At 71.9% G+C, this 56,672-nt stretch carries 55 protein-coding genes; 19 read left to right on the top strand and 36 right to left on the bottom strand.

All coding sequences use genetic code 11. The features are described from left to right. The first annotated feature begins 109 nt into the window (after positions 1-109). Together JQN84_RS11170 and JQN84_RS11165 are read left to right on the top strand one after the other, a co-directional pair. A complete protein-coding gene (locus tag JQN84_RS11170) occupies positions 110-352 on the top strand; it encodes a hypothetical protein (protein ID WP_372445966.1) in 243 nt (80 codons plus the stop codon). Next, positions 349-603 (top strand): flavin reductase, encoded by a 255-nt coding sequence (locus tag JQN84_RS11165; RefSeq protein ID WP_204958320.1) that lies wholly within the window; start codon positions 349-351, stop codon positions 601-603. Before JQN84_RS11170 ends, JQN84_RS11165 begins: the two co-directional genes overlap by 4 nt. Before the next feature lie 145 nt (positions 604-748). Here JQN84_RS11165 and fdhD read toward each other — a convergent pair whose 3' ends face one another. After that, positions 749-1,603 (bottom strand): formate dehydrogenase accessory sulfurtransferase FdhD, encoded by an 855-nt coding sequence (gene fdhD / locus JQN84_RS11160; protein ID WP_204958319.1) that lies wholly within the window; start codon positions 1,601-1,603, stop codon positions 749-751. Positions 1,604-1,653: 50 nt separating this feature from the next. Here fdhD and mobA point away from each other — a divergent pair, with 50 nt between their 5' ends. From mobA to JQN84_RS11145, 3 genes are all read left to right on the top strand, one after another. Further along, entirely contained in the window at positions 1,654-2,412 is a 759-nt protein-coding gene (gene mobA / locus JQN84_RS11155; protein ID WP_204958921.1) for a molybdenum cofactor guanylyltransferase, read from the top strand. Further along, the gene (locus JQN84_RS11150) at positions 2,409-2,666 is read left to right on the top strand and encodes a DUF6457 domain-containing protein (RefSeq protein ID WP_204958318.1); all 258 of its coding nucleotides are present in this window, start codon (positions 2,409-2,411) and stop codon (positions 2,664-2,666) included. Before mobA ends, JQN84_RS11150 begins: the two co-directional genes overlap by 4 nt. A 119-nt stretch (positions 2,667-2,785) precedes the next feature. After that, on the top strand, positions 2,786-3,898 hold the full coding sequence (locus tag JQN84_RS11145; protein ID WP_204958317.1) for a T3SS (YopN, CesT) and YbjN peptide-binding chaperone 1: 1,113 nt from the start codon (positions 2,786-2,788) through the stop codon (positions 3,896-3,898). 49 nt (positions 3,899-3,947) lie between these two features. On the opposite strand, the gene JQN84_RS11140 is transcribed toward JQN84_RS11145, so the two are convergent. Continuing rightward, positions 3,948-4,406 (bottom strand): Lrp/AsnC family transcriptional regulator, encoded by a 459-nt coding sequence (locus JQN84_RS11140; protein ID WP_204958316.1) that lies wholly within the window; start codon positions 4,404-4,406, stop codon positions 3,948-3,950. Between the two features lie 59 nt (positions 4,407-4,465). Between JQN84_RS11140 and ddaH the strand changes: the two genes are divergently transcribed. Beyond that, a complete protein-coding gene (ddaH, locus tag JQN84_RS11135) occupies positions 4,466-5,299 on the top strand; it encodes a dimethylargininase (RefSeq protein ID WP_372445965.1) in 834 nt (277 codons plus the stop codon). A 45-nt stretch (positions 5,300-5,344) separates the two neighbouring features. On the opposite strand, the gene JQN84_RS11130 is transcribed toward ddaH, so the two are convergent. Together JQN84_RS11130 and JQN84_RS11125 are read right to left on the bottom strand one after the other, a co-directional pair. Next, positions 5,345-6,559, bottom strand: coding sequence for an ABC transporter substrate-binding protein (locus tag JQN84_RS11130; protein WP_204958315.1), 1,215 nt, complete (start codon positions 6,557-6,559; stop codon positions 5,345-5,347). A gap of 29 nt (positions 6,560-6,588) precedes the next feature. Further along, entirely contained in the window at positions 6,589-7,440 is an 852-nt protein-coding gene (locus JQN84_RS11125) for an alpha/beta hydrolase family protein (RefSeq protein ID WP_204958314.1), read from the bottom strand. Between the two features lie 71 nt (positions 7,441-7,511). On the opposite strand from JQN84_RS11125, the gene JQN84_RS11120 reads away from it, so the two are divergent. Further along, the gene (locus tag JQN84_RS11120) at positions 7,512-8,099 is read left to right on the top strand and encodes a bacterial proteasome activator family protein (protein ID WP_204958313.1); all 588 of its coding nucleotides are present in this window, start codon (positions 7,512-7,514) and stop codon (positions 8,097-8,099) included. Positions 8,100-8,141: 42 nt separating this feature from the next. On the opposite strand, the gene JQN84_RS11115 is transcribed toward JQN84_RS11120, so the two are convergent. The 3 genes from JQN84_RS11115 to JQN84_RS11105 all read right to left on the bottom strand — a co-directional run bounded on the left by JQN84_RS11115 (position 8,142) and on the right by JQN84_RS11105 (position 10,685). Next, a complete protein-coding gene (locus JQN84_RS11115; protein ID WP_204958312.1) occupies positions 8,142-8,954 on the bottom strand; it encodes an HAD family hydrolase in 813 nt (270 codons plus the stop codon). Further along, positions 8,954-9,775: an HAD family hydrolase gene (locus JQN84_RS11110; protein ID WP_204958311.1), complete on the bottom strand. Its 822-nt coding sequence runs from the start codon at positions 9,773-9,775 to the stop codon at positions 8,954-8,956. Before JQN84_RS11110 ends, JQN84_RS11115 begins: the two co-directional genes overlap by 1 nt. A gap of 166 nt (positions 9,776-9,941) precedes the next feature. Continuing rightward, the gene (locus tag JQN84_RS11105) at positions 9,942-10,685 is read right to left on the bottom strand and encodes a hypothetical protein (protein ID WP_204958310.1); all 744 of its coding nucleotides are present in this window, start codon (positions 10,683-10,685) and stop codon (positions 9,942-9,944) included. A gap of 210 nt (positions 10,686-10,895) precedes the next feature. On the opposite strand from JQN84_RS11105, the gene JQN84_RS11100 reads away from it, so the two are divergent. The 3 genes from JQN84_RS11100 to JQN84_RS11090 all read left to right on the top strand — a co-directional run bounded on the left by JQN84_RS11100 (position 10,896) and on the right by JQN84_RS11090 (position 12,644). Continuing rightward, on the top strand, positions 10,896-11,324 hold the full coding sequence (locus JQN84_RS11100; protein WP_088643598.1) for an OsmC family protein: 429 nt from the start codon (positions 10,896-10,898) through the stop codon (positions 11,322-11,324). A 104-nt stretch (positions 11,325-11,428) separates the two neighbouring features. Next, positions 11,429-11,773, top strand: a complete 345-nt coding sequence (locus JQN84_RS11095; RefSeq protein ID WP_204958919.1) for a metallopeptidase family protein — start codon at positions 11,429-11,431, stop codon at positions 11,771-11,773. 151 nt (positions 11,774-11,924) lie between these two features. Next, the gene (locus tag JQN84_RS11090; protein ID WP_088643597.1) at positions 11,925-12,644 is read left to right on the top strand and encodes an AIM24 family protein; all 720 of its coding nucleotides are present in this window, start codon (positions 11,925-11,927) and stop codon (positions 12,642-12,644) included. A 109-nt stretch (positions 12,645-12,753) separates the two neighbouring features. Here the strand turns inward: JQN84_RS11090 and pheA are convergent, their stop codons facing one another. The 4 genes from pheA to JQN84_RS11070 all read right to left on the bottom strand — a co-directional run bounded on the left by pheA (position 12,754) and on the right by JQN84_RS11070 (position 15,851). After that, positions 12,754-13,710 carry a prephenate dehydratase gene (gene pheA, locus JQN84_RS11085; protein WP_204958309.1) on the bottom strand — a complete coding sequence of 319 codons (957 nt, stop codon included), beginning with the start codon at positions 13,708-13,710 and terminating at the stop codon, positions 12,754-12,756. 10 nt (positions 13,711-13,720) lie between these two features. Further along, entirely contained in the window at positions 13,721-14,275 is a 555-nt protein-coding gene (locus JQN84_RS11080; RefSeq protein WP_372445964.1) for a hypothetical protein, read from the bottom strand. A 204-nt stretch (positions 14,276-14,479) separates the two neighbouring features. After that, positions 14,480-14,938, bottom strand: coding sequence for a PAS domain-containing protein (locus JQN84_RS11075; RefSeq protein WP_204958308.1), 459 nt, complete (start codon positions 14,936-14,938; stop codon positions 14,480-14,482). Between the two features lie 175 nt (positions 14,939-15,113). Continuing rightward, a complete protein-coding gene (locus JQN84_RS11070; RefSeq protein ID WP_204958307.1) occupies positions 15,114-15,851 on the bottom strand; it encodes a hypothetical protein in 738 nt (245 codons plus the stop codon). Positions 15,852-16,015: 164 nt separating this feature from the next. On the opposite strand from JQN84_RS11070, the gene JQN84_RS11065 reads away from it, so the two are divergent. After that, on the top strand, positions 16,016-17,233 hold the full coding sequence (locus JQN84_RS11065) for an arginine deiminase (RefSeq protein ID WP_204958306.1): 1,218 nt from the start codon (positions 16,016-16,018) through the stop codon (positions 17,231-17,233). Positions 17,234-17,310: 77 nt separating this feature from the next. Here the strand turns inward: JQN84_RS11065 and JQN84_RS11060 are convergent, their stop codons facing one another. The 12 genes from JQN84_RS11060 to JQN84_RS32565 form a co-directional block, all read right to left on the bottom strand. Further along, the gene (locus JQN84_RS11060; RefSeq protein WP_204958305.1) at positions 17,311-18,192 is read right to left on the bottom strand and encodes a DUF5926 family protein; all 882 of its coding nucleotides are present in this window, start codon (positions 18,190-18,192) and stop codon (positions 17,311-17,313) included. A 53-nt stretch (positions 18,193-18,245) separates the two neighbouring features. Continuing rightward, positions 18,246-18,692 carry an ATP-binding protein gene (locus JQN84_RS11055; protein WP_372445963.1) on the bottom strand — a complete coding sequence of 149 codons (447 nt, stop codon included), beginning with the start codon at positions 18,690-18,692 and terminating at the stop codon, positions 18,246-18,248. A 54-nt stretch (positions 18,693-18,746) separates the two neighbouring features. Beyond that, a complete protein-coding gene (locus JQN84_RS11050) occupies positions 18,747-20,204 on the bottom strand; it encodes a sensor histidine kinase (protein ID WP_204958304.1) in 1,458 nt (485 codons plus the stop codon). Positions 20,205-20,320: 116 nt separating this feature from the next. Further along, positions 20,321-21,112 carry a glycerophosphodiester phosphodiesterase gene (locus JQN84_RS11045; RefSeq protein WP_204958303.1) on the bottom strand — a complete coding sequence of 264 codons (792 nt, stop codon included), beginning with the start codon at positions 21,110-21,112 and terminating at the stop codon, positions 20,321-20,323. 10 nt (positions 21,113-21,122) lie between these two features. Continuing rightward, positions 21,123-21,458 carry a rhodanese-like domain-containing protein gene (locus JQN84_RS11040; RefSeq protein ID WP_204958302.1) on the bottom strand — a complete coding sequence of 112 codons (336 nt, stop codon included), beginning with the start codon at positions 21,456-21,458 and terminating at the stop codon, positions 21,123-21,125. Between the two features lie 76 nt (positions 21,459-21,534). After that, positions 21,535-22,476, bottom strand: a complete 942-nt coding sequence (locus JQN84_RS11035) for an LCP family protein (protein ID WP_204958301.1) — start codon at positions 22,474-22,476, stop codon at positions 21,535-21,537. Positions 22,477-22,673: 197 nt separating this feature from the next. Then, on the bottom strand, positions 22,674-23,882 hold the full coding sequence (locus JQN84_RS11030) for an LCP family protein (RefSeq protein WP_204958300.1): 1,209 nt from the start codon (positions 23,880-23,882) through the stop codon (positions 22,674-22,676). Positions 23,883-24,136: 254 nt separating this feature from the next. Then, entirely contained in the window at positions 24,137-25,360 is a 1,224-nt protein-coding gene (locus JQN84_RS11025; RefSeq protein ID WP_204958299.1) for an LCP family protein, read from the bottom strand. Positions 25,361-25,437: 77 nt separating this feature from the next. Next, positions 25,438-26,415, bottom strand: coding sequence for a GDP-mannose 4,6-dehydratase (locus JQN84_RS11020; protein ID WP_204958298.1), 978 nt, complete (start codon positions 26,413-26,415; stop codon positions 25,438-25,440). A gap of 161 nt (positions 26,416-26,576) precedes the next feature. Beyond that, positions 26,577-28,250: a monocarboxylic acid transporter gene (locus JQN84_RS11015; RefSeq protein ID WP_204958297.1), complete on the bottom strand. Its 1,674-nt coding sequence runs from the start codon at positions 28,248-28,250 to the stop codon at positions 26,577-26,579. Further along, positions 28,228-28,599 carry a DUF485 domain-containing protein gene (locus tag JQN84_RS11010; protein WP_204958296.1) on the bottom strand — a complete coding sequence of 124 codons (372 nt, stop codon included), beginning with the start codon at positions 28,597-28,599 and terminating at the stop codon, positions 28,228-28,230. The genes JQN84_RS11015 and JQN84_RS11010 overlap by 23 nt, the downstream gene beginning before the upstream one ends. Before the next feature lie 294 nt (positions 28,600-28,893). Beyond that, positions 28,894-29,778, bottom strand: a complete 885-nt coding sequence (locus tag JQN84_RS32565) for a flavin reductase family protein (protein ID WP_372445979.1) — start codon at positions 29,776-29,778, stop codon at positions 28,894-28,896. Positions 29,779-30,213: 435 nt separating this feature from the next. On the opposite strand from JQN84_RS32565, the gene JQN84_RS10995 reads away from it, so the two are divergent. The 3 genes from JQN84_RS10995 to JQN84_RS10985 are packed head-to-tail and all read left to right on the top strand — an operon-like array spanning position 30,214 to position 31,672. Beyond that, positions 30,214-30,999 (top strand): helix-turn-helix domain-containing protein, encoded by a 786-nt coding sequence (locus JQN84_RS10995; protein ID WP_204958295.1) that lies wholly within the window; start codon positions 30,214-30,216, stop codon positions 30,997-30,999. Continuing rightward, positions 30,996-31,211 (top strand): DUF397 domain-containing protein, encoded by a 216-nt coding sequence (locus JQN84_RS10990; protein WP_204958294.1) that lies wholly within the window; start codon positions 30,996-30,998, stop codon positions 31,209-31,211. The genes JQN84_RS10995 and JQN84_RS10990 overlap by 4 nt, the downstream gene beginning before the upstream one ends. Then, complete coding sequence (locus JQN84_RS10985) at positions 31,202-31,672, top strand: nuclear transport factor 2 family protein (protein WP_204958293.1); 471 nt, start codon at positions 31,202-31,204, stop codon at positions 31,670-31,672. The genes JQN84_RS10990 and JQN84_RS10985 overlap by 10 nt, the downstream gene beginning before the upstream one ends. Here JQN84_RS10985 and JQN84_RS10980 read toward each other — a convergent pair. The 5 genes from JQN84_RS10980 to JQN84_RS10960 all read right to left on the bottom strand — a co-directional run bounded on the left by JQN84_RS10980 (position 31,599) and on the right by JQN84_RS10960 (position 36,788). Continuing rightward, positions 31,599-32,189 carry an SRPBCC family protein gene (locus tag JQN84_RS10980; protein WP_239485258.1) on the bottom strand — a complete coding sequence of 197 codons (591 nt, stop codon included), beginning with the start codon at positions 32,187-32,189 and terminating at the stop codon, positions 31,599-31,601. The genes JQN84_RS10985 and JQN84_RS10980 overlap by 74 nt on opposite strands. Continuing rightward, positions 32,189-33,877, bottom strand: a complete 1,689-nt coding sequence (locus JQN84_RS10975; RefSeq protein WP_204958292.1) for an ABC transporter permease — start codon at positions 33,875-33,877, stop codon at positions 32,189-32,191. The genes JQN84_RS10980 and JQN84_RS10975 overlap by 1 nt, the downstream gene beginning before the upstream one ends. Further along, complete coding sequence (locus JQN84_RS10970; protein WP_204958291.1) at positions 33,862-34,626, bottom strand: ABC transporter ATP-binding protein; 765 nt, start codon at positions 34,624-34,626, stop codon at positions 33,862-33,864. Before JQN84_RS10970 ends, JQN84_RS10975 begins: the two co-directional genes overlap by 16 nt. A 124-nt stretch (positions 34,627-34,750) precedes the next feature. Further along, on the bottom strand, positions 34,751-36,391 hold the full coding sequence (locus tag JQN84_RS10965; protein WP_204958290.1) for a sodium/solute symporter: 1,641 nt from the start codon (positions 36,389-36,391) through the stop codon (positions 34,751-34,753). 1 nt (position 36,392) lies between these two features. Beyond that, positions 36,393-36,788, bottom strand: coding sequence for a hypothetical protein (locus tag JQN84_RS10960; protein WP_204958915.1), 396 nt, complete (start codon positions 36,786-36,788; stop codon positions 36,393-36,395). A 336-nt stretch (positions 36,789-37,124) separates the two neighbouring features. Here JQN84_RS10960 and JQN84_RS10955 point away from each other — a divergent pair, with 336 nt between their 5' ends. Next, complete coding sequence (locus JQN84_RS10955) at positions 37,125-38,450, top strand: hypothetical protein (protein ID WP_204958289.1); 1,326 nt, start codon at positions 37,125-37,127, stop codon at positions 38,448-38,450. Between the two features lie 204 nt (positions 38,451-38,654). Further along, positions 38,655-40,736 (top strand): choice-of-anchor D domain-containing protein, encoded by a 2,082-nt coding sequence (locus JQN84_RS10950; RefSeq protein WP_204958288.1) that lies wholly within the window; start codon positions 38,655-38,657, stop codon positions 40,734-40,736. A gap of 160 nt (positions 40,737-40,896) precedes the next feature. Here the strand turns inward: JQN84_RS10950 and JQN84_RS10945 are convergent, their stop codons facing one another. From JQN84_RS10945 to JQN84_RS10930, 4 genes are all read right to left on the bottom strand, one after another. Next, positions 40,897-41,658: a LytR/AlgR family response regulator transcription factor gene (locus JQN84_RS10945; protein ID WP_088643667.1), complete on the bottom strand. Its 762-nt coding sequence runs from the start codon at positions 41,656-41,658 to the stop codon at positions 40,897-40,899. Between the two features lie 17 nt (positions 41,659-41,675). After that, on the bottom strand, positions 41,676-42,899 hold the full coding sequence (locus JQN84_RS10940; RefSeq protein WP_204958287.1) for a sensor histidine kinase: 1,224 nt from the start codon (positions 42,897-42,899) through the stop codon (positions 41,676-41,678). Positions 42,900-42,939: 40 nt separating this feature from the next. After that, positions 42,940-44,451: a sugar transferase gene (locus tag JQN84_RS10935; protein WP_204958286.1), complete on the bottom strand. Its 1,512-nt coding sequence runs from the start codon at positions 44,449-44,451 to the stop codon at positions 42,940-42,942. A 328-nt stretch (positions 44,452-44,779) separates the two neighbouring features. Continuing rightward, positions 44,780-45,640, bottom strand: a complete 861-nt coding sequence (locus JQN84_RS10930) for an Fpg/Nei family DNA glycosylase (RefSeq protein ID WP_088643573.1) — start codon at positions 45,638-45,640, stop codon at positions 44,780-44,782. Between the two features lie 24 nt (positions 45,641-45,664). On the opposite strand from JQN84_RS10930, the gene JQN84_RS10925 reads away from it, so the two are divergent. Further along, complete coding sequence (locus JQN84_RS10925; protein WP_204958285.1) at positions 45,665-46,939, top strand: glycosyltransferase; 1,275 nt, start codon at positions 45,665-45,667, stop codon at positions 46,937-46,939. Here JQN84_RS10925 and JQN84_RS10920 read toward each other — a convergent pair. The 4 genes from JQN84_RS10920 to JQN84_RS10905 all read right to left on the bottom strand — a co-directional run bounded on the left by JQN84_RS10920 (position 46,912) and on the right by JQN84_RS10905 (position 53,881). Next, a complete protein-coding gene (locus tag JQN84_RS10920; protein WP_204958284.1) occupies positions 46,912-50,394 on the bottom strand; it encodes a DEAD/DEAH box helicase family protein in 3,483 nt (1,160 codons plus the stop codon). The two genes, JQN84_RS10925 and JQN84_RS10920, sit on opposite strands and share 28 nt — an antisense overlap. 44 nt (positions 50,395-50,438) lie before the next feature. Beyond that, positions 50,439-51,638, bottom strand: coding sequence for a restriction endonuclease subunit S (locus JQN84_RS10915; protein ID WP_204958283.1), 1,200 nt, complete (start codon positions 51,636-51,638; stop codon positions 50,439-50,441). Next, positions 51,635-53,152 (bottom strand): type I restriction-modification system subunit M, encoded by a 1,518-nt coding sequence (locus JQN84_RS10910; protein WP_204958282.1) that lies wholly within the window; start codon positions 53,150-53,152, stop codon positions 51,635-51,637. The genes JQN84_RS10915 and JQN84_RS10910 overlap by 4 nt, the downstream gene beginning before the upstream one ends. Positions 53,153-53,386: 234 nt before the next feature. After that, a complete protein-coding gene (locus JQN84_RS10905; protein ID WP_204958281.1) occupies positions 53,387-53,881 on the bottom strand; it encodes a MarR family winged helix-turn-helix transcriptional regulator in 495 nt (164 codons plus the stop codon). A gap of 157 nt (positions 53,882-54,038) precedes the next feature. Here JQN84_RS10905 and JQN84_RS10900 point away from each other — a divergent pair, with 157 nt between their 5' ends. Further along, the gene (locus JQN84_RS10900; RefSeq protein ID WP_204958280.1) at positions 54,039-55,892 is read left to right on the top strand and encodes a DEAD/DEAH box helicase; all 1,854 of its coding nucleotides are present in this window, start codon (positions 54,039-54,041) and stop codon (positions 55,890-55,892) included. Next, the gene (locus tag JQN84_RS10895) at positions 55,889-56,452 is read left to right on the top strand and encodes an SWIM zinc finger family protein (RefSeq protein ID WP_204958279.1); all 564 of its coding nucleotides are present in this window, start codon (positions 55,889-55,891) and stop codon (positions 56,450-56,452) included. The genes JQN84_RS10900 and JQN84_RS10895 overlap by 4 nt, the downstream gene beginning before the upstream one ends. Positions 56,453-56,672 lie beyond the last annotated feature (220 nt).

Genomic DNA, 56,672 nt, shown 5'->3' with positions numbered 1-56,672 from the left:
CGTGCCCAGGGAGAAGCCGAAGCCCGACAGGAGCCCGGAACCAGGGGCCCCGGTGACTCCGCCGGGGGTCAGGTCGGGAGATGTGCTGCACCTGTCGTGTACCGCCAGTGTGCAGTTCATCCGGCCGATCACGGTCCGGGTCATCCGGGTGCTGGCCGACTGGCACACGTACCACGGTTGGGTGTGGATCGACGCGTACGAGCTGAATGCCGCAGGCGAGGCGGTCCGGCGGCGGACCCTGTTCCTGATGCCGGCGGGCGCGCGCCGGCTCGCGCAGCCGGACCGACCGGCAGGGGCGTCGCTCCAGCAGGGTGGCCGGGGGCGGCGGCTCAGGCCGGTGGGGGCGCGGTGACCGGACCGCTACCCGGCCGGCACACGCCGCTGCGGCCGATCTGGCTGTGCCGGGTCGACGCGAACCCGTGGCCGTGCGGGGAGGCGAAGCTCGCCCTCCTCGCGCGGTACGGTGACGACCTGCCCGGACTGCTCGCCCTGCTCACCGGGTTGTCGGCCGAGGCGGCCGAACACCTGACGCAGCTCGACAACGGTCGCCGGATCGACGTGACCGACCGCTTCCTCACCTGGGTCCGCCCGCCCTCCCGCTGATCCCTCTCCCGCTGCCGGGGGTCGGCAACGGTTGCCGGTGGATTGTGGAGAGTTGTTGCGGCCCTGGCGACAAGAAATCTCCACGATCACGCCGCCCGACTGACGACCCCGCCACGAGTCGGCCGGCCGCGAGCGGGTCAGGGTGTCAGGGGGTGACGCGGTGGGTGCCGGTGTAGACGTTCATGGTCCGGCCACGCAGGAAGCCGACCAGGGTCAGGCCCGCCTCGTCGGCCAGGTCGGCGGCGAGGGTGCTCGGCGCGGAGACCGCCGCCAGCAGCGGCAGTCCGGCCATCCACGCCTTCTGGGTCAGCTCGAAGCTCGCCCGGCCGGACACCATCAGCAGGTGCCCGGCGAGCGGCAGCCGTCGCTGCCGGACCGCCCAGCCGACCACCTTGTCCACCGCGTTGTGCCGGCCGACGTCCTCGCGCAGCACCACCAGTTCCCCGTCGGCGGTGAACAGGCCCGCCGCGTGCAGGCCGCCGGTACGGTCGAAGGCGCGCTGCGCCGCGCGCAGCCGGTCGGGCAGTTCCGCCAGCAGTTTCGCCGGCACGGTGAGCGGGTCGTCGGCGACGGTGAACCGGGACCGGGTACGGATCGCGTCGATGCTGGCCTTCCCGCACACCCCGCAGGAGCTGGTGGTGTAGAAGTTGCGCGCAGGGTCCGTCGCCGGTGTCGGCACACCGGGGGAGAGCACCACGTCGACCACGTTGTACGTGTTGGGCGTCTCCACCCCGGAGCAGAGCTGGGCGGTGTGCACGTCGGCGTCGCTGCGGATCAGCCCCTCGGTCAGCAGGAAGCCGATGGCCAGGTCGAGGTCGTCCCCGGGGGTACGCATGGTCACCGCCAGCGGGCGTCGTCGACCCGGCCCGCCGGGGCCGACCCGGATCTCCAGCGGTTCCTCCACGGCGAGCGTGTCCGGCCGGCGCAGCGCCACCCGGGCGTCGTCCGCCGCGTCGAGGTCGATCCGGAGCACGCTCCGCCGGTCAGTGGCCCGTCCCATCCCGCCATCCTGCCCCGCCCGCCCGACCCCCCGCACGCTGACCACCCTGGCTGCGTCCACTGCGCCCGCCCGGCAGCCCTCGGCCGCCGGCAGCCGGCAGCCGGCGTCGGCACGGCAGCCGGGGACGGGACGGAACCGGGAGGCCGCGCGACCGGAGCACGAGGGTCGGGCCCGGCGGCTACCGTGACCGGGTGACGGCGTACGCGGCGGTGGTGCTGGCCGGTGGGGCAGCCCGCCGGATGGGCGGGCGGGACAAACCGGCGGTGCCGGTGCACGGCCGGCCGATGCGGGACCTGGTGCTCGCCGCCGTCGCCGACGCCGTACCCCGGGTGCTGGTCGGCCCGGGTGGGGCGCTCCCGGCCGACGTGCTGGTGACCCGGGAGGACCCGGCAGGTGGGGGTCCGGTGGCCGCCGCGTCCGCCGGGCTGGCCCTGCTCGGCCCCGGTACGGCGGTCGTCGCCCTGCTCGCCGCCGACCTGCCGTTGCTCACCCGCCCGGCCGTCGGGGTGCTGCTCGCCGCGCTCGCCGCCGAATCCGGCCCGGCGGCGGCGGACGGCGTCTGCCTCGTCGACGACCGGGGGCGACGCCAGCCGCTGTGCGGGGTGTGGCGGGTGCCGGCGCTACGCGCCGCGCTGGACCGGGTCGCCGCCCGCCGAGCCCAGGCCGGTGCGCTGGCCGGGGCGTCGATGCGGGACCTGCTGGGGGAGCTGACGGTACGCGAGGTGGCCTGGTCCGCTGCCGGCCCGCCACCGTGGTTCGACTGCGACACTGACTCCGACGTACGCCGGGCGGAGGAGTGGACGCGATGACCGTGCTGGACGACTGGGTGACGGCGGCCTGCGCCGAGCTGGGTCTCGACCCGGCCGAGGTGTCGGTGCCGACCGTGCTGGACCTGGCCAGGGACGTCGCCCACCAGGTGCTACGACCGGGTGCGCCGGTCACCGCGTACCTGCTGGGGGTGGCGGTCGGACGCGGCGCGGACCCGGCAGCGGCGGCGGCCCGGCTCACCGGGCTGGCCGCGCAGTGGCCGGTGGAGCTGGGCGGCGAACGTCCCGACCGGTGATCCCGTCACGGCGTGATCCCCCGCCGCCACGATCGTCGGCGACGGTGTCCGATGGCGGTCGCGGTGGATTCGTTCTCCGGCCCGCCTGGGTAGGGTGACCTTGACGGACGGAGGCGATCATGACGGCGGACCACCCCGCGAAGCCGACCGGTGACCAGCCCGGCACCTCGCCGGCGCACCACGACCACCACGAGTCGGTCCTGCTGGACGAGCCGAGCACGGCCGACCTGCGGGCCAAGGTCACCGAGGCGTGGCGGGAGTTCGCCCGGGCGCTGGCCGCGCGGCTGCGTGAACTGCCCGCCGGGGCGCAGCTCGAACTGACCCTCGACCCGACCGCCTCCGGCACCGGTGACGCGGTCTACTCGATCAGTGTGACCGTGGGTGAGCAGGGCCGGATCTCCGCGCGGGCGGTGGGCAACGCCACCCTGCCGCAGGGCTTCCGGCTCGACCGCGCGGCGGTGGCCGACATGATCGCCCTCGGCTGGTCGCCGCCCGGCGTGGTGGCGGGCTCCGGCGAGCACTTCGGCCTGGACGGGTCGACCGGGGACGCCAGCAAGCTGGCCGGGCTGCTCTCCCGCACCCTGCGTGACGTGTACGGCGCACCGCACCCGGCCTTCCTGGTCTACCTCAGCCAGGACGCCGAGGGGGAGCCGTTGCCGATCGAGGCGCTCGGCACCGCGCGCGGCGAGTTCGGCCCCGACCGGGACGTCGAGGCCGACCTGGACGAGGCGCTGGCCGCCGCCGCGAGCGCCCAGAGCGCTGAGCAGGAGGTGCTGGACCTGCCCGAGCGGGTCCGGACGGTGGTGTCGACGATGCTCAAGTCGACCTCCGAGCACCTTCAGATCGACTCCGACGGGGACATCAACATCCGGGCCGGGTCGGCGATGGTTTTCGTCCGGGTACGTGACAATCCGCCGCTGGTGGACGTCTTCTCGCCGGTGCTGACCGAGGTCGAGCCGACCGAGCGGCTCTACGTGAAGCTCTCCGAGCTGACCAACCGGATGCCGATCGGCCGGTTGTACTGCGCCGACGACACGGTGTGGGCGTCCATCCCGGTCTTCGGCCGCAACTTCCAGGCCACCCACCTGATGCTGGCCGTGCAGGTGATGACCGGCCTCGCCGACGAGCTCGACGACCGGTTGCACGGCGAGTTCGGCGGCAAGCGGTTCTTCGGCGAGGGCGACAAGCCGAGCCGGGGCGACGGCGAGCACCGCACCGGCATGTACCTCTGATCCACCGCCCTGCGCGAGGGACACCGGCGCGCCGCAGCCGGGCCGGGTGTCAGGGGGTGGACGGGCCGACGCCCGGCGACTCGACCAGCCGGGACAGCACGATGGTGCTCCGGGTGGAGGTGACGAACGGCTCCGCCCGCAGGCGTTCGAGCGCCTCCTCCAGGTGCGAGATGTCGGCGGCCCGCAGGTGCACGAGCGCGTCGGCCTCACCGGAGACGGTGTACGCGCCGACCACCTCGGGGTGCCGGCGGGCGGCCACCCCGAGCTGGGTGGGGGTGGTACGACCGGCGCAGAACAGCTCCACGAACGCCTCGGTGGTCCAGCCGACGGCGGCCGGGTCGACCACGGCGGTGAAGCCCCGGATCACCCCGCTGGCCCGCAGCCGGTCGACCCGTCGCTTGACCGCCGGAGCGGAGAGTGACACCCGGGTGCCGATGTCGGCGTACGAGGTACGGGCGTCCGCCACGAGTAACGCAATGATTCGCTGGTCGACCGCGTCTATCTGCAACGTTCCGCCTCGGGGAAGCAATGGTTCTGGCTGTTACCAAACTTCTACGCTACCTACCCTTGGTGACCGTGAACCAGCAGCGCGTCCCGCGAAAGCGGACATATCTCATGTGTGCCCCGGAGCACTTCGCGGTCGAGTACGCCATCAACCCGTGGATGGACCTCACCGTCGGCGTCGACGTGGCACTGGCCGTCGAACAGTGGGACCGGCTGCGGCACACCCTGGTGGACCTCGGTCACGACGTGCACGTCCTCACCCCGCAGCCGGGGCTGCCGGACATGGTCTTCGCCGCCAACGGGGCGTTCGTGGTGGACGGGACGGTCTACGGGGCGCAGTTCAAGCACGAGCAGCGGGCCGCCGAGGCCGCCGCGCACCGGGAGTTCTACCAGAAGCAGGGCTGGCACTTCATCGCGCCGAGCGAGACCAACGAGGGTGAGGGTGACTTCGCCTACCTGCCGGAGGCGTACGGCGGGCTGGTTCTCGCCGGGCACGGGTTCCGCACCGAACTGCCGGCGCACGCCGAGGCGCAGGAGGCGCTGGGCCGGCCGGTGGTGTCGCTGCGCCTGGTCGACCCACGTTTCTACCACCTGGACGTGGCGCTCGCCTCGATCGACGACGGCAACGTCGCGTACTTCCCGGGGGCGTTCTCGGCGGCCAGCCAGCGGGTGCTCACCCAGCTCTTCCCCGACGCGGTGCTCGCCGACGACGAGGACGCGCTGGCCTTCGGCCTGAACCTGGTCAGCGACGGGGCGAACGTGGTGCTCAACAGCGACGCGACCCGGCTGGCCGGCAAGCTCAAGGCGGCCGGCTACACCCCGGTCCCGGTAGACCTGGCCGAGCTGAAGAAGGGCGGCGGCAGCGTCAAGTGCTGCATCGCCGAGCTGCGCCCCTGACCGACGCCGGCACCACGAGCGGCCGGCCCGACCGGGCCGGCCGGCTCAGCCGAGGGTGGCGATCTCGTTGATCAGGACGTTGGAGAGCAACCGGCCGTCGAACTGCACCTTGCGCAGGTACCACTTCTGCTGCGGGGTACGCGGCTGGTTGAACTGCCACGGCCCGCGCGGGCTGTCGATCTGACCGATCTTGCCCAGCGCCAGGTTGACCTGCTGCGGGGTCGGCTCCGCGCCGGCCAGCCGGATCGCCTTGTCGAGCACCTGCGCGGCGTCGTACGAGGCCATCGCGTACGTGGTGGGCGAGACGTTGTAGGTCTTCCGGTAGGCCGAGGCGAAGACCCGGTTGGCGTTGTTGTTCAGGTCGGCCGAGTAGTTCAGCGCGGTCTGGATGGTGCCGGCCTTGAGGCTCTCGTCCGCGTTGACCAGGGTCGACCGCAGGTCGGCGAGGATGTTGCCCTCGGTCAGGAAGCCTGGCGCGTAGATGTCGCCGAACCAGCGGCTGCGGCGCAGTTGCCTGATGAACTGCTCACCGGCGGTGCCGGAGTAGAAGCAGAAGATCCCCTCGGGCTGGCGGCTGAGCGCCTCGCTGATCTGCGCGCCGAACTCGTCGTCGCCGGGGGTGGGGTTGGCGGTGGTGAGGATGGGGTCACCGATGATCCGGGGGTCGTCGGTGCCGAAGCCGTCCCGGAAGCCGTTGATCACGTCCTGGCTGGCGGTGCCCTCGGGGGCGACGATGGCGAGCCGGCTCCCGGTGGGAAGTGTTCGCCGCAGGTACGACCCGAGCGCCCGGCCCGGCTCGTCCAGCACGTACGACGTCCGCCAGATGTAGACGACGCTCTGCAGGCTGGGCGGGGAGGCGTTGGACCCGATCAGCGGCACCCGGGCCTTCTCCACCGCGTCCCGGATGCCGGACATCACTGTCGAGTTGACCACGCCGGTCATGGCGAGCACGTTCTGGCCGAGCAGGTTGTCGACGGCGGCCTGGCCGCTCTTGGCGTTGTCGCCCTCGTCGACGGTCACCACCGTCGTCGGGTGGCCGCCGAGCTGCTGCCCGTTCATCGCCAGGAAGAGCTGGAAGCCGTTCTCGATGTCGATGCCGATGGTCTTGCCGTCGCCGTTCTCCGGCCGGATCAGCCCGATCTTGATCGGCGTGCCGGGGGTCGGCGTCTCGGTGTCGTCCGTGCCGCAGGCGGCGGCGAGTCCGGTCGTGCCGAGCGCGGCCAGCAGTTGAAGGGCCCGCCTGCGGTTCATCTGCGACACCGAAATCCTTCCGGGAGCATTGCCGGGCGTCACCGCCCCTCCGGCGTTCTACCTGGCGGGCGACCCTGCGTCAATGGATCTTGATCTTCAAGCAACGACTGCAACGCAGCCCTTACCTGCGGCCAGGCCGCCGAGAGCGGGTCGATCAACCCGAAGTGCTCACATTCCGGCAGCTCAATGAGGGTGACCGGGGCACCGGCGGCCCGTGCGGTGGCAGCATATGACCTGCTCAGAGCCGCCGGCACCTGGCGGTCCCGCATCCCGTGCAGGATCACCGTGCGTGTCCGTGGCGGCACCGAAAGGCGGGGGTCGGCCACCGCGTACCGCTGCGGGTGTTCGGCCGGGCCGCCGCCGAGCAGCGCGGCCACCGCCCCCGAATCCAACCCCAGCCGGTACGCCTCGGCGAGGTCGGCGACCGGGGCCAGCGCCAGCACCCCGGCCACGTCCTGCGGGGCGTGCGCCGCCACGTGCAGCGCCAGCTGCCCACCCGCCGAGTGCCCCAGCAGCAGCGGCGGCCCCGGCGCGACCAGCCCCGGCAGGGCGCGGGTGGCCACCCCGGGCAGCGCCGCCACCCCGGCCCGGACGTCGGCGAGCGTGTTCGGCCAGCCACCGCCCGGTTGGCCGGTGCGCCGGTACTCCAGCTGGGCCACCGGCCAACCCGCCTCAGCCAGGGCGGCGGCGAGCGGGCCGGTGTGGGTGCGGTCGTACTCGGCCCGCCAGAAGCCCCCGTGCACCACCGCCACCAGCGGCCGGGCCGGACCACCACCGCCACCTGCCGGTCGGCGCAGGTCGACCAGCTGCTCCGGCGCGTCGCCGTAGGCGACGGTCAGGTCCGGCGGCGGGGCGGGCCGGCTGAGCACCGTCCGGGGGTCGTGGGACATGCCGGCGACGGTAGCGCGGCCGGTGGCGGTCCGGGTGGGTGCGACGGGAGCGGGTGGGTAAAGATGGGGCCATGACCGAAGCGCACCCCACTGGACAAGCTGACGAGCCGGGCCGCCCCGACGGGCAGTCGGGCACCGTGGTCGTGGTCGGCCCGGACGGCCGCCCGGTCGGCACCATGCAGACCGACGAGACCGCCGAGGACCCGACCCGCCTGGTCGAGCAGCCGGCCAAGGTGATGCGGATCGGCAGCATGATCAAGCAGTTGCTGGAGGAGGTGAAGGCCGCCCCGCTCGACGACGCCAGCCGGCACCGGATGCGGGAGATCCACCAGCGGTCGATCGTCGAGTTGAAGGATGGCCTCGCCCCCGAACTGCGCGAGGAGCTGGAACGGCTCTCGCTGCCGTTCGCCGAGGACCAGGCGCCCAGCGAGGGCGAGCTGCGGATCGCCCACGCCCAGCTGGTCGGCTGGCTGGAGGGGCTCTTCCACGGCATCCAGGCCACCCTGGTGGCCCAGCAGATGGCCGCCCGGATGCAGCTGGAGCAGATGCGCTCCGGTGGCCGTCCCGCCCTGCCCAGCGGCCCCGGCGCGATGATCCCCGGCATGCCCGGCATGGGCCAGCCCGGTGGCGAGGGCCACAACACCGGCCAGTACCTCTGAGCGTGCGCCGGGGCGTCGCCGCGCGGTGACGCCCCGGGGCGCTCAGCCCACCCCGAAGACCTTCTCCAGGTACGCCGCCACGCCGTCGGCGGTGTTCGCCCCGGTCACCTCGTCGGCGATCTCCAGCACGGCCGGGTGTGCGTTGGCCACCGCCACCGCCCGTCCCGCCCAGGTGAGCATCGGCACGTCGTTGGGCATGTCACCGAACGCGAGCACGTCGGCCTGCGCCACCCCGACCCGGGCCGCGTACCAGGCCAGCCCGGCGGCCTTGGTCACCCCGGCGGCGGAGATCTCCACCAATCCGCTGTACGACGAGTGCGTCGCCTCGGCCAGCCCCTCCAGCGCCCCCGCCACCACCTGCACGAAGGCGTCCGGGTCCTGGGTGCCGGCGCGGGCCAGCAGCTTCACCGCCGGCACCGAGGCCAACTCCTCAGGCGACTCGACCGCCCGGATGGCCTCGTGGTCGGCGTCCCAGCGCAGCGGGTAGTGCGCCTCGTGCCGCATCTCCCGGCTGTCCACGATCTCCACCGCGAAACTGACCTCCGGCACCGCCGCCCGTAGCCGGCGGGCCACCTCGGCGAGCAGCTCCGGGGCCAGCGGGTCGGCCCGCAACACCTGGTCGGTGTCCGGGTCGTAGACCACCGCGCCGTTGGCGCAGATCGCCGGCAACGGCGCGGCGAGCTGGTCGTACACCAGTTGGAGCCAGCGGATCGGGCGGCCGGTGACCAGCACGACGGGGGTGCCCGCCGCGGAGATCCGCTCCAGTACCGCCGCGGTGCGGGCGCTGAGCCGGCGCTCGTCGCCGAGCAGGGTGCCGTCGATGTCGCTGGCGACCAGCCGTGGTGTCTCTGCCATCACCGGGAGAGTAGCCGGTCGAGGTAGACCGCCACCCCGTCGTCGTCGTTGCGCAGGGTCACCTCGTCGGCGGCGGCCCGCACCAGCGGGTGCGCGTTGGACACCGCCACCCGCGACCAGCCGGCCCAGGCGAACATCGGCAGGTCGTTGGGCATGTCCCCGAAGACCAGCACGTCGGCCGGGTCGACGCCGAGCCGCTCGGCGACCACGCTCAGGCCGCTGGCCTTGTCCACCCCGGCCGGGGTGATCTCGACGAAGCCGAGCCCGGCCTGGGTGAGGGTGGCGACCTGCGGCGGGACGATCCGGCGGGCGGTGGCCAGCAACTCGTCGACGTCGTGGTCGGCGGTCCGGACGAACGCCTTGATCACGTCGAGGGCGAGGCACTCCGCCCGGCTGCGCGCCTCGAACAGCTCGGGGTAGGGCCAGGACGGGTGATAGTCGCCCCACAGCGGCGCGTCGTGCTCGTCGGACCCCTCGACCATGACGGTCAGCGGGCCGACGACGGCCTCCAGGTCGGTCAGCAGGCCGGCCAGTACCCCGGCGGACAGGCGCTCGTCGCGCAGCACCACCGGGCCGGTCGGGTCGCTCTGGTCGACCACACAGCCACCACCGGCCATCACCAGGAAGTCGGCGGCCCGGATGTCGTTGCGGGTGAGTTCCTTGAGCCGGGGGCCACGACCGGTGGCGCCGACCACCGGGATACCGGCGGCCCGCACCCGGTCGAGCACCCCGTGGGTGTACGCCGACACGGTGTCGTCGCTGCGCACGAGGGTGCCGTCGAGGTCGGTGGCGATGAGTTTGGGCAGTCCCGGGCGGGTCATCGTTCCTCCTTGCCCGCCGCCGTCCGTACCGGTCTTCCGACCCGGTGTGACGGCGGGCAGCAACCGTACCTCGCCGTCCGGATCGCAACCACGGCTTCCGGGCGAATCAGCCGGCAACGCCCGGTGACCGTCGTACGACGCCCCGGGCGTCCACCCCGGCTGGGGCTCAGGGGTGGGATTCGCGGCGGGCGAACGGGACCGTCGGGGTGACGGTCAGCCCGGTGGGCGCGGCCGGCCTGGTGTAGTCCGCGTCCGGGTCGTCCCCGTGCGGGTCGTCCGCGTCCGGGTCGAGCCCCTCCGGGTCGGTCTGCGGGCCGACGGCGTCGACAGGCGGACCGTCCGGCTGCCGGACGGTGGTGAGCAGCGCCGCCCCGACCAGCGCGACGGCGACGAAGGCCATCACCAGGCCCCGGCCGTAGTCGACCCGGAACCCGTCCTCCGGGGAGTAGAACAGCGCCCGCTGACCCGAGTCGTCCAACGAGAAGGCGGTGACGGTGAGCAGGATCACCAGGACGCCCGCCACGGCCAGCCCGGCCACCCGGGCGTCATGCCGGACCGCCGGCCGTCCGCGCAGGGTCAACGCCACCGTGACACCGAGCAGCAGGAGCCCCACCAGGTAGGCGATCCCGAAGCCGCCCACCTCGGCCACGCCACCGGGCACCCGGATGGTGCCGCTGCCCTCCGGCCCACCGTTCGGCACGGTCATCACCAGCCACTCCCCGGCCGCCGACGCCGTGCCGGCGACCGCACCGAGCAGGGCCAGCACCGGGGGCAGCCGCCGGTCCCGGCGCAGCGCGGCGGGCCAGTGCCCGAACCGGCCGACCGGCCGTCGTCCGGGGGCACCCCACTGCGGCACCGAGGTGTCATCCGAGCGGTCGTCCTGTCTCGGGATGGGGAGATCCTGGGACATCGGCTACCTTCCGCGTCGCGGGCCTGACCCGCATCATCCCACGTCGGCCCGGTGTGGGCCGGCAGCGTCGGGCCCGGAACGGCGCACGTCGGCCGCCGCCCGTGGTCGCGACCGGCACCCTCCGGCCGGCACCCTCCGGCCGGCGGCGGTGGCCGGCCACCCCGCCCGGTCGGTCACCGCGGGCGAGGGCTTTCGACTAGCGTTCGGGTCATGCCTATCCGTACCGCATCCGCACGTTGGCAGGGCAACCTCACCGAGGGCGCCGGGACCGTCCGCACCGGAAAGGGCGGCCTGGAGGGGAACTACTCCTTCAAGTCGCGCTTCGAGGAGGGCGAGGGGACCAATCCGGAGGAACTGATCGGTGCCGCCCACGCGGGCTGCTTCTCGATGGCGCTCTCCAAGCAGCTCGCCGACGCCGGGGTGTCCGGCACCTCGGTGGAGACCACCGCGAAGGTGCACTTCGACAAGACCGACGCGGGAATGACCGTCACCCGGATCGACCTGGAGACCGTCGGTCAGGCCCCGGGCCTGGACGAGGCCCAGTTCACCAAGCTGGCCGAGGCCGCCAAGGAGGGCTGCCCGATCTCCCGGCTGCTCTCCCCCGGCGCGCAGATCAGCCTCACCGCCCGCCTCGCCTGATCCGTCCCGTCCGCCGTCCGGCCCGCCCGGGTCGGACGGCGGACGGGGTAGGCCGGCGGGACCGGTGGGCGGGCGGCGGTTCGGGCACAATGGGTGAGGTGCCCGTGGAGATGAGCCGTGAACGCTTCGAGGAGCTGGTCGGCGAGGCCCTCGACGAGGTGCCCGAGGGGTTGCTCCGGCTGATGAGCAACGTGGTCATCCTGGTCGAGGACGACCCGCCGCCCGGGGAGGACCTGCTCGGCCTCTACGAGGGGCACGCGCTCACCGAACGCGGCTGGAACTACTCGGGTGTGCTGCCCGACCGGATCTTCATCTACCGCCGGCCGATCCTGCGGATCTGCGCCACCGAGGACGACGTGGTCGACGAGGTGGCGGTGACCGTGGTGCACGAGATCGCCCACCACTTCGGCATCGACGACGAGCGGTTGCACGCGTTGGGCTGGGCCTGAGCCCGCCCCCGGCCCCGTCGGTCCGGTCGTCTGCGCGTACCTGACCGGTTCCGTGCGCGGAGCCGGGCTTGCCCGCCGCTCGGCCGATGCAGCGGGTTGCGGGGGCTGCCTACCGTGTGGTGAGCACACCCCCAATCAGGAGGAAGACCCAATGCGCAGCGCGCTGTTCTCCGCGGAGAACCTGGAGAAGGAGTCCGCCCAGCCCGGCATGCGGCTGCAGAACTCCAAGATGTTGAAGATCGAACTCAACGGCGAGGCGATGGCCCGGGTCGGGTCGATGGTCGCCTACCAGGGGCAGGTGCAGTTCCAGGCGTTGGGCTCGGGCGGCATCGGCAAGTTCATCAAGCAGCGGCTCACCGGCGAGGGCGTGCCGCTGATGAAGCTCAGCGGCCACGGCGACGTGTTCCTGGCCGAACTGGCCAAGGACGTGCACATCATCGACCTGGAGCCGGGCGACGCGCTGTCGATCAACGGGTCCAGCGTGCTGGCCTTCGACTCCACCCTGTCGTACGACATCAAGATGGTCGGCGGCGCGGGGATGGCCTCGTCCGGCCTGTTCAACTGCGTGTTCAGCGGCTACGGCCGGATCGCCATCACCACCAAGGGCACCCCGGTCGTGCTCAACGTCGACGCGCCCACCTACGTCGACCCGCAGGCGGCGGTGTGCTGGTCGGCCAACCTCCAGACCGGCTACCACCGGGCCGAGCAGCTCGGCCTGGGCACCCTGCTCGGCCGCAGCACCGGTGAGGCGTTCACCATGAGCTTCGCCGGGCAGGGCTTCGTCGTGGTCCAGCCGTCGGAGGAGCCGCCGGTCCAGGGCAGCGGCGGCCAGCAGCAGCAACAGGGCCTGCTCGGCGGCCTGCTCAGCTGACCTTCCGCGACGTGGGGCGGTTCCGGTCGGGACCGCCCCACGTTCGTCTGCACGGCCGGACCAGTGTGGCCCGCACCCGCGCCGCCGCCGGGACCCGGGCCGCGTGGGGTCAGCTCAGTTCGCCGGCCCGCAGTCGGGCCAGCCAGGCCGCCGCGTCGGTGTAGTCGGTGTCCGAGAGGCCGGCCGGCGCGGGGACCGGCCGGTCACCCGCCGCGTCGGCCCACCGGTGCCTGGGGTACGACCCGAGGAACCGCACCTCGGCGCAGACCCGCCGCAGCCCCTGCAACGCCTCACCGAGCCGGGCATCGGCGACGTGACCGGTGCAGTCGAGGAAGAAGACGTACCGGCCCAGCGCCTCGCCGGTGGGACGGGACTCGATCCGGGTCAGGTTGACCCCCCGCACGGCCAGTTCCATCAGCACCGACAGCAGCGCGCCCACCCGGTCGTGCGCGATGTAGACGGCCAGCGAGGTGAGGTCGTCGCCGGTGGGCGGCGGGGGCGGGCCGGGGCGGGACAGCAGGGCGAACCGGGTCACCGCGTCCGGATGGTCGGCGATCTTGTCGGCGAGCAGGGCCAGCCGGTGCCGGGCCGCCCCGATCGGGGCGCAGATCGCCGCGTCGTACTCGCCGGTGGCCGCGCCGGCCGCCGCCGCGCCGTTGGACAGCACGTCGATCACCGTGGCGTCGGGCAGGTGCGCGCGCAGCCAGTTACGGCACTGGGTGGACGCCTGCGGATGGGCGGCCACGCTGCGCACTCCGGCGGGGTCGGTGCCGGGGCGTGCGCCGAGCACGAACTCCACCGGCAGGATCACCTCCCGGGTGATCACCAGCGGGTCCCCCTCGGCCAGCTCGTCCAGGGTCACCCCGACCGCGCCGCCGATGGAGTTCTCCATCGGCACCAGCGCCGCGTCCGCCTCACCGGCCCGTACGCTCTCCAGCGCCTCGCCGACGCTGCGGGCGGGCGTACGACTGCCGCGTTCGGCGGCCGGGACGGTGCGCAACGCCTGCTCGGCGAAGGTGCCCTCGGGGCCGAGGTAGACGTAGCGGGTCGGCGGTGTTCCGGGCATGCCGCCCAGCCTACGCACCCGGTGGCAGCCCGGTCCCGCTGTCGCAGGCCAACGTCCGGATGGCGGGCGGCGCGACGGCCTTCACCTCGATCGAGCAGACATCGGTGCCGGCGGTGACCAGCCGCAGCGCATCCGGTTCCCCCCGGCTGACCGCCTGGAGTTCCTCGTGCCCGCTGACGGACAGCACGGTGTACTGCCAGCCGTCGGCGCACAGCGGGCCGTCGACGGCCCGTACCGACACGTCGCGGGGCAGCACGTCGCCCCGGAGCAACCCGATCACCCGGTCGGCCGACGGGCGGCCGGCGCAGGCCATCGCGACCGCCGCGACGGTGGGGCTCGGCAGCGTTGACGTCGGCGGCAGGGTGGGGGTCACCGGCAGCACTGGGGGCGACGTCGTCGGCGGCAGGGTCACCACCGGCGTGGGTGGGGCGACCGGGGCCGGCAGCTCCCGGTCGGGCGGGGCGGCGCAGCCGGTGAACGGCGACACGGCGAGCAGGGCCACGGCGAGCCGGGCGGCGACCGGCCGCCGGTACGGGGGGCGGCGGTGGGCGGGGTCAGGCGGCACGGGCCGGTCCTCGGGGGATTCGGGCGCGGGGCGTCGCGACGGGGGCCGGCCGTCACGGACCGTGGGAGGGGGCAGGTCGTGTGGCCGGTGGGGTGAACCCATCGTAGGAAAAACCGTCCGCCCGGTGAAGGCCGGCGCGACGCCCGACGCTCGCGCCCGACGCCGCCGCCCGGCGCGGGGCGGACCGGCGCGGGCGGTGCCGGGTCAGATCGGGGAGAAGAAGGTGAGTGAACCGGTGACCGAGCCGCCGGTGAGCATCGGGGTGGAGACGGCGTCGACGGTGGCGTAGGTGCTGGCGTCGCCGGCGGGCTGCACCCGCAGCAGACCCCGGGCGAGCCGACCGGAGTGCAGGGCGAGCAGCGGGGGGATCTTGTCGGTCTCCTGCTCGGGCAGCTCGTGCCGGGCGGCGGTGAAGTCGAGCAGCCGCAGGCCGCCTTCGAGCAGCGGCAGGCCGACCACGTCCTCGGGGGCACCGAGGCAGAGCAGTTCACAGCCGGCGGCGGAGATGGCGACCACCAGGGTGTCGGCGTCGATCAGGAGGCAGGGTTCCTCGGCGTGCGAGACGCTCGCCGACCACTTCCCGACGTTGTCGCACCCCGGCCCTGTCGGCGTCCGCGCCGGCGGCACGAACACGTCCGGGAGCGAGAGTTCGACGTGGGCCACCGCGCCTCCTAGGTACACCGACGGTCTGTCCACGCTAGCCGGTCTTCGTGACGGTCGCCGACCGCGCGGGAGCCACCGGCCGCCGGTGGAGGGATCAAGTGCCCTGGCGGGCGGCCGGCGACGGCGCGGACCGGCATGTCGGGGGGACCGGCACCGCGGGGCGTCGCCGGTGACGTTACCGGCGACCCGCCGGCTTGTCAGCGGCCGTTCGGCCCTCGTCGTACCACCGGTAGTCGCCGGTGGGACGGTACGTGCCGTTGTGCCAGGTCTGCGGGGCCTGGGCGACCCGGGACAGCTTCTCGGCGGTGGCCGGGCTGATCCGGTTGCCTCCGGCGACGAGGAGCCGGTCGAGCTCCCGGTGGGTCGCCATCATGCAGTCCTTCGGCAGGCCGTAGACGCTGATGACGCCGGAGCCGACGAAGGTCAGCACCGGCGTCACCGGGATCGGCAGCCCGACCGCCTGGCTGAGCGCCTTGCTGGCCCGCTTGGCGTCCCGCCGGGCCTCGGCCACGTACGGCGGGCGCTTGCCGTTGATCTGCACCACGTCCCCGGCGACCAGCACCCGGGCCCGGCCGTGGTCGGCGATGCTGACCGCGAAGAGCCCGCTGGGGCCGATGGCGAGGAACCCGGCGCGCTCGTCCTGCCCGTGGTCGCGCAGGACGTCGGAGACGTCGGTGCGCGGCCACTCGATGACGTGCCAGGCGGGACCCAGGTGGTCGAGCTGACCGAGCGCCCGCGCCCCGGCGGCCTCCAGCCGGCGGGCGCCCCGCTCGGCCCGGCGTCGACGTGCCCACTCCAGTGGGGTCGGACGGGCCGGATCGAGAGCCGCGGACCCGTCGGGACGGGGGTGCGGCACCGCCACGGGCGGCAGTGCCCGGGTGGGTACGGCTCGACGAGCGGGAAAGACAGTCATCGCGACCTCCGGCAAAAGGTCCCTCGAAAGTTATGTTCTCACTACCCTACGTCGCCACTGTGGGGGTTCGGCAAGTTGGAACGCCGGAATGAGTGCGGATGAATGCCATATTCATCCGCAGTTCTTCCGCTGAACATCGTTCATCACTGCCCTACGCTGCGGGGGTGACCCACTACGTGGACAGCGAGGTCGGTCGACTCGGCACGGTGCTGTTGCACCGACCGGGTCCGGAACTGGCCCGCCTCACCCCCCGCAACAACGACTCGTTGCTCTTCGACGCTATCCCATGGGTCGGCCGGGCCCAGGAGGAGCACGACGCCTTCGCCGCCGAGCTGCGCGGACGCGGCGTGGAGGTGCTCTACCTCGCCACCCTGCTCGCCGAGACGCTCGCCGTCGCCGAGGCCCGCGCCGAACTCACCGAGCAGGTGCTCGCGTCGCCCCGGCTCGGCGACACCCTGCGCCGCCGGGTGGCCGACCACCTCGCCTACCTCGACCCCGCCGGGCTCGCCGACGTGCTCATCGCCGGCCTCGCCCACGAGGAGGTACGGATCAGCGCCGAACGCCCCGGCGGTCTGGTCTGGACCATGATGGACCGGCACGACTTCGTCATCGACCCGCTGCCCAACCTGCTCTTCACCCGCGACTCGTCACTGTGGATCGGCGACCGGGTCGGGGTCACCAGCCTCGCCATGCCGGCCCGCCGCCGGGAGACCACGCTGACCGACGCGATCTACCGGCACCACCCCCGCTTCGTCGGCACCCGGACCGTCTACCACCCCGGCCTGGAACACCTCGAAGGCGGCGACGTGCTGCTGCTCGCCCCCGGCGTGCTCGCCGTCGGGGTGGGCGAGCGGACCACCCCGGCCGGCGCCGAACGGCTGGCCCGGCAGGTCTTCGCCGCCGGCCTGGCACACACCATGCTGGTGGTGCCGATCGCCCAGGAACGGGCCACCATGCACCTCGACACCGTGTGCACCATGGTCGACGTCGACGCGGTGCTGATGTACCCCAACGTGGCCAGCACGCTGTCGGCGTACACGGTGATCGCCGGGCCGGACGGCGAGCCCCGGGTGGACGGCCCTGCGCCGTTCCTGCGCGCGGCGGCCGACGCGATGGACCTCGACCAGCTCCGGGTGATCGACACCGGCCTGGACCCGGTGACCGCCGAACGCGAGCAGTGGGACGACGGCAACAACACCCTCGCCCTGGCCCCCCGGCTCTGCGTCGGCTACGAACGCAACGTGGAGACCAACGCCCAGCTGGAGCGCGCCGGCATCGAAGTCATTCCGATCGCCGGTTCGGAGCTGGGCTCCGGCCGGGGCGGCCCCCGCTGCATGTCCTGCCCGCTGGTCCGCGAGCCGCTGCACCCGGCGGCCGGCTGAACCGTCCCACCCGGGCGGCCCGAACCGACGGAGCCGGCGCACCGGCCCGCCCGGCGGGCCGAGACGGCAGGGGCTAGCTAGCGGAGGGTGAGCTGGCGGCCGAGCAGGCCCTGACGGGCCCGGCGGCCGGCGGCGTCCAACGGCTCCTTCTCGGCCAGCGCGTCGGCGTACCGCTCGGCGAACGCGGCCACCGGCTCCTCCCACTTGGCGGCCGGGACGTCCTCCGGCAGGTCCCACACGGGTGCCAGCCGGCCGTGCGCCCGGAACATGCCGGCGAACTTCGTGCCCTCGCCGAGGGTGAGCGCACCGGCGGCGGAGAGCCGGGAGAGCGCGTCCAGCGCGGCGTCCTCGTCGTCGCCGAGCACCCAGCGCACGTGCGCCTTCTCCGGCACCTGGCACCAGTAGGCGGCCCGTGCGGCGGCCAGCTTCACGGTCGGGTAGATCGCCGCGTTCGCCCGCTCCAGGGACGCCTGCACGGTCGGGTCGTCGGCCGCGCCGGGGTCGAGCCAGAACTCGAACCCGTCGTGCATCGTGATCTCCAGCGGGCCGTCCACCAGGATGTCCTGCAGGCGCGGGCCGGGGCCCGGCAGCGGCGGCACCGTCACCGCCCCGCCCGGCTCGGTACGCAACGCGCACAGCAGCGCGTCGGCCAGGTCCCGGGAGACGTCGCCGGACTGCTGGTGCCGCTGGAGGCCGATGAACACCCGGCCGTCCGGCTTGGTCATCGCCGGGGCGGCCATCGGCAGCACCGTCGCCAGGGTGACCGGGCGGTCGCCGTGCTCCTCGACCAGGTCGGGGGTGAGCCGCAGCGGTGCCGAGGCGGCCGGTACGAGTTCGCGCAGGGCGATCCACTCCGGCTCGTCCACCAGCCCCTCGAACGGACGGGGGACGAAGACGTCCCGGATCTTCTCCCGGCGGGGAGCGGCCTCGGCGCGCTGGTTCTTTCGACGCTTGCTCACGGCGAGACAGCCTAGAGCCCGACGGGCGGCGGTGGGGGAAGGACCCGCCCCGCTCAGCCGGCGGCGACCAGGTCCGGCCGGCAGTCGGCGGGGTCGAACTCGGCCCAGACGCTCTGCCCCAGGCCGTCCCGGTCGACCCCCCAGCGGCTGGCCAGGCCGGCCACGATGTGCAGGCCCCGTCCGTCGACGGCGTCCGTGCCGGCGGCCCGCATCCGGGGGCCGGCCCCGGCGCCGCCGTCGGTCACCCGGACGGAGACACCCGGCCCGGTCCGGGTCGGACGCAGCCGCCAGGCGACCCGGACCACCCCGCCGGGCAGCGGGTCGGCGTGCCGGACCGCGTTGCCGACCAGTTCGGCCAGGACGGCCACCAGATCGGCGAGGAGCGGCGGGGGCACCAGGTCGGCCAGTTCGTCGGCGAGCCGGTGCCGGGCCAGCCGCGCGCCGGTGGGGTGGTGGGGGACCACCACACACCACGAACGCTCGACTCGTCCCGTCGACACTCCGGCTCCTTCTCGGCCCGTGCCCGCGGTGGGTCGTCCGGCCCACCTGGCGGCTCACCCGCGGGGGAGCCGCACCTCTGCGACGGTACCGCCACCGTCGCGTGGACGTAGGGATACCCATCCATTCTGCTGTTCAACGATCCGGCGGACGAGATAGAGGCCGAGTCCGGCACCCGGATAGGCCCGCCGGTCGCCGGACTCGCCCTGCCAGAACCGGTCGAAGGCGCGTTCGACGTGTTCCGGCCGGATGCCCACCCCCCGGTCGGTCACCCGGAACGACACGGTCTGCCCGTCGGCCGAGGCGAACACCTCGATCGGGGAGTCCGCCGGTGCCCACTTGCCCGCGTTGGTGCACAGCTCGGTCAGCACGGTGGTCAGGCTGCGCCGGTCCCCGAGGGCCTTGGGCAGGTCGGCCGGCACGTGCAGGAACAGGCGTCGACGCAGGTCGCCGGGGAGGTCCAGGACCGCCGCGCGCAGCGCCTCACCGAGGTCGAACGGGACGGCCGGCTCGTCGTCGGAGCGTCCGTCGGTGGCCGAGGTGAGCAGCCGGTCGACCAGCCGGGCGAGTTCGTTGGCCCGTTGACCGATCACCCGGGCCGCCTGCCGCCGGTCGTGGTCGGTCAGCGACTCCCAGTGGTCGGTGAGGGTGTCGGCGTACCCCTTGATGACGGTGACCGGGGTACGCAGCTCGTGGCTGGTCACCGCGACGAAGAGGTCGCGGTCGGACTCCCGGCGTCGCTGGTCGGTGATGTCGCGGAAGGTGATCACCCGCAGCGTGCCCGGTCCGACCAGCTCACCGGCGGTGATCCGCAGCCACCGCCCGTCCGGGAGCTGGTGGTCGAGCAGCTGGCCGGCCGGGGGGAGCGGGAACGGCAGCGGCCGGTTCATCGCGTCCCCGGCGCTGCGCCCGGTGACCTCGGTGGCGGCCGGGTTCCACAGCCGGACCCGACCGTCCCGGTCGACCACGGCCAGACCGTCGGCCAGCGCCGCGACGACCGGGCCGTCGCCGTGCACCGGCAGGCCGCTCTGGTCGCCGTACATGTGGGCGATGCAGGAGGCGAGGTAGCCGAGGGTGGCGTGCTGGACGCGGTCCTCGGTCTCGTCGTCGTCGGTGTAGAGGGCGTGCAGGGTGCCGACGGTGAGCCCGTTGAGTTCGGCGCGGGCGACGATCATGCGGCGCAGGCCGTTGCCGACCAGTTCCGCGGCGAGCGGACCGTCGAGATGGTCCAGCCGGGCCTGGCGGACCCGGGGCCCGGTGAGCAGGCAGACGGTGGCCGGGTCGGAGGCGGGCAGCGGACGGCCGATGGTCCACTCGGCGCAGCCGCTGGCGGCGATCACCCGGCCACCGGTCGGGGCGAACTCGACGAAGGCCACGCAGGCCGCGCCGAGCGTGGGGCGGGCCGCCCGGAGCAGCGAGGTGAGCACCGGCAGTCCGGCCTCACCAGAGTTGATCATCTCGATCACCGCGCCGTGGTCGGTGATGAGGGCGGCGAGGTCGGGGCGTTCCGGCATGCCCCGAGTCTGCCCCGTACCGGGCGGTTCGGGCACCCCCCGCAGGTCACCCGGCTCGGGCAGCCGGTGCCGACCCGAACCCCCGGCGTCGGCCGGGGGCCGGTGTGCCCCGGGCGTCACCGGCCCAGCCGGGCCAGGGTGTGCGCGGGCCGGTCGGTGATCACCCCGTCCACCCCCGCGTCGAGGACCAGCTCCAGGTCGGTGGGCTCGTTGACCGTCCAGACGTACACCGGGTGGCCGGCGGCGCGCAGCGCGGGCACCAGCCCCGGGCGGGCCCGGACCAGGCCGATGCCCGGCCCGGCGATCCGCGCCCCGAACGGCAACCGGCCGAGCCGCAGCCAGCGCGGCAGCACCTCCAGCAGCAGCACGGTCGGCAACGCCGGGGCCAGTTCGCGGACCCGGCGGACCGCCAGCGGGGAGAACGACATCACGGTGACCTGTACCAGGTCGTCCGGGCGCGGCTCGGCCAGCCCGTGCCGGCGCAGCATGGTCACCAGCCGGCGCTCGACGTCTCCCCGGTAGCGGGACGGGTGTTTGGTCTCCACCAGCAGCCGGACCGGGCGGCCGGCGTCGCGGACGGCGGTCAGGAGCCGGTCCAGGGTGAGCAGCCGGGTACGGCTGTCGTCAGGTGCCACGCCGCCGTCGTCCGGCGCGCAGCCGGGATGCCAGGAGCCGAAGTCCAGGGTCTCCAGCTCGGCCAGGGTGCGGGCGCTGACCAGGCCGTGACCGTTGCTGGTCCGGTTCAACCGCCTGTCGTGTACGCAGACCAGGTGCCCGTCGCGGGTCAGCCGGACGTCGCACTCCAGCCCGTCGGCGCCCTCGTCGAGGGCCCGCAGGTAGGCCGCCAGGGTGTGCTCGGGCAGGTCGGCCGACGCGCCCCGGTGCGCGAAGACCAGTGGATCAGCCATCCTCCGCTGCTCAGATGACCTGGCCGGGCTGCCCGTCCCCGGTGACGACCGGCCTGCCTACGGCCGCCCACTGCCGCATCCCGCCGTCGGCGTTGCGGACCTGCTCCCAGCCGTTGCCGAGCAGGTAGCCGACGACCTGGGCGGAGCGCCCGCCGGAGCGGCAGATGACCGCGACGTCGCGGTCGGTGGGCACCTCGGCGAGCCGGGCCGGCAGTTCCATCATCGGTACGTGATGCGCGCCGGGCGCGTGGCCCGCCGCCCACTCGTCGTCCTCGCGGACGTCGAGCAGGTAGGTTTCGTCGTCGATCGCGGTCACGGGGACACTGGGAACCTGGGATCCGAACACGGTCGAAAGCCTAGATCCTCGGTGCCGTCGGCGGCACGTCGGCGCTCGGCGTGGCGGCCTGTCGACGGTGGGACGGTCAGAGCCGGTTGACCCAGCGCGGGTTGGCCCGTGACCACTCGGGCAGCCGGTCGGTGCGGACGGCGTCGAAGAGTCCGCCGCCGCCGTTGTCGAGCACCACGTACGAGATGCCGTCGATGGTCTGCGGGTAGGACGGCAGCTGCACCCCACGTAGCGCGTCGGCGGGCAGCGACCGCAGGGCGAACAGCAGTTCGTCCAGGGGTACGCCGTTGGTGTCGACGGTGAGTGCGCTGCCGACCGCCCGCAGCACCCGGTCGAGTTGCACCGGGTCGGTACGCAGGTGGGTCTCGCCGGCGCGGTCCATCATCGCCCGCAGCATCTGTTGCTGGTGCCGCTGCCTGTCGTAGTCGCCGTTGGGCAGGTCGTAGCGCTGCCGGGCGTAGTCCAGCGCCCGTGCGCCGTCCATCTGCTGGCAGCCGACCGGGAAGAGGACGCCGGTGTGGATCGAGCGGACCTCGGTGTCGACGCACATCCGGATGCCGCCGAGCAGGTCGATGACGCGTCGGAAGCCGTCGAAGTCGACCAGGGCCGCCCCGTCGAAGCGGATGCCGGTGAGCTGGTTCAGGGTGGCCGAGAGCAGGCGGGTGCCGCCCTCGCCTCCGCCGCCGTGCTCGTACGCTGCGTTGATCTTGTCCTGGCCCCCGGCGTAGCCGACGCCGTCCGGGGGAATGGTGACCAGCAGGTCCCGGGGGACGGAAATCAGGTACGCCTGCCGCAGGTCGGGTGGCACGTGCACGATCAGGATGGTGTCCGACCGCTGGTCCGGCCCGGATGCGCCGGGGCGTTGGTCGGAGCCGACGATCAGGTAGTTCAGCCCGGCTTCCAGTTCGGTGCGGGCCTGCCGGGCGTCGGGGGCGAGCAGTTGTTCCTTGCTGACCGTGCGGTCGTAGCGGTGGGTGAGCAATCGTACCCCGACCACGGCGAGCCCGGCGAGCAGCACCAGGGTGAGGCCGACGCCGAGCAGGACCCGTGGCCAGCGTGTCCGGCGTCGGACGGGCGGCGGTGTGCCCCGCCCCCGGTCGGATCGCGCTGACCTGGCCGTGACGCCCTCCCCGTGGCCGCAACGTGAATATCTCTCACGTCAGGCTACGGTCGGGTGACCGGCTCCCGGGCCGGTTCGCCGTGACTACCGGCCGGTCACTTGCGGGTGGACAGCACGCTCGGGTTGGCGTAGACGAACTCGCCCAGCTTGTCTTCCTTGATCGCCTGGAACATGTCCAGGGTCTGCTGGCTGAGCGCCTCACGGTTGTTGGCGTTGCCGTTGAACGTGCCGCCGTTGGTCCGCAGCATGGTCAACTCGTTGGCGGTCACCCCGCGCATGGTGAACACCAGGTCGGCCACCGGCACGCCCCCGGTGTCCAGGATGAACGCCTTGCCGGCCGCCTTGATCAGCTGGTTGACCTTGACCGGGTTGGTCAGCATGCCCTTGTCGGTGGCCTTGCGGGCCATCGCCTTGATCAGCTGCTGCTGGTTCTGCTGGCGGTCGTAGTCGCTGTTGGGCAGGCCGTAGCGCTGCCGCGAGTAGTCGAGCGCCTGGAGGCCGTTCATCTCCCGGCAGCCCTTCTTGTAGACCACCGGGGTCATCGGCCGGCCGGTCTTCTTGGCGTCCGCGTTCCACATCTGCTTGCCGTCCACGATCATCATGTGGTGCGACTTCACCTCGTGGCTGACGCAGATGCGCACCGTGCCGAGGGTGTCGATGACGTTCTTGAAGCCGCCGAAGTTGATGATCGCGGCGCCGTCGAAGCTGACCCCGGTCATGTTCTTGATGGTCTGGGCCATCAGCTGCGCGCCGCCCTCCCAGCCGCCGCCGTTGCGCGCACCGGCCTGGAACGCCGCGTTGATCTTGTCGGTCCCGCCCTTGAAGCCGCTCTTCTTGAACGCCGGGATCTGCGCCTCGGTGTCCCGGGGGATCGAGACCAGGTACGCCTGGTCGTGGCTGGCCGGGATGTGCAGCACGATGATGCTGTCCGAGCGGACGTCGTCGGCGGCCCAGCGCTCCCGGGCGTCCACGCCGAGCAGCAGCATGTCGATCGGGCCGTCCAGGTTGGCGCCGCCCTCGGCCTCGGTCTTGCCCGCCCCGCCGAGCAGGTTGCGCTGGGCGATGTTGCCGGTGGCCTGACTGATCAGCGCCTTGCTGCCGACGATCGCCACGCCGCTGGTCAGCATCAGCACCGCGCCGAAGACCACGGTCAGCCGGGCCCACAGCGGGTCCTTGCGCCGGGTGCGCTTGCGGGCCGTACCGGAGGGCCGACCGCCGCGACCGCCAGATGACGGGACGGCGGCCGACGCCCGGTAGGGGTCGGCGCTCAGCGACGATGGGCGGGGGCTGGTCTGAACCGGCATGCGTGCTCCAGCTCGCGTGATCGGGGGGCGGGACCACTTTACGTACCGCTTCCCGGCAAGGCGAGGTCGTCACACGCACAAATCCCAGACAACCTGACCTTTAGCCCCATGATTCATCCGTTCGGGCGAATCGATGCGACCGGACGGCCGTTGGCGTCCGATGATCAAGCGGTCCGGAAACGACCTCTGATGACGTCCGTCGAAATCTGCCTGACACACATGGGGGCGGACCGCGCCGGCCCGCCCCCGCCCCGTCAGTTGCCGGCGGCCGCCTTCTTGTCGGCCGCCACCCAGTCCGCCATCGTGTCGGCCGACATCGCCTTGAACATCGCGAGCGCCTTCTCCCGGTCGGAGACCACCACCGACTCGCCGTTGATGGTGTCGCTGCCGAGGTTCGGGCTGGTCAGGAACGTCAGGTTCTCCCCGCGCAGGTTGCGGAACTGGATCGCCATGTCGCCGAGGGAGAAGTCGTTGTCGACGGTCACCGCGTCGGTCACCGACTGGAGGAACGCGTTCAGCTTCTTGGGGTTGGTCAGCGTGCCGGTGCTCGCCGCCTTGTCCATCAGCGCCCGCAGGAACTCCTGCTGGTGGCGCATCCGGGCGAAGTCGCCCTGGGGGAACTGCTTGCGCTGGCGGATCCAGTCCAGCGCCGTCGCGCCGTCCATGTGCATGGTGCCCTTGGTGAACTTCCGGTACGGCTTGTGGATCGAGGTGATGCTCTGGTCCACCTTCAGGTCGACCCCGCCGAGCGCGTCGGTGACCTCCTTGAAGCCACCGAAGTCGATCGCCATCACGTTGTCGATCCGGACGTCGGTGAAGCACTCCACGGTGCGGACCGCCAGCGGCAGGCCGCCGAAGGCGAACGCCGCGTTGATCTTGGCACGCTGACCGGAGTCGCACGCCGCGCCCGCGCTCTCGGGGATCGGCACGTACAGGTCACGAGGGATGGAGACCAGGTAGGCCTCCTGGTGGTCGGCCGGGATGTGCATGACGATCAGCGTGTCCGCCCGCCACTCGCCCGGCTTGTCGACAGCCGCGTCCGGGTCCCGCGAGTCCGTTCCGACGAGCAGGATGTTGAGCGCCCCGTCGACCGCCTTCGCCGGCCGGCCGCCGGTGATCTCCGAGAACGGGTCGGTGCGGGCCAGGTCCTCGTTGAGGTTGCGGGTGTAGAACCAGGCCCCGATCCCGCCGAGCAGCGCCACCACCAGCACCGTCACCCCGGCCACCAGGGCGATCCGCCCCCAGCGCGGGCGCGGCCCGCGCCGGCCGTAGTTCCCCGGCCCGCCCGGCCCCGAGGGTGTGCCGGGGCCGCCCGGTCCGCCCGACCGGGGCTGGTTCTCCTGGTACGACGGGTACCACTGCGCGTCGGACTGCCGGGCGGGCCCGGTGGAGCCCCGGTCGGCACCGGGCACCGAGGCCCGGCCCGCGCTGCGGTGCAGGTAAGGGAGCGAGGCGCCGGCTGACGAGGTCGCTGACATGCGTTTCAGCGTACGTAGGCAGGTCGAGCGTTCGCCGAATGTGAAGCCCGTCGACAGCCCCGCGTGGCGCGGGGGAGCTACCCTAGCCGGTCGCGGAAATGGTCGATGGTGCGTCGCAGGCCCTCTTCGGGCGAGACCTCCGGCTGATATCCGAGCAGGTCCCGGGCGAGGGTCAGGTCGGGACGGCGCATCTCCGGATCGTCCGCGCTTCGAGTGACGTAGGTCACCTGTGACGTGCTGCCGGAGAGTGACACGATCATCTCAGCGAGTTGCCGCATGGTGAGTTCGTGTTCGGTGCCGCAGTTGATCGGGCCGGTCTGCGTCGAGTCGAGCAGCAGCAGGATGCCGCGCACCAGATCGTCGACGAAACAGATCGAGCGGGTCTGCTCGCCCGTGCCGTGCACCGTGATCGGCTCGCCCCGCAACGCCTGGGAGATGAAGGTGGGGATCGCCCGGCCGTCGTCCGGACGCATCCGCGGGCCGTACGTGTTGAAGATCCGCACGATCGCCGCGTCCAGCCCCCGGCTGCGGTGGTAGCCCATGGTGGCCGCCTCGGAGAAGCGCTTCGCCTCGTCGTAGACGCTGCGCACCCCGATCGGGTTGACGTTGCCCCAGTACGTCTCCCGCTGCGGGTGTTCCTTCGGGTCCCCGTACGCCTCGGAGGTGGAGGCCATCAGGAACCGGGCGTCGTCGGCGACCGCGCGGTCGAGCAGGTGCAGGGTGCCCACCGAACCGACCCGGAGGATCTCCACCGGCAGCTTCGCGAAGTCGGTCGGGCTGGCCGGGGACGCCATGTGCAGGATCGCGTCGAACCGCTGCGCCAGGGCCGGGTGGTGGGTGGGCAGCCCGTCGGAGATGTCCGCCTCGACCAGGGTGAACCGGGGCTGCTCGGCCAGGTGCGCGACATTGTCCTTGGAGCCGGTGACGAAGTTGTCCAGCGCGACCACCGTGCACCCGCGTGCGATCAGGGCGTCCACCAGGTGCGACGGCACGAACCCGGCACCGCCGGAGACCAGGACGCGGTGACCGTTTCCGAACCGCTGGGCAACCTTCATGGCGGCCAGCCTACTTCTCCCCACCGCCCGGGGCCCGGTCGACCCGAGGCCACGGCGCGCCCGTAGCCTGCCCGTCCCCGCCCGGTGGGTGTCGCGTGCGGGGTGACCGACGGGTGGGCCCCCGACGCGACCGCTCGCGTCGGGGGCCCGGTGCCGGTCGTTCAGTGCGCGCCCGCGCCGGTGAGGGCACGCACCTCCAACTCGGCGTACTTGTCCTCGTCGTGCTCCTTGGAGATCACCGTGCCGATCCAGCCGCAGAGGAACCCGAACGGGATGGACAGCAGACCCGGGTTCGACAGCGGGAACCACTGCCAGTCGTGGTCCGGGAACATCGAGGTGGGTGCGCCGGAGACGACAGGCGAGAAGAACACCAGGAACACTGCGGAGACCAGGCCGCCGTAGATGGCCCAGACCGCGCCCGAGGTGTTGAACCGCTTCCAGAACAGGCTGTAGAGGATCGCCGGCAGGTTGCCCGAGGCGGCCACCGCGAACGCCAACGCCACCAGGAAGGCCACGTTGAGGCTCTGCGCGTAGATCGACAGGGCGATCGAGACCGCGCCGATGACCAGGGCCGAGATCCGGGCCACCCGGACCTCCTGCCGTTCGGAGGTCTGCCCCTTCTTGATCACGTTGGCGTAGAAGTCGTGCGCCAGGCTGGACGACGAGGCCAGGGTCAGGCCGGCGACCACCGCCAGGATGGTGGCGAACGCGACCGCCGCGATGATCGCCAACAGGGTCGCTCCGCCCAGGTCGCCGCCGAGGAAGGACCTGCCCAACTCCTCGGCGAGCTGCGGCGCGGCGGTGTTGCCGGCCTTGTCCTGCGCGACGATCTCCTTGCCGCCGACCAGCGCCGCCGCACCGAAGCCCAGGGCCAGCGTCAACAGGTAGAAGGTGCCGATGATGCCGATCGCCCAGAGCACGCTCTTGCGGGCCGCCTTGGCGGTCGGCACCGTGTAGAAGCGGATCAGGATGTGCGGCAGGCCGGCGGTGCCGAGCACCAGGGCGATGCCCAGCGACAGCAGGTCCATCTTGTTGTAGAAGGTCTGGGTCGAGTTGCCGGCAACCTCGACGCCGTAGCGAAGCCCGGGTTCGAGGAACGCGCTGCCCTTGCCCGACGTCGCGGCGGCGTCACCGAGCAGCGCCGACAGGTTGAAGTTGTACTTCGCCAGCACCAGCACGGTCATCACCAGCGCGCCGGTCATCAGCAGGAACGCCTTGACGATCTGGACGTACGTGGTGCCCTTCATGCCACCCACGGTCACGTAGATGATCATCAGGGCGCCGACCATGATGATGGTGGCGACCTTGGCGGTGTCGGCGTCCATGCCCAGGAAGGTCGTGCCCGGCTTGATCCCCAGCAGCAGCGCGACCAGGGCGCCCGCGCCGACCATCTGGGCCAGCAGGTAGAAGATCGACACGGTGATGGTGGAGACCGCCGCGGCGGTACGCACCGGCCGCTGGCGCATCCGGAACGCCAGCACGTCGGCCATCGTGTACCGGCCCGAGTTGCGCAGCAGCTCCGCGACCAGCAGCAACGCCACCAGCCAGGCGACCAGGAAGCCGATCGAGTAGAGGAAACCGTCGTAGCCGTACAGGGCGATGATGCCGGCGATGCCGAGGAACGACGCGGCCGACATGTAGTCGCCGCCGATCGCCATGCCGTTCTGGAAACCGGAGAAGGACCGGCCGCCGGCATAGAAGTCGGTGGCCGTCTTGGTCTGCCGGCTGGCCCAGATCGTGATCGCCAGGGTCACCGCCACGAACACCAGGAACAGGGTGATGGTCAGGTTGCGGGCGGTGCCGCCACCCGCCTCAACCGCGAGGACCGGATTCATGGGTCACCTCCCCGATCTCGGCGCGGATGCGGTCGGCGGTCGGGTCGAGCTTGCGGTCGGCGTACCGCGAGTAGAGCCAGGCGATCAGGAACGTCGAGACGAACTGGAGCAGACCGAAGATCAACGCCACGTTGATGTTGCTGCCGAACAGCTTCGTGCCCATGAAGTCCCGCGCGTAGGCGGAGAGGATCACGTAGAGCGCGTACCACAGGAAGAACGCGACGGTCATCGGGAAGACGAAGCTGCGCAGCGCGCGGCGCAACCCGACGAACTCGTCCGACCGTTGTACGGCCAGATAACGCTCCGCCGCCGAGTCGGCCGGGGCGGGCGTGGGTGTGTCCGTGGACATCTGTGGATCACCACCTTCACAGGCATCGGGAGTTTTGCGCACCGTAGAGAGCGGCCTGCCTGCGAGAAAAGGTGCAGATCGATCCCGGCAGTCCCCTGCGCCGAACGGTCCCCCACCTGCGCCCAGTGACCCACGTCACCCCGCTCACCGGCCCCGCTCCGGCCCGCTCCCGCCCCGCCCGCCCCGGCCGGCCGTGATCCACTCCCGGGGGTCGATGCAGCGGTATCCGGCCGCCCGTGACACCGCTGTGTCGGCGACATGGCGACGCCACCCCCTCCACCCGGGCGGCTCGGGTCAGGGAAGCTGGTGGTACCGGCCCCGATGGTGCAGGAGGGGCGGGGTGTCGGTGACGATCTCGACCGTCTCGATGGTCGCCTCGACGAGGAGGGCCCAGCCGTACTCCCGGGCGGTGTCCAGGCGGCAGCCGGCCCAGCTCCCGGCGTCGGCGGGCACCGGCCCGTAGGGCGTGTCGGTCCACGCGTCGGTGGCGAACAGCCCACCCGGCGAGGGGAAGAGCCCGGCGAACCGGTCGGCGAGCTGCCGGTGGGACGGCCCGAGCGGGGCCACCGCGAACCGGCCGGCCTCCTCGATCGCCGGCCACAGGTCGGCCTCGGGGTCGACCAGGCCGAGCAGCCGGTCCGGCTCACCCTCGGCGACCAGGGTGGACGACACGGTCAGCCCGGCCGGGCCGGGAGCGGTCCAGAGCGTCACCGGCGCGGCGAGCCGTCCCCGCAGCCGACGGGCCGGCGAGCGTTGCCCGGTCGGCACCGCGAACGGGTCGGTGTGGTGGATCTCGGCACCGGGGTTTGGATTCACGTGAAACATTGTGGCCCCCGCCCCGTCCCGCGTTGCCCGGTCGGGGCGAGCGACGGCCGCGTCTTCATGATCGTCTACGCCCGGGTGATCACGACACGCCGGTTCGGTGCCGCTCAGCCGTAGACGATCATCGGAGCTCCCCGCCGAGCGGGCGCGTGCCCAGCCGAGGAAGCGTTCGTGCAGGTCGGCCGGCTGGGCGTGGCCGTTGAGCTGGCCGAGGTGGTCGCCGGCCTCCACCATCAGCGCACCCAGGTAGAACAGCAGGGCGGTCCGCTGGCCCCGGTACTCGACCAGCAACGTGAGCCGGGCCGGCTGGCAGGGCCAGGGCGCGCCACAGGCCCGGCAGCGCCACAACGATCGCATCGCCACGTGCGGCACGAACCTTCTCACCACCTGCTCCACCCCCCACCGTGCCGACATCCCGGATACGCCAGGAAGGATCTCGGAGAGTTCCGGCCTCCCTGCGGGCCGTTTTCCGCCAAGATCCGGGCCACCTCGGGCGGGGAGTGTGAGTGCCGGTGGCCGGTGCGGTGCCGCGAGCGGCAAGCGGTGCCGAACGGGGTCGATGATCTCGACCGGGTGGGCCGGCGACGCGGATGCGGCACTGAAGCCTCCTTCGCGGGGTGGGGGTCGCCCCGGCCGGAGTTGACCGGGGCGACCCGCGCAGGACCGGTCGCCGGGACGCTCCCTCCACCGACCGGGCCGCGTGCCCTCCACCCTGGACTCGGCAGCCGGGGCAGGGGAGGATGCCAGCGGTTACTACGGAGCGCGTTCGCGTACTTACCAGATGGGTGAGTGATGGACTTCGAGATGTGGGTCCGGGCGTTGAAGGCGGCCAGGGCCGGTGCCGGAGTGTCCCAGGAGGGCCTGGCCGGCCTGGTCAAGTGGAGCCCGTCGTTGATCGCCGCGATCGAGACCGGTCGCCGCCGGCCGACAATGGAGTTCGCCGTCGCGGCCGACGAAGCCCTCGGCACCGGCGGCCTCCTCGCCGGCCTCCTCACCGACCACGAGGGGGAGCGGGCACCGTCATGGTTTCTGCCCTGGCAGAGCTACGAGGTCCAAGCGGTCCGGCTGCGTAACTTCGAGCCGTGTCTGGTACCCGGGCTGCTCCAGACCGAGGACTACGCCCGAGCCGTCTTCTCGGCCGGCGGGCTCCAGCGGGACGAGCGGGTGGAGGAACTGCTCGCGCTCCGGATGAGCCGACAGGCGGTACTGGGCCAGGACGACCCACCCGAGTGTGTCTTCGTCATCGACGAGAGCGCACTGCGGCGGTCGATCGGTGGGCCGGCGGTGATGGATCGGCAGCTGGGACGGCTGCTGGAGGCTGCTGAGCTGCCCCATGTGCGGCTCCATGTGCTGCCGCTCGATGCCGGCGCACACGTCTCGCTGGGCGGCGGGTTCGTGCTGGCAGAACTGCCCGGGAGCGAGCAGGTCCTGTGTCTGGACAACACCGCCCGGGGGCAGATCGCGGACCATCCGGAATGGATTCGACTGATGCTGCGCAAGTGGGAGAGTCTGTTGGGTGAGGCGCTGGCCGAGCGGACCTCGCTCGATCTGGTCAACAAGCTGAAGGTGACCCCATGACCTCTGACGAGCCATGCTGGCGGACCTCGTCGCGTTCCGACGACTCCGGTAACTGTGTCGAGGTGGCGGACAATCTGCCCGGGGTGGTGCTGGTCCGGGACAGCAAGGACCGCTGTGGCCCGACGCTCCACTTCACCCCCGACACCTGGCGTTCGTTCGTCACCTCGGCGGGAACCGCCACCGGGCTGAAGGGACGACGGGCGTGCCGCTGAGCGCCGATGACCGGCTGGCGATCCACGAACTCGTCGCGCTGCACGGCCACCTGATGGACGACGGGGCGTTCGACCGGTTGTCCGAGCTGTTCACCGACGACTTCGCCTACGACGTGACCGCCTACGGGTTCGGCGTCCTGCGGGGGTACGCGGCGTTCGCCGAGGCGGCGCGGGCCCTGGGCGACGGCAACCCGCTCGGCCACCACGTGACCAACGTCGTGATCAGCGAGGACGCCGACGGCACCGTCCGGGTCCGTTCGAAGGGGCTCGGCGTGCCGGTCGACGGCCCGGTGGGCACGGTGGTCTACGAGGACGTGGTCCGTCGGGTCGAGGTACAGCCCCCGGCAGGGACGGACGGTGCGCGGCGGCCGGCGACGGGCTGGCGGATCAGCTACCGGAGGGTGGTCCCGCGTCGTCGACCGCTGCATCCCGAGGGGCGGGGTCAGCACCCCGAGGGGTGAGGTCCGTCGCCCGGGGCGTGCCGTCCGTCTCGACGGACAGGGTGGCGCGGGCGGCGGCCAGCACCTGCGGGTCGGCGCAGCCGGCCGCGTAGCCGGCGATCCGGCGACGGATGTCCCGGGTGAGCAGCCAGACGCCGATCCGGTCGGCGACCGGCCGCAGGAAGGCCGGCCGGCAGCGGAAGCTGTACCGCCAGGTGGCGACCGTGTGCCCCGGCTCGGGTGCCGGGGCGAACCGCCAGCCACCGGCGAACATCTCGAAGAACCACGGGCCGCGCACCATCTTCATCCCCACGTTCGTCGGTGGGGCGAAGGAGACGTACTCGCTGACCATCGTCAGGCCGTGCCGGGACCGGGTGAAGGTACGCACCCCCTTGCCGGGGCGGGTGGCCCCGTCGACGAAGTGCTGCTCGCGGACGAACGGGTCCCACCGGTAGCGCACCGGCGCGACGGTCTGCGACACCGCGAACGCCACCTCCGGCGGGACCGCGACGGTGGTGACCGCCTCGACGACGGGCATCAGCGGCGGGGGGTGACGGTCGACAGCAGCTCCGGCATCCGGCGGTCCAGCAGGTCCCCGGCCAGGTACGCCCCGAGCAGCGCCGCCCCCACCCCGTACGCCGCGCCGACCGGCAGGGCCAGCCAGAGCCAGACGTCGCCGAGCAGCCCGGCCGCCACCACCATCGGTACGGCGGCAGCCGCCGAGCCGACCATGGACAGCAGGGTGAGCATGCTCTTGGCGACCCCGGAACCGCCGTTCATCGCGAACGGGTTGCTCGTCTCCGGCAGCGAGTACGCCCCGAGCACCGAGATGAACCCGTTGATCGCCAACCCCACCCCGTACGCGGCGAGCAGCGCGCCCGCCGCCACCCCGAACCATTCCGGCCGGCCGAGCACCCCGCTGATGACCAGGGAGACGACGCCGAGCATCGGCAGCACGTACACGGAGAAGGCGGTCATCCGGGCGCGCAGCTCCAGCCGACCCGGCACCCCGGCCACGACGTTGGCCGCGTAGGCGCTGCCGTCGAAGCCGAACTGGTTGGCCAGGGTCACCGAGGCGAGCACGCCGACGAAGAGCATCGAGATGCTGAGCAGCACCGGCGACGGGTCCCCGGTGGCCTCGAAACCCTCCTCGCCGACGGCGAATCCGGCGCCACCGAGGTTGACCATCACCGGGACGAAGATCCCGACGACCGCGATGGTGATCAGGTTGGCCCGTCGTCGGGCGTCCCGCCACCAGTAGCGGCACTCGCGGGCCACCAGCGCGCCGAACCGGTCCCGGCGGGCCCAGCCGACCGCCCGGGGGAAGAGTTGGGCGACCGCGCCGCCGGTCGGTGCCTGGCGGGCCTTGGCCGGGGCGGCGCTCGCCGCGCCGACCATCGCCGACTCCAGCGACCGGGACCACCAGAGCAGCAGCGCCCCGATGGTCACCGCGGTGATCAGCAGCTTGACCGGTACCGCCCAAGCCCGGCCCTCGGCCACGTCCAGGCCGATCGTCCAGGGTGCGCCGAACGGGGTCCAGCCGACGATCCGGGCCACCCCGACCAGCCGGTCCCAGTCGGCGGTGCGGACTGCGGCCAGCACCACGAGCTGCAACGGGCCGAGCAGCGCGGCGACCACGGCGAGTAGCACGGCGGCCAGGTCGCGCACCCGGCGGGACCGCAGCATGGTGGCGAACGCGCTGGTCACCGCGCGGCTGGCGGCGACGCAGAGCAGCACCCCGGCGACCACACCGACGGCGGCGACGACCCCGGCGACCGGGCCGCCGAGCAGCCCGGCGCTGACCACCAGCCCGGTGACCGCGACCAGCACCGCGAACACCGGGACGCTGACCAGGGCCGCCGCGAACAGCCCGGTGACCAGGGTGCGGCGGGACAGCGGCAGCAGGGCGAACCGGGCCGGGTCGAGGGTCTCGTCGACACCGAAGAAGACGAGCGGCAGCAGCAGCCAGCCGAGCACCAGCACCCCGCCGCCGAACGCCGCCGCCATCACCGCGTACCGGGGTTCGTCGGCGAAGCCGGGCGCGGCGAACATCAGGAAGCCGCCGGCCGCGAACCAGAGCCCGACCAGCACGCCGGTCACGAACAGGGCGATCCGCCAGCCCTGGCCCCGGAAGTTGTTGCCCATCACCCGCAGCTTGAGCCGGACGAAGTGGCGCGGGGAGACCGGGCGGACCCGCTCGGCGGGTGTGCTCACCGGGACAGCCACGCCAGCTCCTCACCGGTCGCCGTCCGGCCGCCGACGACCTCGACGAAGACGTCCTCCAGGGACCGGTCGCCACGTACCTCGGCGAGGGTGCCGACCCGCTTGATGGTGCCCTCGGCGAGGATCGCCACGTGCGAGCAGAGCCGCTCGACGACCTCCATCACGTGGCTGGAGAAGACGACGGTCCCGCCGCCGACCACGTACCGGTGCAGAATGTCGCGGATCAGCGCCGCCGACACCGGGTCGACCGCCTCGAACGGCTCGTCGAGTACCAGCAGCCGGGGGCCGTGCAGCAACGCACAGGCCAGGCCGATCTTCTTCTTCATACCGGCGGAGTAGTCGACCACCAGGGTCCGGCCGGCGTCGGTGAGGGCCAGCACGTCGAGCAGCTCCGCCGCCCGCTGGTCGACCACCGCCGGGTCCATGCCGCGCAGCAGACCGTGGTACGCCAGCAGCTCCGCGCCGCTGAGCCGGTCGAACAGCCGCACCCCGTCGGGCATGACGCCGAGCAGCCGTTTCGCCCCGACCGGGTCGCCCCAGACGTCGTACCCGAGCACCCACGCGTTGCCGTGGTCGGGCCGCAGCAGCCCGACGGCCATCGACAGCGTGGTGGTCTTGCCGGCGCCGTTGGGGCCGAGCAGGCCGTAGAACGAGCCGGCGGGGACGGCCAGGTCCACCCCGGCGACCGCCACCTTGCCGTCGAACTGCTTGGCGAGACCACGAAGTGCCAGCGCAGGGTGTTCACCAGTCATGCTCCGACCGTATCCGGACCGGGCGAGGAGCCGCTCCCGCCAGGGGACGATCCCGGCTCATCCCGCAGGCGGACGACCGCGCAGGGTGGCTCCGGGGAAGACGAGGGCCGATCGGGACGAACGGTCAGGAACGGAGCGACTCGGGGGCGTGCAGGCGGAGCATGGTGACCCCGACGTCGACCGGGGTGCGACGGCGGGTCGCCATCGACACGGCGATCATCACGGTGAAGGCGAGCGGCACCGTCCACGCGGCCGGTTGGGTGGTGAGGGTGGCCGGCCATCCGGTCAGCGGCGGCCCGAGCACGGTGACCAGCACCGCGCCGATCGCCGCGCCCCCGCCGACCAGCACCCCGGCCGCCGCGCCGAGGTCGGTCAGCCCGCGCCACCAGATGCCGAGCACCAGCAGCGGGCAGAAACTGGACGCGGCGACCGCGAAGGCCAGCCCGACCACCTGGGAGACGTCCAGCCCGGAGACGTTGAGGGCGAGCACCGCCGGCACCCCGCCGGCGATCACCGTGGCCAGCCGGAAGCCGCGTACCGAGCCGTGCCCCAGGACATCGGTGGAGATCACCCCGGCGACGCTGGTGAGCAGCCCGGACGAGGTGGACAGGAAGGCGGCGAACGCCCCGGCGGCGACCAGGGCGGAAAGCAGCCGCCCGGTGACGCCGTCGCCGAGCGCCGCTTCGGGCAGCAGCACCACCACCGCGTCGGTCTGCCCGCTGACCAGCAGTTGCGGGGTGTAGATCCGGCCGAGCACGCCGTACAGCGTGGGCAGCAGATAGAAGACGCCGACCATGGCCAGCACCACCAGGGTGGTCCGCCGGGCCGACGCGCCGTCGGGGTTGGTGTAGAAGCGCACCAGTACGTGCGGTAGTCCCATGGTGCCGAGGAAGGTCGCCAGGATCAGCGAGTAGGTGGCGAACAGACCCCGGTCGTCGTCCCCGGCGGCGCTGGGCAGCAGCCAGTCGGTGGCCCCGTTGGCGACCCCGGACACCTCGGGCACCGGGTCCCCGGCGGCGAAGCTCAGCTCGTCGCCGGGGCGTACCTCACGGATGGTGCCGTCGGGGAAGGTGAGGGCCGCGCGGTGCTCGACCACGACGGTGGTGGCGGTGCGGAACGCCGGCCCGTCGGGCGGGGTCACCGCCGGGCGGGCGTCGGCCTGCCACTGCAGGGCCAGGAAGATCGCGGGTACGGCGAGCGCCGTCAACTTCAGCCAGTATTGAAAAGCCTGCACGAAGGTGATCGCCCGCATCCCGCCCAACGCCACGTTGGCGGTGACCACCGCCGCGACCAGCAACGCCCCCACCGGGTACGGCGAGCCGGCCACCGTGGCCAGGGTCAGCCCGGCGCCCTGCAACTGCGGCACCAGGTAGAGCCAGCCGATGAAGATGACGAAGACGGTGGCCAGGGTGCGCAGCCGGCGGGAACCGAGCCGCAGCTCGCAGAAGTCGGGCAGGGTGAACGCCCCGGACCGGCGTAGCGGCGCGGCGACGAACAGCAGGAGCGCCAGGTAGCCGGCGGCGAAACCGACCGGGTACCAGAGCACGTCGACGCCGTACTTGAGGATGAGTCCGGCGATGCCGAGGAAACTCGCCGCCGACAGGTACTCCCCGCCGATCGCGGCGGCGTTCCAGGTCGGACTGACCGTCCGGGACGCCACCAGGAAGTCGGAGGTGGTGCGGGCCAGGCGCAGTCCGTAGAAGCCGATGCCGACGGTGATCAGGGTGACCGCGACGATCGCCGGTACGACGTACCCGTTGCCCATCTCAGCGTTCCGGTCGTTGGACGAGGTCGACGAAGTCCTGTTCGTTGCGTTCGGCGAGCCACACGTACGCCCAGCCGACGACGATGAGGAAGGGGAACGAGACCACCCCGAGCAGCAGCCAGGGCAGGTTGACGCCGAGCACGGTGACCCGGCCGACCGGGGGCGCGATGGCGAACAGCCAGGGCAGCCCGCCCAACCCGACCAGCACCAGCAGGCTCAGCCGCAGGGCGAGGGTGAGCTGTGCCCGGACCAGGCCCCGGACCAGCGCCTCACCGACCCGGGTCTGTTGGGTCAGCTCGGTGCGGGTGTGGGCGGCCCGGGTGTCCCGGCGGGAGACACCGGCCAGCACGATCCGTACCCGCCCGGTCGACCGGGGGGCCGGCGGCCCCGGGTCCACCGGTGGCGGTTCGGGGTCGTGGTCGGCGGTCACCCGGGCAGTCTCGTCGGCCCCACCCGAATGTCAAGTGTCGTCCACCGGGGGTGTGGACAACCTGTGGACAAGGCGGACCGGCCTGTGGACGACGGTGGGCGACCCGGCGACCACCGTAGCGTTAAGTCTGATTCGTCCTCACCGGAACGTCACCAGGAGATCATCTGTAACGGCCTTGCCGGCATTGACCCAGGCCCCTACGCTGGGGCAGCCAATCCCTTTCTCATCGAACACGGGGTCTCTATGCGCAAAATTCGCACTCTCCTCGGCGTCGGTCTCGCCGGAGCATGTGCACTCGCCGTGGTGCCGGGTACGGCCTCCGCGGCTCCCGTCTCCGCGCCGCTGCAGAAGGCGGCGGCCCTCGACGACGTGACCGGCGCCTACTACCCGGTCTCCCCGGCCCGGCTGCTGGACACCCGCGACGGCACCGGTGCCCCGGTCGGCAAGATCGGCGCCGGCAAGAAGGTCGACCTCCAGGTCGCCGGCCGTGGTGGCGTACCGGCCAGCGGCGTCGGCGCGGTCGTGCTGAACGTGACCGTCACCGGTCCCAGCGCCGCCAGCTTCCTCACCGCCTACCCGACGGGCGAGTCCCGCCCGACCGCCTCCTCGGTGAACTTCGCCAAGGGCTGGCTGGGCTCCAACAACGTCACCGTGAAGCTCGGCTCCGGTGGCAAGGTCTCGGTCTACAACAACAGCGGCTCGACCGACGTGATCGTCGACGTGGTCGGCTTCTACGCGGGCGACAACAGCCTCACCAACCGCGCCGGCGGCCAGTACGAGTGGTACCTGCCGGAGCGCATGTGGGACAGCCGGGAGGACCCGGAGGGCAAGCCTCCGGCCGGTCAGGTGCTGGAATACTCGCTCAACTTCGGCCCCGACTACAACCCGCACGTCAAGTCGTTCGTCTTCAACGTCACCGCGGTGTCGCCGGCCAAGTCCGGCTTCCTCACCGCGTGGTCCGGCAGTGGCGCCCGCCCGGCCGCCTCGACGGTGAACTACCTCGCCGGCAAGAACGTGCCGAACCTGACCTTCGTGCAGACCACCCCGTGCACCGGCACCGAGCAGTACAACTGGTGCACCGCTGGTGCGCCGAAGTTCAGCATCTACACCTCGCAGTCGGCGCACGTCCTGGTCGACCTGGTCGGCGTGGTCGACGACGGCGAGTCCTCGTACGGCATGCGGTTCGCCCCGCTGAGCCCGACCCGGATCGTGGACAGCCGCTCCAACCTGGGCATCTCCGGCGCCATCCCGGCCAACGGCACCCGCAAGGTGACCGCCCCGGAGGCGCTGGTCACGCCCGACACCGAGGTGCTGGCGATGAACGTCACCGCCGTCACCCCGACCAACAACACGGTCATCACCACCTGGCCGGCCGACTTCGACGGCATCGGCAAGCCCGCCACCAGCAACCTGAACCCGTACGCGGGCCAGGTCGTCTCCAACGGCGTGCTCGGTGTCATCGGCCCGAACTACGCGTTCAACGTCAACAACCTGTCCGGCAGCACGCACCTGGTCGCCGACGTGGTGGGCACGTTCTACTACCCGCCGGCGTCCACGGCCAAGTCGGCCACGTCGCTCAAGGGCGGCAAGGCCAAGCCGAGCGCGGTCCCGGCCGCGAACCGGCGCTGACCGACAGTCGCCACGACGGCTGACCATCGGCCGTCACCCGGAGCGCCCCGACCACCCGGTCGGGGCGCTCCCGCGTTTTCCGGCGGTGAATGCTTCCATCGATATGGCCTTGCCGCTCGTGATCACCGCCCATAGTGTGTGGTCCACAATCACTCTTCCTTCTTCACGGGGTAATGCATGCGCATTTTTCGCGCCCTACTCGGCATGAGCATTGCCGGGACCTGTGTGCTGGCCGTACTGCCGGGGGTGGCGCTGGCCGCGCCCACCGCGCCGTACACGGTCCTCACCGTCGACGTCGGTGACCAGACCGGCGGCTATCCGATCTACCGCTCCGACGTCTTCGACCGTGACAACTCCACCGTCTCCGTGGTCCCACAGAGCAACGACCGGCTGGCCGTCGAGACCAACCGGGCCGGCTCCTACGTGCGGCTCACCATCCAGCCGCCGGCCGGCGAGCAGTGGACCGCCGGTCAGACCTACCAGGCGACCTGGCAGGGCGACGGCGGCACCGCCGCCATGGACCTGGCCTCGGACGGGCGCGGCTGTGGCCACGTCACCGGGTGGATCAAGGTCCGGCAGGTCGAGCGGGACGGCGACACCGGTCTGGTCGACGCCTTCGCCGCCGCCTACGAGTACAGCTGCCGGGACAGCCTCTACTACACCGGCACGGTCAGCGGCGAGCTGCGCTGGAACTCGTCGGTGGACTACGTGGTCGCGCACGGCGAGCCCAACCCGGTGAGCTTCAACTACCAGGAGCTGGCGGTGCCCAGCGCGGCCAGGACGGTGACCTTCCGGGCCGTCGGCAGCGCCCCGATCACCTTCGGGGCGGCCAGCCTCGGCGGCCCGACGCCCGAGGCGTTCGCGCTGCTCGGCTCGAACTGCACCGGCCGGACGTTGGCTCCGGGCCAGACCTGCACGGTCTCGGTCGCGGCCAACCCGACCAGGGAGGGGGTGCAGCAGGCGAGCCTGCTGCTCGCCGACGACAGCGCCTCCGGCACCCGCCGGGTGCAGTTGGCCGTGGAGGGCTTCCGGGGCGTCACCGGCAGCTACTACCCACTGGCACCGAAGCGGCTGATGGACACCCGGTCCGGGTTGGGCGCGGCCAAGGCCAAGATCGGCCCGGGTAAGAAGGTCGACCTCCAGGTCACCGGGCGGGGTGGGGTGCCGAGCAGCGGTGTCGGCTCCGTCGTGCTGAACGTGACTGTCGTCGGCCCGACGGCGGGGAGCTTCCTGACCCTCTACCCCGCCGGTCAGAGCCGTCCGACCGCCTCCTCGATCAACTTTGCGAAGTCGTGGCTCGGCTCGAACAGCGTCACCGTCAAGGTGGGCTCCGGCGGCAAGGTGTCGGTCTACAACCACGCCGGTTCCACGGACGTCGTGGTCGACGTGGCGGGCGTCTGGGCGGGGAACAACTCGCTCTCCAGCCGGGGGCAGGGCGGCCAGTACCAGTGGATCAAGCCGTACCGCCTCTACGACACCCGGGAGGAGGGCGGTCCCCTGAAGGCCGACTACATCATGTGGAGTTGGCTCAGCTTCGGTGACCTCAACACCCACGTCAAGGCGCTGGTCGTCAACATCACCGCCGTCTCGCCCCGCAAGGCCGGCTACCTGACGGCCTGGAACGGGCAGGGTGACGTGCCGAGCGCGTCCACGGTCAACTATCCGGCCGGCAAGGTGGTGCCGAACCTCGCCATCGTGGAGACGGTCGAGTGCACCGAGTGCGGCGGACGGCGGGCCCCGGAGTTCTCGATCTACACCTCGCAGACCACCCACCTGGTGGTCGACGTGGTGGGTGTGATCGACGACGGCACCGTCCCGGACGGCCTGCGGTTCACCCCGATGTCGCCGACCCGGATCGCGGACAGCCGGATCGGCCAGGGCCTGCCGAGCGTCCTCGGGCCGACCGCGGTCGGCAAGGTCACCGCACCGGCGAGCATGCTGACCCCCAGCACGCAGGTGCTCGCGATGAACGTCACCGCGGTCACCCCGACCAGCAACACCGTGCTCACGGTGTGGCCGGCCGACTCGGCGATGACCCGGCCCACGGCGAGCAACCTCAACCCGGCCGCCGGGCAGACCGTCTCCAACGCGGTGCTGGGCATCCTCGGTCCGACCCAGGGCTTCAACGTCTACAACCACTCGGGTAACACCCATGTGGTCGCCGACGTGGTCGGCACGCTCTGGGTCTACCCGGGTACGGCCGCACCACCCACGGGCCGGGCCACGTCCCCCGGCGGCAGGCTCAAGGTGATCGACTCCGGCGTGGGCGCCCCCTCCCCACGCTGACCGTCACCAACGACGAAGGGCGTCCCGGCCTCGGCCGGGGCGCCCTTCACCCTTCCCGCGCCAGGGGGCCGATGTTGCGGCATCCGGGCACCCGGTCACCGCAACATCGCCGACATTGCGACGATCATGACGGCCAGCGCGCCGGCAGCGCGCACCCGGCTCAGCGGTTCCAGTCCTGTTTGGCGGCGCGGACCAGCTTGTCCTTCAGCTCCCGGGTGTGCCGGCGACTCACCGGCAACTCGGCGGCGTCGATCAGCACCACGTACCCCGAGTTGACCAGGCGCAGCTCCGCGATCAGCCGCAACTGCACCAGGTACGACCGGTGGATGCGGACGAAACCCGCGTCCGCCCAGCGTTCGGCGAGGGTGGCCAGCGACACCCGCACCAGGTGCGACCCGTCGGCGGTGTGCAGCCGGGCGTAGTCGCCCTGCGCCTCGACCCAGCGCACCGCCGAGCGGGGCAGCATCCGGGTCGTCCCGGCCAGCTCCACCGGGATCGTCGGGTCCTCCTCGGCACGGGCCAGCGCCGCCGGGTGCGACGGCACCACCCGGGAGCCCATCACCCGGCGCAGCGACTCGGCCAGCCGTTCGGCGCGTACCGGCTTGCGGACGTAGTCGGTCGCGCCCAGGTCGAACGCGTCGACCGCCCCGTCGTCGTACGCGGTGACGAAGACGATCGCGGGGGGCCTGGCGAACCGGCGCAGCACCCGGGCCAGTTCCATGCCGTCCAGGCCGGGCATCCGGATGTCGAGGAAGACCACGTCGACGTCGGTGTCCCGCAGCACCCGCAGCGCCTCGGTGGCGTCACCGGCCGTGTGCAGCCGGGCCACCCGGGGATCGGCCCGCAGGTGGTACGCCAACTCGTCGAGCGCCGGTGGCTCGTCGTCGACGGCCAGCACCCGCAGGAACCCGGAGGCGTTCACCGCGCCGCCCCGCTCGTTCACGCGCCGGCCCGTACGCCGGGGTGGAACTTCGGGATCCGCAGGCTCACCTTCGTACCCGAACCGGGGCCCGTCTCGACGACCAGGCCGAACCCGTCGCCGAACACCGAGCGGAGCCGCTCGTCGACGTTGGAGAGGCCGACGTGCTGGCCCGGGTCGTCGGTCGGGTCGCTGCCGGCCCTGCTCAGCTCGGCGATCCCCGCGGTCAGCGTGGCCGGGTCCATCCCCACTCCGTCGTCCTCCACAGTGATGTGACACTCGGCACCCGCGTCCCGGGCCTCGATGCTCACCATGCCGGTACCGGGCTTGCGCGACAACCCGTGTCGTACCGCGTTCTCCACAAGCGGTTGCAGGCACAGGAACGGCAGGGTCACCGGCAGCACCTCCGGGGCGACCTGCAACCGCACCTGCAACCGGTCACCGAACCGGGCCCGTTCGATGGTCAGGTAGCGATCGATGGAACGCAACTCCTCGGCGAGGGTGGTGAACTCCCCGTGCGCCCGGAAGGAGTACCTGGTGAACTCGGCGAACTCCAGGATCAGCTCCCGGGCCCGCTCCGGGTCGGTGCGCACGAACGACCCGATCGCGGTCAACGCGTTGTAGATGAAGTGCGGGCTGATCTGCGCCCGCAACGCCCGGATCTCGGCGCGGGCCAGCCGTTCCCGGGACGAGTCCAGCTCGGCCAGCGAGAGCTGGTTGCCGGCCCAGTGCGCGGTCTCCAGGGTGGCCTGCACCAGGCCCGGCGCGGGCGGCCCGTCGGCCACCGCGACCAGCGCCCCGACCACCCGGCCGTCGGCCGACAGCGGGGCCACCACCGCCCCCCGGACCAGGCAGTCCACCCGGTCGCAGTGCAGCTCCGACTCGCCCAGCACCGTCGACCGGCCGGTCTCGGCCACCCGCCGGGCCGCCGCGAGCAGTTGCCCGCCGTGGTGTCCGCCGCGCCCGTCGAGGGCGAGCAGCGTGTCGGCGTCCGTCAACGCCAGCCCGGCCGCCCCCACCAGGGCCCGCAGATGGCGTACGGCCTTCGCCGCGCCCGCCGGGTGCAGCCCGGTACGCAGCGGCTCGGCGGCCAGCCCGGCGGTGTGCAGCACCTCGTAGGTGGCCCGCTGGGTGGCGGTGGCGATGCCCCGTCGACCGCGTAGCCGCAGCGCCGCCCAGAGCGCGGCGGCGAGCGCGGTCACCAGCGAGACGACGCCGACCACGGCGGAGAGGTTGCCACCCACCCCGCGATCCTGGCCTGTCCGGCCCGCCACGCCAAGGGGTTCAGTACGCGCCCTTGCGGGCCAGCACCACACCGACCGTGCGCCACAGGATGCTCAGGTCGTACGCCAGCGACCAGTTGTCGACGTAGTAGAGGTCGAGCCGGACCGCCTCGTCCCAGGACAGGTCGGAACGGCCGGACACCTGCCACAGGCCGGTCATCCCCGGCCGGACCAGCAGCCGCCGCCGCACGTCGCCGAGGAAGTCGCCGTCGTCGGCGGGCAGCGGACGCGGCCCCACCAGCGACATCTCCCCCCACAGCACGTTGATCAGCTGGGGCAGCTCGTCCAGCGAGGAGGCCCGCAGGAAGCGGCCCACCGGGAACACCCGGGGGTCCTGCTTCATCTTGAACAGCATGCCGTCGGTCTCGTTCTGGTCGACCAGGCCGGCCAGCCGTTCTTCGGCGTTGACGTACATGGTGCGGAACTTCCACACCCGGAAGGTCCGCCCCTCGTGGCCCACCCGGGGCTGGCGGAAGAAGACCGGCCCGGGGTCGGACAGCCGGATGGCCAGCCCGATGGCGAGGAAGACCGGGACGAGCAGCAGCAGGCCCAGCCCGGCGGCGATCCGGTCCATCAGGTTCTTGGCCAGCAGCGCCGGCCCGGACAGGGTCGGCTCCTCCACGTGCAGCAGCGGCAAACCCTCGATCGGGCGGATGTGCACCCGGGGGCCGGCGATGTCGGTGAGCTGCGGGGCGACCACCAGGTCGACGCCGGAGCCCTCCAGTTGCCAGGCCAGCCGGCGCAGCTCACCCGGTTCGGCGCTGGCCGAGCCGCAGACCGCGATGGTGTCCCCGCCGACCTCCCGCACCAGGGCCAGTACGTCCCGCCCGGCGTACACCGGGACGGGGGTCTGGATGCCCCGGGCGGCGGCGTACCCGTCGGTGATGTGGATGGCCACCGGCACCAGGCCGGCGCTCGGGTTGCGGGTGACCGCCGTGTAGACCTCCAGGCACTCCGGCAGGGTGCCCACCAGCACCATCCGGTGCCCGGCGTGCCCGGCCCGCCCCCGGATGCGGTGCAGCACGAACCGCGCGGTGATCCGGAAGAGGAGCACCAGCACCAACGCCCCGGCCAGGGCGAAACCCACCGTGTAACGCGAGAGGTCGGTCTTGGTGGCGAAGGCGACGAACGACACGGTCGCGGTGACCGCGACACCACCCCGGATGACCCGCTTGTACTCCTCCGGCCCGAGGCCGAGGTAACGCCTGTCGTAGGCCCGGTTGCCCCAGAGCGCCACCAGCCAGCCGAGCGGCACCAGCAGGAAGACCACCGTGTAGAACCAGGTCGGGTCCGCCTGCGCGTTGTAGAAGCCGGCCCGTGCCTGACCGAACGCCTCCTGGGCGATCCAGTCGGCCAGCACCACGGCGGCGAAGTCGAGCAGCAGCAGCGCCGCCGTGTACGGGCGGTGCCAGCGGGACACCCGACGTCGGGCGCGGGCCCAGGCCGACCGGGGCACCCCGTTGTGTGACGGCGGTGTCGGCGGCTGGATCTCGAAGCTGTCGACGTGCCGCACGAGTTTGCTCCGGCCTGTGTTGGTTACCGGGCGCTGGAGGCTTGTCGTCACCTCAACCCATGTCCTCCCGCATGACTCGCGCCGCTCACTCGCCGTGAGGGGCCCGGGTCGCCCACCGTTCCAGTCTCCCACGCTGGCAGCGGGTCAAACGCGGAGCCGGGGGGCTTTGCGTCTGGGGTCGCCAACGGGGAACCGGCCGACTTCACGTCAGTTTTCGAAGCCGGGGACCGAGCCACTATACCGATGGACGGCCACCGGGGTAGAGCGCGGACGGGGACGTTCCGCGCGCCAGGGACGATACCTCTCCGTAACAATGGCGCGGTGTGACTCACCGTACGAGACGGGACAACCGACGGTCAGCGAGCGGTTTGCCCCCGGTCTGGCAGGTCGGGCAGTACTGGAGGCTGGAGTCGGCGAACGAGACTTCCCGGACGGTGTCGCCACAGACCGGGCAGGGCAGCCCGGTGCGGGCGTGCACCTTCAACCCGGAGCGTTTCTCGCCCTTCAGCTCCGCCGCCCGGTGCCCGGCCGAGCGGCGTACCGCGTCGCCCAGCACCGTCCGGGTCGCGGCGTGCAGGGTGGCGAGCTGGTCGTCGGTGAGCCGGTCGGTGATCGCGAACGGGGACAGCTTCGCCGCGTGCAGGATCTCGTCGGAGTACGCGTTGCCGACCCCGGCGAGCACCGCCTGGTCGGTCAGCACCCCCTTGACCTGCCCCCGTCGGCTGCGCAGCCGTTCGGTGAAGGTGGCCAGGTCGGCGTCGAGCGCGTCCGGCCCGAGCTTGGCGACCCCGGGGACCTGTGCCGGGTCGGTCACCAGGTAGGCGGCGAGCTTCTTCTGGGTGCCCGCCTCGGTGAGGTCGAACCCGGAGCCGTCGTCGAGGCGTACCCGTAGGGCGATCGGGCCCTTGCCGGGGCGCAGCGGGGTGGTGGAGGGGAACGCCTCCCGGTAGTGCAGCCAGCCGGCGCGGGCCAGGTGCACCACCAGGTGCAGGTCACCGTCGAAGATCACGTCGAGGAACTTGCCGTGCCGCCGGGCGTCGGCCACCGCCCGGCCCGACACCGCCGTGGGCGCCGGGTCGTACGTCTTCAGGGCGCTGATCGCGGCGACCTCGACCCGGTCGACGCGTCGCCCCACGGCACGCTCACGCAGGTACCCCGCGAGCGCCTCCACCTCCGGTAGTTCGGGCACGAGCCAACGGTAGCCTTCTTTCCCGTGAGAATCGTGGTGGCGCACAACCGGTACCGGGAAGCCCAGCCGTCGGGTGAGAACACGATGGTCGACTCGGAGATCGGGCAGCTCACCGCAGCCGGGGTGGAGGTGCTGCCGTTCATCCGCAGCTCCGACGAGATCCCGTCGATGCCGAAGTCGGCCAAGGCGCTGCTGCCGATCTCACCGATCTACGCCCCGCGCGCCCAGCAGGAGCTGTCCCGGCTGCTCACCGAGCACCGGCCGGACGTGCTGCACCTGCACAACCCGTACCCCCTGCTCTCGCCCTGGGTGGTGCGGACCGCGCACAAACACGGCGTGCCGGTGGTGCAGACGGTGCACAACTACCGGCAGGTCTGCTCGTCGGGGATCTACTTCCGCGACGGCGTCATCTGCCAGGACTGCAAGGGTCGGGCGTTGGCGGTGCCGTCGATCGTGCACCGCTGCTACCGGGACTCGCGGGCGCAGAGCGCGTTGATGGCGGCCACCCTGGCCGTGCACCGGGGCACCTGGCGGTCGGTGGACCGGTTCATCGCGCTCACCTCGGCCATCGCCGATCACCTGACCGACTACGGCATCCCGGCCGAGCGGATCGTGGTCAAGCCGAACGCGGTACCCGACCCGGGCGCACCCACCCCGCTCGGCGACGGCTTCCTCTATCTGGCCCGGCTGACCCCGGAGAAGGGCGTCGACCTGCTGTTGGACGCCTGGCGGCGGCACCCGGTGGGCAGCCTCGGCACGCTGCGGGTGGCCGGTGACGGCGAGCTGCGTCCGCTGGTCGAGGCCGCCGCCGCCGAGCGTGCCGACGTCGTCTACCTGGGCCAGCTCGACCGGGCCGGGGTACGCGCCGCCGTGGAGGCGAGCGCCGTGGTGATCGCCGCCTCGATGTGGCACGACGTGCTGCCCACGGTGATCATCGAGGCGTTGGCCAGTGGCCGGCCGGTGCTCGGCACCGCGCTCGGCGGCATCCCGTACCTGGTCGGCGCGGACGTCCCGCACGAGCCCGCCGGCACCGGCCCGGCGGCTGTCGCCTCGGCGGTCGCCGGCCACGCCCCGCCGCCGGCCGGTCCGCCGGCGGTCCCGGCCGGCCTGCTCGGCGGCACCGCCGGCTGGGTGGTTCCGCCGGACCCGGCCGCGTTGGCCGCCGCGCTCCCGGTCGCGCGGGCCGGTGCCGCGCTGCTCTCCGCCCCGGCCCGGCTGCGGTACGAGCAGACGTTCCACCCGGACGTGGTCCTCAAGCGGCACCTGGCCATCTACGCCTCCCTCACCCGCACCCCCTGACCCACTGCCGGGAGTTCGCCAGGTATGAATCCCTGGTGGCCGGAGGTCACCTCGCTTGCCGGGGTGGCGGTGTCCCGGACCGAGTTGAGGATCGTGACCAGGCGGTCCAGATCGGCGGACGGGAAGATCGATTCCGGGTCGGGCGCCAGATCACTGAACGGGCTCTCGTAGAGCCGCTCAGGCTTCATGACGCCGTTCCGCGTCAGGTGCGCGATGATCAGGCCGATGAAGCTGATCTGGTTGGCGGTGAGGGTCCGGCCGGTCAGAAACTCGCTGAACGCCTCGTCGGCGGCTTCCCGGTCGAGGCCGACAAGTGAGCGGACGAAGAGCCCGAGTCCTTCGGAGGAACGGCGGGCCCGGTCGATGTCCTCGGTCGCGCCACCGCTGGCCACCAGCATCCGTTCCAACTCGTCGAGGTCGGTGGGGGAGAGCTGCTCGTTGCGGCGCAGCTTCTGCAACGCCGGATGGTCCTCGTGGGTGCGCAGGTAGGCCTGGGCCTTGGCGCGGAACCGCTCGAAGTTCGTGCCGATCCTGAGGTCGTCGAGCGAGACGAGCGAGATCTCCCCCAGTTCGTCGCTGAAGTCGGTATAGACGATGGCCCGCCTGGCCCGGGAGATCAACCTGACCAGTCCGCGCAGGCGTCGACGCATCAACTCCAGCATGGGCAGGGTCACGTCCTGCCACCATTCGTCGCCTGCCACCTCGTCGAGGAGGTGTTGCTGCTCGCCGACCGCCGGGATGCCGGTCTGCTCCAGCAGGGTCGAGGCGATCTCCTGAACCTGCCCACGGAGCCGCGCGTAGCCCGGCAGCACCTGGAACTGGCCGAGTTGGAGGCGCAGCACCATCAGGTCGAACCGCTTGGCGGCCTCGTCGGTGTCCTGCACGGCGGTGGGTAGACCGGCGAGGTTGGTGCCGATCTCCTCCACCGCCTCGGGGGTGAGCCGGTGCCAGCTGGCGAAATCGAGGTAGCGCTCCACCAAACTGCGCTTGGGGCGTACGACGAAGTTGTCCAGGTGGATGTTCGCCACCCGGGCGTGCAGGTCCCGGGCCAGCTCCCAGCGCAGGCCGGCTTCGCTACGGGTCCCGTCGTCGGCCGGTTGCGGGCCGGCGTCGGCGGGGAGCCGCTGGTCGAGGCGGTGGATCAGGTCGAGCTGGGCCTTGAACAGCCGGGTGGTCAGCGGCTCGCCCGGCTTCGCCTGCGCCGGCTCGGGATTCTGGTTGAAGTACTCGAAGTTCTGGCAGAAGTCGAAGACGAGGAAGTCCTCCTTGTGCTGCCCGGGGCCGTAGAGGTCCGGACAGAGCCGGGTTCCCCGGCCGAGCATCTGGAGGAACTTCGACCTGGACCGGACGATCTTGAAGAAGACCAGGTTGACGACCTCGGGCACGTCGATGCCGGTGTCGAGCATGTCCACCGAGATCGCCACGTGCGGCTCCCGCTCCTGGTCAGAGAAGGCGTCGATGAGGCTCTGCGCGTACACGGTCTTGTGGGTGACTACCCGGGCCCGGTGGCCGGCGTGCGCCGGGTAGGCGAGATCGAACCGTTGCTCGATGAACTTCGCGTGGGCCTCGTTCTTGGCAAAGATGATCGTCTTGCCGATCCGGTCGCCACCGGCCACGTGGTGACCGTGGGTCATCAACGTCTCCAGGACCTTGTCCACGGTGTCGGTGTTGAACAGCCACTTGTTGACCGCGTCGGGGTCGACGCTGTCCGGCGGGCCGTCGTCACCCCAGTCGAGCGAATCCCACTCGTCCTTCTCCGCCTCGGTGAGGTCGTCGTAGCGGATGCCGTCACGCTGGAACTTCAACGGCACCGAGACCGCCCGCGGCGGCACGAGAAAGCCCTCCCGCACCGCGTCGTCCAGGTCGTAGTGGTCGGTGGGCACGCCGTCTTCGAGGTGGAACAGCCGGTAGGTGTTGCGGTCGATCTCGCTGCGCGGGGTCGCGGTGAGGCCGACCAGGAGGCTGTCGAACCAGGAGAAGATCGCCCGGTACTTCCGGTAGACCGACCGGTGCGCCTCGTCGATGACGACCAGGTCGAAATGGCCCGGCCCGAAGCGCCGTCCGGCACCCGCGGTGTCGTTGATCAGGCCCATCATGGTCGGGTACGTCGAGACGTACACCCGGCCCTCGGTGTCGCGCTCGGTGACCAGGTTGACGGTGGCCACCTCGGGCAGGTGCGCCCTGAACGCGTTGACCGCCTGGTTGACCAGGGCGGTGCGGTCGGCGAGGAAGAGCACCCGCTTGACCCAGCCGGCCCGCATCAGCACGTCCACCAGGGCGATCACCGTACGGGTCTTGCCGGCGCCGGTGGCCATCACCACGAGCGCCTGGTGCTGCCGGTCCCGCTCGAACGCCTCACCGATCTTGCGGATCGCCCGGTGCTGGTAGTGCCGCTCGACGATCTCCGGCTTGACGGGTACCTCCGCGAGCGGCCGGCGGGTGGTGCGACGCTGGATGAGCAGCGCCAGTTCGTCGCGGGTGTAGAAGCCCTGCACCGGACGGGGCGGGTAGGCGGTGTCGTCCCACAGCCAGGTGTCGTAGCCGTTGGTGTAGAAGATGACAGGCCGCCGACCGTACCGCTGCTCCAGGCAGTCGGCGTAGAGCTTGGCCTGCTGCTTGCCGTTGGCGGCGTCCTGCTGGGCGCGCTTGGCCTCGACCACCGCGAGCGGCTTGCCGTCCTCGCCCCACAGCACGTAGTCCACGAAGCCGGTACCGGTGCCGGTGGGCATGCCGGTCACCTCGAACTCGCGGTCGTCCGGCCCGTCGAGCCGCCAGCCGGCCTCGGCCAGCAGCACGTCGATGTAGAGGTGCCGGGTCTGCGCCTCGTCGTAGTCGTGGTCGTCGGGGCGGGCCTCGTTGGCCGCCTTCGCGGCGGCGATCTGGGCACGCAGCTCCGCCAGTTCGGCGTCGAGGGTGGCTGACCGTTCGCCGTCGGCGGCCGACGCCGCGTCCCGGGCGGTGAGCCGCTCGGCGAGCGCCCTCAGCTCGGCCCGGGTCTGCTGCCGCACCTCGGCGGGGACCGGCCGGGGGATCAGATCCGGGTCGAAGGCGAGGGCGCTCGCCGGTACCTGCGTCTGGTCGCGGGTGTAGTGCCGGGCGATCCAGTAGGTGACGTGGAACAGTTCGCGCAGAACCGGCACCGACTCGTCGTCCGTCACCGGCGTCTTCTCGTGGACGGCGCGGTTGCCCTGCTTGCGGATGACGTTCATCTTGACCTGGAGGGCGGTGCCCACCAGGTTGCGTAACGTCGGCTCGTGGATCTTCGCCGAAAGATCGTTCCTGTACGGCCGCCTCAGTGTCGCGTCGGCGTCGAAGAGCCAGCCGAGCGCGAGTTCCAGGGTGCGCCGGGAATAGAAGCACGAGCCGCGTGGGTCGGCGACGGCCAACCGTTCGGCCCGCAGGGCCTCGTCGTACAGGTCGGGCCACTCGCTCCGTAGAAACGCAAAGTTGCTCATGAATCGTCGACCCCCCACGGTGGACAGCCCCAGAGGGTCTCACATCAGGGCGATCCCCGAAAAGCCTGATTCTGCAACGACGCGAACAGCGCATCCAGCTCTGCCAGACCAGCCGATTGACCGGCCCGGAGCGCGTCGACGGCCGCGATACGGGCAGTGAACCGGTCCTGCAGTTCCAGCGGTGGCGAAAAGAACGCGATCCCACCCAGCCCCTTCTGGTTGACCTTGTAGGTGCCGTTGGTGGTGTGTGCCGTGGATTCGATCTGTCGTCGGACGGCTGGTGACTGCCAGACGTGCTCCAGGAAGGCGGGGCGTACCAGCCCGGTGTCGACCCGCGCGGCGATGATCGTGTCGGGAAAAGCGGTGTCCGGCATCGCCGTCGAGGGGAAGAACCCGCGCCCGACGAGACCGAGGTTGCCGTTGCCCCGGCACATGAGGAAATCCGAAGGATGGACGACCTGGGCGGGCGAATGCGGCGCAAGAAACTTGGCGGTCTTTCTCGCCGTGGGCTCGAAGCGCCGTCCGGTGATGCTGGACAAGGTGAGCACCTGCCCCTCGGTCTCACCCCGGGTGGCAGGGGAGATGCCGTTTCGAAGCGGCGCGGTCAACACGTCCGCGAGCCGGGTCATGGGCCAGCCCCGAGGATTCGTGTCCGGCGGGCCGAACAGTTCGAGAAAGATCGCCGAGGTCAGTTCGTCGAGCTGGGTGGTGGATTCCCGACGCTTGACGCGCAGTTCGTCAGCCCGGTCCAGCACCTCGGCGATCCTCCGCTGCCGTGCGAGGGGTGGCAACGGCACGGGGATTCGCTCCAGCGTCGACTTGCGGATCGAGGGCACGGTTGTCGACGTGGCGAGCGGATAGAGGTCCACGGACCGGAGGAAGTGGTAGAGGTACTTCGGGTCGAGCACGTCCGCCTTCGGAACGACGCCCATCACGTTGTTGTCGACGAGACACTCGACCCCGGTGATCGCGCGGAAATTCTGTCGGATCGCTTCTCCGATCTTCGCGAAGACGACAGCCCCCACCGGAAGCGGTCGCGCCCTCAGGCTGGTCAGGTCTGATTCGTCCACATAGTTGTCGGCCCTGCCCAGTTCGACACGTCCCTGACGCACGAGCCGGGAGATGTCGCCCACCTTGGCGAAGGGGTACCTGCCTCGGGTGCGTCCCTGTAGTCGGGTGGGGAAGCCGACGCCTGACTGGATCGAGGAAACCTCCCCGAGCATCACGGACCGCTGCTCACTCATCCGAGCATCGCCCTCAACTCGGCCATGCCCTGCTGGATCTCGGACTCCAGGCGTTCCAGGTCGGCCAGGACGTCGAGGGGTTCGCGATGCTCAACCGCTTCGTGCACGACCTCCTTGTAGCGGTTGAGGCTGAGGTCGTAGCCCTGCTCGACGATGTCGGCCTTGGGCACGCAGAAGCTCTGTTCGGTCCGTGCCCGCCGCAACTCGTCGCCGTCCCGGCGCGACCACCTGGCCAACACGTCCGGCAGGTTGTTCCGCGCGTGCTCCTCCCCGGTCAGCGCCACCTCCGGCACCGGCCGGAGCTTCTCGTCAGGCAACAGCGGAGCCCGCTTGTCGTCCAGGCTCCAGCCATCGGCTGTCACCTCGTAGAACCAGACGTGATCGGTGCCGCCACTGTTGGTCTTGGTGAAGAGGAGGATCGCGGTGGAGACACCCGAGTAGGGCTTGAAGGTGCCGCTGGGCAGCTTGACCACGCCGTCGAGCCGGTGCTCCTCGACCAGCGTCCGGCGTAGCTCCCGGTGGGCCCTGCTCGACCCGAAGAGCACACCGTCGGGCACGATCACAGCGGCCCGTCCCCCGGGCTTGAGCAGCCGGAGGAAGAGGGCGAGGAACAGCAGTTCCGTCTTCCTGGTCTTGACCACCCGCTGGAGGTCCCCGGACGTGCTCTCGTAGTCGAGGCTGCCGGCGAAGGGTGGGTTGGCCAGGATCAGCGAGTACTTCTCGGATTCGCCGCTGACGTTCTCGGCGAGGGAGTCACGATAGCGGATGTCGGGGTTCTCCACCCCGTGCAGCATCATGTTCATGCTGCCGATCCGCAGCATCGTGGCGTCGAAGTCGAAGCCGTGGAACATCCTCTCGTGGAAGTGTTCCCGCTGCTCCGCATCGAGCAGTGCGCCCGGATGGACGCGCCGGACGTACTCGTTGGCCTCGACCAGGAAGCCCGCGGTGCCGCAGGCCGGGTCGCAGATCTCGTCCTGCGGCGTCGGGGCGGTCATCTCCACCATGAGCTGGATGATGTGTCGGGATGTCCTGAACTGCCCGTTGTGTCCGGCGGTGGCGATCTTGCTGAGCATGTACTCGTAGAGGTCACCCCTGGTGTCCCGGTCCCCCATCGGGAGCTTGTCGAGCATGTCGACCACCCGGCTGAGCAGTCCGGGGCTGGGGATGGTGAACCGGGCGTCCCGCATGTGGTGCGAGTAGGTCGAACCGTCGCCACCGAGCGTCTGAAGGTAGGGAAAGACCCGGTGATTGAGGATCTTGAACATCGTCTCCGGGTCGCGGTCCCTGAACCGGGACCACCGGAGTTCCTGCTGATCCGGCCCGAACCGCAGGGTCACCGAGGCGTTGGGGAAGCGCTCCGCCTTGGCCGTCTCCCGCGTCTCGATCTCGTCCAGCCGCTTGATGAAGAGCAGGTAGGTGATCTGCTCGATCACCTCCAGCGGGTTGGAGATGCCGCCCGACCAGAAGGCGTCCCAGACGCGATCGATGCTGCTCTTCAGTTCACCGGTTATCAACGTGCCTCGTCCTCGTGGCGTCGCTTCAGGCTCGGCCTCACAGGCTAGCCCGCACCCCTGGTCGAGCGGAGCGGGCTTGCCGGCCAGGACTTCCCGGCCAGGGCCTGTCGGCGGGCGGCGAGGACGTCGCGGGCCCACGCCCCGGTGATCAAGAGGTTTACGTCATCGGGAAGATCAAAGTTGACGCAAACCTCTTGATCACCCGGCAGATCCGAGGGGGTGGGCGCGGGGTGGTCAGGGGGTGGCGGAGCGCAGGCGCTCGACTTCTGCCGCCGCGCTGACCTGGAAGACCTCGATGAACCGCAGCAGCGTGCGTAGCTCCTCGTCGTCGAAGGCGGCCAGGTCCTGGAAGGTCCGCGCGGTCAGGCCGGAGTAGTAGGCGTCGATCCGGTCGAGCCCCTCGGGGGTCGGTTCGATGAGGACGCGCCGCCGGTCGTTCGGGTCGGGTATGCGGCGGACGCAGCCGGCGTCGGCGAGCCGGTCGATCATCCGGGAGGCCGATCCGGGGGTGAGGCCGACCTGCCGGGCGAGCACCCCGGCCGTGGTCGGGCCGTGCTGCTGCAACGCATGCAGGCAGTGGAAGTCGCTCACCACCACACCCATCCGGCTCGCGACCAGGCTGTTGATCTGGATCAGGTGGGTGATCCAGTCCGGCAGCCGGCGGACGACCTCCTCGGCGAGCGGGTCGGTGCCGGCCCGGTCTGCCTGACCCGTTTCCCGCGTGGTCATCGCGGAGCCGGCGCGTGGGGCATAATTCCTCCTATCGTTGCGCGGCGCAACTGTTGCGTCCCGCACTCATCATTGCACCCTCCCCGACCTAGGAGTGGGTCTTGCCCCATTGCTCGCCGAACCGACGCCCCGACCGACCTCGACGAGGGGCTGGACGATGACCGACCTGCCCGGCACACTCCAGGCCACCTTCGTCCCCGCCGAGAACGCGATCGCCTGGTGGGGCGTCACGCCACTGACCGGGGCGATCCGTGCCCACGGCCTGCCCGAAGGCCGCTCCGGCGTCTGCCGGCTGGCCCTGCCGGTGGCCGGCCGGATCGCCGTGACCAGTGTCGCGGTGCAGCTCGCGGAGCTGGACGAGGCGCTGCCGGCCCTGCGTACGCTCGACCCGGGCGCGACGGTCGGCGAGTCCGTCCGGGCCTGGCGGGACGCGGCCGGCCTGTCGCCGGGTGACGCCGAGGGCTACGCCACGCTGGGCACCCGGATGCCGGTGGCGGCCCATGCCGTGGTCAACGACGACGGCACCGCCATCACCGCCGCGTCCGCCCTGCTGACCCGGTTCCGCCAGGCGGTGACCACCCGGGACGCCCTGCGCGGCACCGACATCCGGGCGACCCTGCGGCCGTACCAGATCGACGGGGTGGCCTGGCTCGCCGCCCGACCCGGGCTCGGGCACGGCGGCGTGCTCGCCGACGAGATGGGCCTGGGCAAGACCCTCCAGGCCATCTGCCTGCTCGCCACCCGCCGCTCGCCCGAACCGCACCTGGTGGTCTGCCCGACGTCCCTGGTCGGCAACTGGCGCAGGGAGATCGCCCGCTTCGCCCCGGCCGTGCCGACGGTCAGCTACCACGGTGCGGACCGTCGGCTGCCCGACACCTACCGGCCGGGAACGGTGGTGATCACCAGCTATCCGGTGCTGCGCCGCGACGAACCGTTGACGGCCACCGACTGGGACGTGGTCGTCCTCGACGAGGCGCAGCAGATCAAGAACCCGGAGGCGTTGGCCAGCCGGGCGGCGGCCCGCCTGTCCGCCCGCTCCCGGATCGCCATGACCGGCACGCCCGTGGAGAACCGGCTGGACGAACTCTGGTCCCTGCTGCACGTGACCAACCCCGGCCTGCTGGGCACCCGCGCCCGGTTCCGGCAGCGGTTCGTGACGCCGATCGAGCAGCGCCGCTCCGTCACCGCCGCCACCGCCCTCGGCACCGTCGTCCGGCCGCACCTGCTGCGCCGTACGAAGGCCGAGGTGGCGACCGAACTGCCAGCCAAGCAGTACTCGACGACGATCTGCACCCTCACCGACGAGCAGGCCCGGCTCTACCGGGAGGCGGTGGACCGGGCGTTCGCCGCCGGCCTGGGCGTCGGCATCGAACGCAGCGGACGGGTCCTGGCCCTGCTGACCTCGCTCAAGCAGATCTGCAACCACCCCGCCCAGTTCCTCCGGGACGGTCCCGCGCGGCCGGGGCGCTCCGGCAAGTTCGACCGGGCGACCGAGATGCTCACCGAGATCGTCGAGGACAACGACCGCGCGCTCGTGTTCACCCAGTACCGGGCCATGGGCGACCTGCTTGCCGACCACCTGACGGACAGCCTGGGAGTGGGCCCGGTCCCGTTCCTGCACGGTGGCCTCCCCGCCGCCCGGCGCGACGAACTCGTCCGGGCGTTCCAGGAGGACGACGACGCTCCCGCCGTGCTCCTGCTCAGTCTGCGGGCAGCCGGCTTCGGCCTGAACCTCACCCGGGCCAGCCACGTCATGCACTACGACCGCTGGTGGAACCCCGCCGTCGAGGAACAGGCGACCGACCGGGCGCACCGGATCGGCCAACAGCGCACCCTGAACGTCTACACCCTGGTCACCGGCGGCACCATCGAGGAACACATCGCCCGGCTGCACGACAGCAAGCGGGGGCTCGCCGAGATCGTCTCCGGCGACGCCGAGGCGGCCCTGTCCCGGCTGTCCGACGACGAACTGCACGCGGTGCTCGACCTCGACCCGGGAGGCTCCCGTTGATCCCCGCCGAGTTCGGCGCGACTCCCTGGGGCCGCTGCTGGGTGCGTACGGTCGCCTCGACGGCCGCCGTCGGCCCCAACGCCCTGCTGCCGAAAGCGCGCAGCCTCGCCCGCAACCACGCGGTCACCCTGTCGGCCGACGGCGGCCACCTGGAGGCCGACGTACGGGTGTCGGGCGTCGGCAACCGGGTCCGCCTGGTGCTGCCGCCCTGGCCCGTCGAGACCCGGGACGAGGCGACCCGCCTGATCGCCACGGCGCTGGCGGACAACCGCGGGCTGGCCCCCGGCGACCTGCCGGACAGTCTCGACGGCGACTTCCGCCGGCACGGCATCAGCGTCGGCGTCGGGCTCGACGAACTGGTGTCCGAGTGCGACTGCCGGAGTCGCCGCCGCCCCTGCCTGCACGTCCTGGCCACGATCTATGCGTTGTCCCAGCTGGTCGACGAGCGGCCGGCACTCGCCGTCGAGTTGCGGATGTCGCCCGCCGCGCTCGCCCCGCCGCCGGACCCGGACTGGGTTCCGCTGACCGACGTCGACCCGGCCACCTTCTACGGCGGCTGACCCGGCCACCGGCACGACCGGGGGTGGTCCGCCGCCGGGCCACCCCTCCACCCCGCCACCCCGTTGATCAAGAGCTTTGCGTCAGCTCTGATCTTCCAGGTGACGCGAAGCTCTTGATCAACAGGTTGGTTGGGGCGGGGGAAGCCTCCGTGTGCGTGTGCGGGTCGGGAGGGGTTGGTGGCCGGGTGGGCCGGAGGTCGGCGGTGTCCGGGAGCCGTCA

This window comes from Micromonospora humidisoli, assembly GCF_016900955.1.
Taxonomy (GTDB): Bacteria; Actinomycetota; Actinomycetes; order Mycobacteriales; family Micromonosporaceae; genus Micromonospora; species Micromonospora wenchangensis.
The sequence above is the reverse complement of the archived record's forward strand: the minus strand, read 5'-3'. Positions and strand labels throughout refer to the sequence as shown.

Coding starts and splice junctions, on each gene's coding strand:
- fdhD (WP_204958319.1), bottom strand. CDS start 1,603: ATGGGACGGGCCACTGACCGGCGGAGCGTGCTCCGGATCGACCTCGAC.
- JQN84_RS11150 (WP_204958318.1), top strand. CDS start 2,409: ATGACCGTGCTGGACGACTGGGTGACGGCGGCCTGCGCCGAGCTGGGT.
- JQN84_RS11145 (WP_204958317.1), top strand. CDS start 2,786: ATGACGGCGGACCACCCCGCGAAGCCGACCGGTGACCAGCCCGGCACC.
- JQN84_RS11125 (WP_204958314.1), bottom strand. CDS start 7,440: ATGTCCCACGACCCCCGGACGGTGCTCAGCCGGCCCGCCCCGCCGCCG.
- JQN84_RS11120 (WP_204958313.1), top strand. CDS start 7,512: ATGACCGAAGCGCACCCCACTGGACAAGCTGACGAGCCGGGCCGCCCC.
- JQN84_RS11115 (WP_204958312.1), bottom strand. CDS start 8,954: ATGGCAGAGACACCACGGCTGGTCGCCAGCGACATCGACGGCACCCTG.
- JQN84_RS11110 (WP_204958311.1), bottom strand. CDS start 9,775: ATGACCCGCCCGGGACTGCCCAAACTCATCGCCACCGACCTCGACGGC.
- JQN84_RS11105 (WP_204958310.1), bottom strand. CDS start 10,685: ATGTCCCAGGATCTCCCCATCCCGAGACAGGACGACCGCTCGGATGAC.
- JQN84_RS11100 (WP_088643598.1), top strand. CDS start 10,896: ATGCCTATCCGTACCGCATCCGCACGTTGGCAGGGCAACCTCACCGAG.
- JQN84_RS11090 (WP_088643597.1), top strand. CDS start 11,925: ATGCGCAGCGCGCTGTTCTCCGCGGAGAACCTGGAGAAGGAGTCCGCC.
- pheA (WP_204958309.1), bottom strand. CDS start 13,710: ATGCCCGGAACACCGCCGACCCGCTACGTCTACCTCGGCCCCGAGGGC.
- JQN84_RS11070 (WP_204958307.1), bottom strand. CDS start 15,851: ATGACTGTCTTTCCCGCTCGTCGAGCCGTACCCACCCGGGCACTGCCG.
- JQN84_RS11050 (WP_204958304.1), bottom strand. CDS start 20,204: ATGCCGGAACGCCCCGACCTCGCCGCCCTCATCACCGACCACGGCGCG.
- JQN84_RS11045 (WP_204958303.1), bottom strand. CDS start 21,112: ATGGCTGATCCACTGGTCTTCGCGCACCGGGGCGCGTCGGCCGACCTG.
- JQN84_RS11030 (WP_204958300.1), bottom strand. CDS start 23,882: ATGCCGGTTCAGACCAGCCCCCGCCCATCGTCGCTGAGCGCCGACCCC.
- JQN84_RS11025 (WP_204958299.1), bottom strand. CDS start 25,360: ATGTCAGCGACCTCGTCAGCCGGCGCCTCGCTCCCTTACCTGCACCGC.
- JQN84_RS11020 (WP_204958298.1), bottom strand. CDS start 26,415: ATGAAGGTTGCCCAGCGGTTCGGAAACGGTCACCGCGTCCTGGTCTCC.
- JQN84_RS11015 (WP_204958297.1), bottom strand. CDS start 28,250: ATGAATCCGGTCCTCGCGGTTGAGGCGGGTGGCGGCACCGCCCGCAAC.
- JQN84_RS11010 (WP_204958296.1), bottom strand. CDS start 28,599: ATGTCCACGGACACACCCACGCCCGCCCCGGCCGACTCGGCGGCGGAG.
- JQN84_RS32565 (WP_372445979.1), bottom strand. CDS start 29,778: ATGCGATCGTTGTGGCGCTGCCGGGCCTGTGGCGCGCCCTGGCCCTGC.
- JQN84_RS10995 (WP_204958295.1), top strand. CDS start 30,214: ATGGACTTCGAGATGTGGGTCCGGGCGTTGAAGGCGGCCAGGGCCGGT.
- JQN84_RS10990 (WP_204958294.1), top strand. CDS start 30,996: ATGACCTCTGACGAGCCATGCTGGCGGACCTCGTCGCGTTCCGACGAC.
- JQN84_RS10980 (WP_239485258.1), bottom strand. CDS start 32,189: ATGCCCGTCGTCGAGGCGGTCACCACCGTCGCGGTCCCGCCGGAGGTG.
- JQN84_RS10970 (WP_204958291.1), bottom strand. CDS start 34,626: ATGACTGGTGAACACCCTGCGCTGGCACTTCGTGGTCTCGCCAAGCAG.
- JQN84_RS10965 (WP_204958290.1), bottom strand. CDS start 36,391: ATGGGCAACGGGTACGTCGTACCGGCGATCGTCGCGGTCACCCTGATC.
- JQN84_RS10950 (WP_204958288.1), top strand. CDS start 38,655: ATGAGCATTGCCGGGACCTGTGTGCTGGCCGTACTGCCGGGGGTGGCG.
- JQN84_RS10920 (WP_204958284.1), bottom strand. CDS start 50,394: ATGAGCAACTTTGCGTTTCTACGGAGCGAGTGGCCCGACCTGTACGAC.
- JQN84_RS10915 (WP_204958283.1), bottom strand. CDS start 51,638: ATGAGTGAGCAGCGGTCCGTGATGCTCGGGGAGGTTTCCTCGATCCAG.
- JQN84_RS10905 (WP_204958281.1), bottom strand. CDS start 53,881: ATGACCACGCGGGAAACGGGTCAGGCAGACCGGGCCGGCACCGACCCG.
- JQN84_RS10900 (WP_204958280.1), top strand. CDS start 54,039: ATGACCGACCTGCCCGGCACACTCCAGGCCACCTTCGTCCCCGCCGAG.